45 protein-coding genes, 1 tRNA gene and 1 rRNA gene (1 of these 47 cut by a window edge) are annotated in these 47,037 nt (G+C 48.0%); 11 read left to right on the top strand and 36 right to left on the bottom strand.

Annotated features, from left to right (window positions below; all coding sequences use genetic code 11):
- From OIN60_RS06545 to rpsF, 21 genes are all read right to left on the bottom strand, one after another.
- Positions 1–551, bottom strand: the 5' end (the start) of a protein-coding gene (locus tag OIN60_RS06545; protein WP_305754039.1) for a M23 family metallopeptidase. The gene continues 991 nt to the left of window position 1, outside the view; only the first 551 of its 1,542 coding nucleotides appear in the window; it begins with the start codon at positions 549–551; its stop codon lies beyond the left edge, outside the window.
- A 351-nt stretch (positions 552–902) separates the two neighbouring features.
- The gene (locus tag OIN60_RS06550; protein ID WP_305754040.1) at positions 903–1,538 is read right to left on the bottom strand and encodes a hypothetical protein; all 636 of its coding nucleotides are present in this window, start codon (positions 1,536–1,538) and stop codon (positions 903–905) included.
- A gap of 219 nt (positions 1,539–1,757) precedes the next feature.
- Entirely contained in the window at positions 1,758–3,044 is a 1,287-nt protein-coding gene (locus OIN60_RS06555) for an adenylosuccinate synthase (protein ID WP_305754041.1), read from the bottom strand.
- A gap of 406 nt (positions 3,045–3,450) precedes the next feature.
- Positions 3,451–4,809, bottom strand: a complete 1,359-nt coding sequence (gene dnaB, locus OIN60_RS06560; RefSeq protein WP_305754042.1) for a replicative DNA helicase — start codon at positions 4,807–4,809, stop codon at positions 3,451–3,453.
- Between the two features lies 1 nt (position 4,810).
- Positions 4,811–5,254 (bottom strand): 50S ribosomal protein L9, encoded by a 444-nt coding sequence (gene rplI, locus OIN60_RS06565; RefSeq protein ID WP_305754043.1) that lies wholly within the window; start codon positions 5,252–5,254, stop codon positions 4,811–4,813.
- The gene (locus tag OIN60_RS06570) at positions 5,251–7,239 is read right to left on the bottom strand and encodes a DHH family phosphoesterase (RefSeq protein WP_305754044.1); all 1,989 of its coding nucleotides are present in this window, start codon (positions 7,237–7,239) and stop codon (positions 5,251–5,253) included. The genes rplI and OIN60_RS06570 overlap by 4 nt, the downstream gene beginning before the upstream one ends.
- An 11-nt stretch (positions 7,240–7,250) precedes the next feature.
- Complete coding sequence (locus OIN60_RS06575) at positions 7,251–8,165, bottom strand: DUF2232 domain-containing protein (protein ID WP_305754045.1); 915 nt, start codon at positions 8,163–8,165, stop codon at positions 7,251–7,253.
- 6 nt (positions 8,166–8,171) lie between these two features.
- Positions 8,172–8,474 (bottom strand): MazG-like family protein, encoded by a 303-nt coding sequence (locus tag OIN60_RS06580; RefSeq protein ID WP_305754046.1) that lies wholly within the window; start codon positions 8,472–8,474, stop codon positions 8,172–8,174.
- 150 nt (positions 8,475–8,624) lie between these two features.
- Positions 8,625–9,053 (bottom strand): CBS domain-containing protein, encoded by a 429-nt coding sequence (locus tag OIN60_RS06585; RefSeq protein WP_305754047.1) that lies wholly within the window; start codon positions 9,051–9,053, stop codon positions 8,625–8,627.
- A 119-nt stretch (positions 9,054–9,172) separates the two neighbouring features.
- Positions 9,173–10,225 (bottom strand): LCP family protein, encoded by a 1,053-nt coding sequence (locus OIN60_RS06590; protein WP_305754048.1) that lies wholly within the window; start codon positions 10,223–10,225, stop codon positions 9,173–9,175.
- 352 nt (positions 10,226–10,577) lie between these two features.
- Positions 10,578–11,525 carry a D-alanyl-D-alanine carboxypeptidase family protein gene (locus OIN60_RS06595; protein WP_305754049.1) on the bottom strand — a complete coding sequence of 316 codons (948 nt, stop codon included), beginning with the start codon at positions 11,523–11,525 and terminating at the stop codon, positions 10,578–10,580.
- 83 nt (positions 11,526–11,608) lie between these two features.
- A complete protein-coding gene (locus OIN60_RS06600) occupies positions 11,609–12,601 on the bottom strand; it encodes an ABC transporter ATP-binding protein (RefSeq protein WP_305754050.1) in 993 nt (330 codons plus the stop codon).
- Positions 12,598–13,614: an ABC transporter ATP-binding protein gene (locus tag OIN60_RS06605; RefSeq protein ID WP_305754051.1), complete on the bottom strand. Its 1,017-nt coding sequence runs from the start codon at positions 13,612–13,614 to the stop codon at positions 12,598–12,600. The genes OIN60_RS06600 and OIN60_RS06605 overlap by 4 nt, the downstream gene beginning before the upstream one ends.
- A 42-nt stretch (positions 13,615–13,656) precedes the next feature.
- Positions 13,657–14,622 carry an ABC transporter ATP-binding protein gene (locus tag OIN60_RS06610; protein ID WP_305754052.1) on the bottom strand — a complete coding sequence of 322 codons (966 nt, stop codon included), beginning with the start codon at positions 14,620–14,622 and terminating at the stop codon, positions 13,657–13,659.
- A complete protein-coding gene (locus tag OIN60_RS06615; protein ID WP_305754053.1) occupies positions 14,619–15,602 on the bottom strand; it encodes an ABC transporter ATP-binding protein in 984 nt (327 codons plus the stop codon). The genes OIN60_RS06610 and OIN60_RS06615 overlap by 4 nt, the downstream gene beginning before the upstream one ends.
- A gap of 33 nt (positions 15,603–15,635) precedes the next feature.
- Positions 15,636–16,559 carry an oligopeptide ABC transporter permease gene (opp4C, locus tag OIN60_RS06620; RefSeq protein WP_305754054.1) on the bottom strand — a complete coding sequence of 308 codons (924 nt, stop codon included), beginning with the start codon at positions 16,557–16,559 and terminating at the stop codon, positions 15,636–15,638.
- A gap of 59 nt (positions 16,560–16,618) precedes the next feature.
- The gene (locus OIN60_RS06625; protein WP_305754055.1) at positions 16,619–17,584 is read right to left on the bottom strand and encodes an ABC transporter permease; all 966 of its coding nucleotides are present in this window, start codon (positions 17,582–17,584) and stop codon (positions 16,619–16,621) included.
- Positions 17,585–17,655: 71 nt separating this feature from the next.
- Positions 17,656–19,395 carry an ABC transporter substrate-binding protein gene (locus OIN60_RS06630; protein WP_305754056.1) on the bottom strand — a complete coding sequence of 580 codons (1,740 nt, stop codon included), beginning with the start codon at positions 19,393–19,395 and terminating at the stop codon, positions 17,656–17,658.
- A 672-nt stretch (positions 19,396–20,067) separates the two neighbouring features.
- Complete coding sequence (rpsR, locus tag OIN60_RS06635) at positions 20,068–20,337, bottom strand: 30S ribosomal protein S18 (RefSeq protein WP_018883688.1); 270 nt, start codon at positions 20,335–20,337, stop codon at positions 20,068–20,070.
- 20 nt (positions 20,338–20,357) lie between these two features.
- A complete protein-coding gene (ssb, locus tag OIN60_RS06640) occupies positions 20,358–20,834 on the bottom strand; it encodes a single-stranded DNA-binding protein (protein ID WP_305754057.1) in 477 nt (158 codons plus the stop codon).
- Between the two features lie 48 nt (positions 20,835–20,882).
- On the bottom strand, positions 20,883–21,167 hold the full coding sequence (gene rpsF / locus OIN60_RS06645) for a 30S ribosomal protein S6 (RefSeq protein ID WP_305754058.1): 285 nt from the start codon (positions 21,165–21,167) through the stop codon (positions 20,883–20,885).
- 196 nt (positions 21,168–21,363) lie between these two features.
- Between rpsF and OIN60_RS06650 the strand changes: the two genes are divergently transcribed.
- Together OIN60_RS06650 and OIN60_RS06655 are read left to right on the top strand one after the other, a co-directional pair.
- Positions 21,364–21,558 carry a YjzC family protein gene (locus tag OIN60_RS06650; protein ID WP_305754059.1) on the top strand — a complete coding sequence of 65 codons (195 nt, stop codon included), beginning with the start codon at positions 21,364–21,366 and terminating at the stop codon, positions 21,556–21,558.
- A gap of 352 nt (positions 21,559–21,910) precedes the next feature.
- Positions 21,911–22,228: a hypothetical protein gene (locus OIN60_RS06655; protein ID WP_305754060.1), complete on the top strand. Its 318-nt coding sequence runs from the start codon at positions 21,911–21,913 to the stop codon at positions 22,226–22,228.
- A 146-nt stretch (positions 22,229–22,374) separates the two neighbouring features.
- Here OIN60_RS06655 and OIN60_RS06660 read toward each other — a convergent pair.
- The 3 genes from OIN60_RS06660 to OIN60_RS06670 form a co-directional block, all read right to left on the bottom strand.
- Positions 22,375–22,465 (bottom strand) — tRNA-Ser (locus tag OIN60_RS06660).
- Between the two features lie 72 nt (positions 22,466–22,537).
- Complete coding sequence (locus tag OIN60_RS06665; RefSeq protein WP_305754061.1) at positions 22,538–22,759, bottom strand: DUF951 domain-containing protein; 222 nt, start codon at positions 22,757–22,759, stop codon at positions 22,538–22,540.
- Positions 22,749–23,684, bottom strand: coding sequence for a mechanosensitive ion channel family protein (locus OIN60_RS06670; protein WP_305754062.1), 936 nt, complete (start codon positions 23,682–23,684; stop codon positions 22,749–22,751). The genes OIN60_RS06665 and OIN60_RS06670 overlap by 11 nt, the downstream gene beginning before the upstream one ends.
- A gap of 163 nt (positions 23,685–23,847) precedes the next feature.
- Here OIN60_RS06670 and yyaC point away from each other — a divergent pair, with 163 nt between their 5' ends.
- Positions 23,848–24,453, top strand: a complete 606-nt coding sequence (gene yyaC, locus OIN60_RS06675) for a spore protease YyaC (RefSeq protein ID WP_305754063.1) — start codon at positions 23,848–23,850, stop codon at positions 24,451–24,453.
- Here the strand turns inward: yyaC and OIN60_RS06680 are convergent.
- The 11 genes from OIN60_RS06680 to rpmH form a co-directional block, all read right to left on the bottom strand.
- On the bottom strand, positions 24,407–24,928 hold the full coding sequence (locus OIN60_RS06680; RefSeq protein WP_305754064.1) for a DUF4446 family protein: 522 nt from the start codon (positions 24,926–24,928) through the stop codon (positions 24,407–24,409). The genes yyaC and OIN60_RS06680 overlap by 47 nt on opposite strands.
- A 191-nt stretch (positions 24,929–25,119) precedes the next feature.
- Complete coding sequence (locus tag OIN60_RS06685; RefSeq protein WP_305754065.1) at positions 25,120–25,962, bottom strand: ParB/RepB/Spo0J family partition protein; 843 nt, start codon at positions 25,960–25,962, stop codon at positions 25,120–25,122.
- Positions 25,955–26,716, bottom strand: coding sequence for a ParA family protein (locus tag OIN60_RS06690; RefSeq protein WP_305754066.1), 762 nt, complete (start codon positions 26,714–26,716; stop codon positions 25,955–25,957). Before OIN60_RS06690 ends, OIN60_RS06685 begins: the two co-directional genes overlap by 8 nt.
- A gap of 195 nt (positions 26,717–26,911) precedes the next feature.
- Positions 26,912–27,730 carry a nucleoid occlusion protein gene (gene noc / locus OIN60_RS06695; protein ID WP_305754067.1) on the bottom strand — a complete coding sequence of 273 codons (819 nt, stop codon included), beginning with the start codon at positions 27,728–27,730 and terminating at the stop codon, positions 26,912–26,914.
- A 376-nt stretch (positions 27,731–28,106) separates the two neighbouring features.
- Positions 28,107–28,838, bottom strand: a complete 732-nt coding sequence (gene rsmG / locus OIN60_RS06700) for a 16S rRNA (guanine(527)-N(7))-methyltransferase RsmG (protein WP_305754068.1) — start codon at positions 28,836–28,838, stop codon at positions 28,107–28,109.
- Positions 28,838–30,724 carry a tRNA uridine-5-carboxymethylaminomethyl(34) synthesis enzyme MnmG gene (mnmG, locus tag OIN60_RS06705; protein WP_305754069.1) on the bottom strand — a complete coding sequence of 629 codons (1,887 nt, stop codon included), beginning with the start codon at positions 30,722–30,724 and terminating at the stop codon, positions 28,838–28,840. The genes rsmG and mnmG overlap by 1 nt, the downstream gene beginning before the upstream one ends.
- Before the next feature lie 92 nt (positions 30,725–30,816).
- Positions 30,817–32,193: a tRNA uridine-5-carboxymethylaminomethyl(34) synthesis GTPase MnmE gene (mnmE, locus tag OIN60_RS06710; protein WP_305754070.1), complete on the bottom strand. Its 1,377-nt coding sequence runs from the start codon at positions 32,191–32,193 to the stop codon at positions 30,817–30,819.
- Positions 32,194–32,297: 104 nt separating this feature from the next.
- Positions 32,298–33,047, bottom strand: a complete 750-nt coding sequence (jag, locus tag OIN60_RS06715; RefSeq protein WP_305754071.1) for an RNA-binding cell elongation regulator Jag/EloR — start codon at positions 33,045–33,047, stop codon at positions 32,298–32,300.
- Complete coding sequence (locus tag OIN60_RS06720) at positions 33,044–33,901, bottom strand: YidC/Oxa1 family membrane protein insertase (RefSeq protein ID WP_305754072.1); 858 nt, start codon at positions 33,899–33,901, stop codon at positions 33,044–33,046. Before OIN60_RS06720 ends, jag begins: the two co-directional genes overlap by 4 nt.
- A 71-nt stretch (positions 33,902–33,972) precedes the next feature.
- Positions 33,973–34,323: a ribonuclease P protein component gene (gene rnpA / locus OIN60_RS06725; RefSeq protein WP_305754073.1), complete on the bottom strand. Its 351-nt coding sequence runs from the start codon at positions 34,321–34,323 to the stop codon at positions 33,973–33,975.
- A 212-nt stretch (positions 34,324–34,535) separates the two neighbouring features.
- Complete coding sequence (gene rpmH, locus OIN60_RS06730) at positions 34,536–34,670, bottom strand: 50S ribosomal protein L34 (protein ID WP_068778604.1); 135 nt, start codon at positions 34,668–34,670, stop codon at positions 34,536–34,538.
- Between the two features lie 852 nt (positions 34,671–35,522).
- Between rpmH and dnaA the strand changes: the two genes are divergently transcribed.
- The 6 genes from dnaA to gyrB all read left to right on the top strand — a co-directional run bounded on the left by dnaA (position 35,523) and on the right by gyrB (position 41,959).
- A complete protein-coding gene (gene dnaA / locus OIN60_RS06735; RefSeq protein WP_305754074.1) occupies positions 35,523–36,869 on the top strand; it encodes a chromosomal replication initiator protein DnaA in 1,347 nt (448 codons plus the stop codon).
- A 218-nt stretch (positions 36,870–37,087) separates the two neighbouring features.
- On the top strand, positions 37,088–38,230 hold the full coding sequence (gene dnaN, locus OIN60_RS06740) for a DNA polymerase III subunit beta (RefSeq protein ID WP_305754075.1): 1,143 nt from the start codon (positions 37,088–37,090) through the stop codon (positions 38,228–38,230).
- Positions 38,231–38,319: 89 nt separating this feature from the next.
- Positions 38,320–38,538 carry a S4 domain-containing protein YaaA gene (yaaA, locus tag OIN60_RS06745; RefSeq protein WP_305754102.1) on the top strand — a complete coding sequence of 73 codons (219 nt, stop codon included), beginning with the start codon at positions 38,320–38,322 and terminating at the stop codon, positions 38,536–38,538.
- A 57-nt stretch (positions 38,539–38,595) separates the two neighbouring features.
- The gene (gene recF / locus OIN60_RS06750) at positions 38,596–39,711 is read left to right on the top strand and encodes a DNA replication/repair protein RecF (RefSeq protein ID WP_305754076.1); all 1,116 of its coding nucleotides are present in this window, start codon (positions 38,596–38,598) and stop codon (positions 39,709–39,711) included.
- Between the two features lie 16 nt (positions 39,712–39,727).
- A complete protein-coding gene (gene remB / locus OIN60_RS06755) occupies positions 39,728–39,979 on the top strand; it encodes an extracellular matrix regulator RemB (RefSeq protein ID WP_305754077.1) in 252 nt (83 codons plus the stop codon).
- A gap of 69 nt (positions 39,980–40,048) precedes the next feature.
- On the top strand, positions 40,049–41,959 hold the full coding sequence (gene gyrB, locus OIN60_RS06760) for a DNA topoisomerase (ATP-hydrolyzing) subunit B (RefSeq protein WP_305754078.1): 1,911 nt from the start codon (positions 40,049–40,051) through the stop codon (positions 41,957–41,959).
- Between the two features lie 69 nt (positions 41,960–42,028).
- Here gyrB and OIN60_RS06765 read toward each other — a convergent pair whose 3' ends face one another.
- Complete coding sequence (locus OIN60_RS06765; RefSeq protein WP_305754079.1) at positions 42,029–42,904, bottom strand: YheC/YheD family protein; 876 nt, start codon at positions 42,902–42,904, stop codon at positions 42,029–42,031.
- A gap of 460 nt (positions 42,905–43,364) precedes the next feature.
- Here OIN60_RS06765 and gyrA point away from each other — a divergent pair, with 460 nt between their 5' ends.
- Positions 43,365–45,911 carry a DNA gyrase subunit A gene (gene gyrA / locus OIN60_RS06770; RefSeq protein WP_305754080.1) on the top strand — a complete coding sequence of 849 codons (2,547 nt, stop codon included), beginning with the start codon at positions 43,365–43,367 and terminating at the stop codon, positions 45,909–45,911.
- Positions 45,912–46,447: 536 nt separating this feature from the next.
- A 16S ribosomal RNA gene (locus OIN60_RS06775) occupies positions 46,448–47,037 on the top strand; the annotation flags it as partial.

A 47,037-nucleotide genomic window follows, 5' to 3' on the forward strand; every position in this document is an offset into this window, starting at 1 on the left:
ACCTGCTTCAATACAGCCTGGGCTGTTTCCGTATCCTTAACAATACCGATGACTTCTCCGTCAACAACGACTTCCACTCCTTTGGCGTGTGCCGTCAACATGCTGTCAAGCTTGCTCAGTGTCGCATTGCTGTCAATATCGGCCTTGTAGGCTTTCTCAACCTTAGTTGATATGCCTTCCGTATTCAGCGCCATTTCTACATCCGGATATTTCTCCGCATACTCTTGTGCTTTCGTTTTATACAGCTTCTGTAATTGGTCTTCGCTCTGGAGAGCTCCTACTTCGGTGCCTTTGACGTACACCTTGTAGTAAGGGACTGTGTTGGCGGCAACGTATTGATTACCTGCAAAAATGATTCCACCCACGACAATGATGCTTCCGGCTACTGCCACGGCCCATTTGCGTGGGCTGTTTAAGCCATTCCGCCACTGCCTGACATCAAAAGTGAACCTCTTCCTGCCTTCCCTTTCTTCATGACCGATGGTTTGTTCGCCGGATGCGCCGCCTCCGGACTCCCCACCGTTCAGAGGTGTTCCCTTGAAACCCTTCATGTTACTCTCCCTTTCAGATCTTTCTCTCGCTGACAATTAAAAACTGCTGGTTCAATCAAGCTTCGGCACCTGGATTCATTCGGATACGATCTGTATAATATCTATTCCATTCATTCGTAGTTCGTAAGGTTGTTAAAATTGCATGCATACGAAAAAGGTTTCAAAATTTTAACCTTTTATTAACACCTGTTTACTTTAACATAGCTTTTACAGGGATTTCAACTGTACCAAACAACACAAAAAACCGCGCTCAGCGCGGCTTAAATGTAGTGATTTCCAAAAATATACTTTTGTTGTTTGGGTCTGCTGATTACCTATCCATGAACGGGCCTGTCTTAAGGCCTATAAGCCTTATTCCTTAAGCAATTCCATCAGCTTGGTGTATTCTTCCGTCGTCATCCGTTTGGCAATCACCTGTTCGATCTCCTGCAGTTCGGTTTCGGTCAAGCCGTCTTCCATCGCGACGGAGATCTGCTGCATATCCTCAGCCGGCAGCTTGTTCATCAGCATGTTAAAGATTTGCTGCTTCTCTTCTTCCGGCAGTTTGTCTTTCTTCTCCGTAATTTCACCGGGGGTCATGACCAACTCTTCGCCACCGGTTGCCGTAGTATCGGTACCGCCAACGCCAGCTTCTTCCTGTGATGTTGTCTCATCCTCGCCACTTCCCATGACAGGCAGGGCATCGTCCGGCACCTCTTCAGAGCTCGGTTCTGCCGGCGGCTTCTGCCCGGCCGGTTCACTTCCCGTCTCTCCTGAACCGCCGGTGACGGCAGATTCCGATGTGCTGTTATCCGGCTGCTGATTCCCGAACAAGCCTCCACCGAATACATTCAGCCCAATAGCCGGCTCATTCTCCAGTTGTATATTAAAAGAATCCAGCAGCGATTTTAGATAAGCATTCACGACCATACCCGTGGTCAGCACCGTCAGCCCGCTGATTAAAACGACCGTTAATCCTGTCTTGACCAGCCATCCGACCCATCTCATTTTGATCTCCTCCTCTTGGCACTACACAGCAGTACGAATACCTTTCCGCAATATAGAATTTATTACCAGTATGGACGAGAAAGGGTAACCTTAACCCTGGATGGGTGCCGAAGAAACGCCGGAATCGGTCTATATGCGATGATCACATAAGTAATCTAAAAAAAGCGTGCCAACCACATATTGTTGAATACGCGGTTAGCACGCTGATATTTCTCTCTATTATACGTAAATTGGAAGCACCTGGTTCGTCTGCTCGCGGTTACGGCCGACGGAGAAGATGGCAATGGGGATGCTTGTGAGCTCGGAAACACGTTTCACATAGTTACGTGTATTCTCTGGCAGCTCCTCAAGCGTCTTCACGCCGCTGATATCCTCGCTCCAGCCCGGCAGCTCTTCATACACCGCCTCACACTCCGCCAGCATTTTCAGGCTGGCAGGATAGTGTGAAATGATCTGTCCGCGATACTTGTAGCCTGTGCAGATTTTAACCGTCTCCAGGCCAGTCAACACGTCCAGCGAGTTCAGAGAAAGCCCCGTAATCCCGCTCACCCGACGGGCATGGCGGACCACTACGCTGTCGAACCAGCCGACACGGCGGGGACGCCCGGTTACGGTGCCGTACTCATGACCTTTTTCACGGATAAAATCACCGATCTCATTATTCAGCTCTGTAGGAAACGGTCCGTCGCCTACACGGGTCGTGTATGATTTCGCAACACCAATGACTTGTTTGATTTTGGACGGACCCACGCCCGAACCGATGCATACCCCGCCTGCCGACGGATTCGAGGATGTAACGAACGGATAAGTTCCCTGGTCGATATCCAGCATGACCCCTTGCGCGCCCTCGAACAGCACCTTCTGGTCCGCATCAATCGCGTCATTCAACACCACCGAGGTATCTGTAACGTAAGGACGAATGATTTCCGCATATTCTAAATATTGCTTCAGGATTTCTTCTACATCAAGAGGCTCTGAGCCGTATACCTGAGTAATGACCTGATTCTTTTCTTTCATCAGATGACGCAGCTTCTGCTCGAATTCTTCCGCATCCAGCAAATCAGAAATCCGGATGCCGTTGCGCGCTGCCTTATCCATATATGCCGGGCCAATGCCCTTGCGGGTTGTTCCGATCTTATTCGGCCCTTTACGGTCTTCTTCCAGCGCATCCAGTGTCATATGATAAGGCATGATCACATGAGCACGGTCGCTGATAACCAGATTTTTAGTGGAAAATCCATTATCGTGAATGTAGTTGATCTCTTCAATTAAAGCTGCAGGATTAATGACCATGCCGTTGCCAATAACACAAGTTTTATCTGCATAAAATACACCGGATGGGATTAGGCTGAGCTTATACTTCTTACCTTCGATCAGAATGGTATGTCCGGCATTGTTGCCCCCTTGGTACCGAGCGACTACATCAGCGCTTTCTGCCAGAAAGTCCGTGATTTTGCCCTTTCCTTCGTCTCCCCATTGTGTTCCCACAACGACTACAGTTGACATAGTTTCATTCCTCCGTGGAGTGCCCCAGACACTCTGATTTTGGACTGCTTCCCCACCCGGGCAGCACCTTGCTCCGGTGCAACGAACAGGATTTGGACAACAGGAAAAACGTCCGGCAACTGTTCCTGGATTGCGGAACATCCCGGGCGTGCATTCATCCTGCCGCTTTGAGCAGCACTATAAGTGTAACAGCCTCCATTTTCAAAGTCAAATAAAAAACGAACAATATATAACATGAAAAATATATTGTTCGTAAATCAGCCTTTTTTCACCAAAAAACCGCCCTCCGAAATGATCTTAAGCATCTTTCAAAATACAAAAAGGGCATCCTGCGGCCATGTTTCATGGCTTTAGGACGCCCTCCTGGATATATTCTGGCACATACGCATACGACTCGACAGACCACTTAGCCTGCAAACGCATCGGCATGCGCACGTTCATAGTTAGCGAATTTATTGTAATTTTTGAGAAATACAAGCTCCACCGTACCTACCGGACCATTACGCTGTTTGGCAATAATGATTTCGATAATATTCTTCTTCTCAGTCTCCTGATTGTAATAATCATCCCGGTACAGGAAAGCCACGATATCGGCATCCTGCTCGATCGAACCCGATTCCCGCAAGTCACTCATCATCGGGCGCTTGTCCTGCCGTTGCTCCACGCCCCGGCTGAGCTGGGACAGGGCGATAACCGGCACTTCCAGCTCACGCGCAATCTGCTTTAGTGTACGGGAAATTTCCGACACCTCCTGCTGGCGGTTCTCGCCGGCTTTGCCGCGCCCATGAATGAGCTGCAGGTAGTCGATCACAATCATGCCCAGACCCTTTTCCGTTTTCAAGCGACGGCATTTAGCCCGGATATCCGCCACCGTAATCCCCGGCGTATCATCAATGTAGATCTCCGCTTCTGACAAAGCTGCGATGCCCATCGTCAGCTTGGCCCAATCTTCGTCCCCTTTGAACTCCCCCGTCCGCATGACGTTCGCGTCCAAATTCGCTTCCGCACAAATCATACGCTGCACCAGTTGAGCCGCCGACATCTCCAGACTGAAGATCGCTACGGTCTCCTTGGCGCGTACAGCGACGTTCTGCGCGATATTCAAGGCGAAGGCGGTCTTGCCGACAGAAGGACGTGCGGCTACGATAATCAGATCATTGCGCTGAAACCCTGCAGTCATTTTATCAAGATCCACAAAGCCGGATGGGATGCCGGTCGTATTGCCTCTGTTCTGATGCAGCAGCTCCACACGATCGAACACTTCCATCACGACATCACGTATGGATATAAAACCGCTGCCCGAACGGCTGTTGGAGATTTCCAAAATGCGCCGCTCCGCATCACTGAGCATGCCCGGCACGTCTTCTCCGCCAGCGTAGCCTTCACTGACAATTTGCGTGGCTGCCCGAATCAGACGACGCAGCATCGCCTTCTCCTCGATGATCTGGGCGTAATAATCCACATTGGCGGCTGTCGGCACGCCGTGAGCTAGCCTGGACAGATAGCTTACGCCCCCGATATCCTCAAGCTGGCCCTTATCCTGCAGCTTAGATGTCAGCGTGACAAGGTCAATCGGTTGGCCCGCTTCACCCAGCTCAATCATCGCTTCAAAAATCAACTGATGGGATTTATCGTAAAAGTCATCGGTCTGAACCCGCTCCATCGCTGTAATCAGCGCTTCGGCCTGCAGCAGGATCGAACCGATTACCGCCTGCTCCGCTTCCAGATTCTGCGGAGGAATACGATCATAAAATTCGCCGCCCATATTACTCTTCAGTCACCTGAACCTTAAGGGTAGCCTTCACTTCAGGATGAAGCTTGACTGCCATTTGGGTCACGCCGAGCGTCCGGATTGGCTCATCCAGCTCAATTTTGCGTTTATCCAGCTTCACACCGCTGGACGCCAGAGCTTCCGCAATCTGCTTGGATGTAATGGCCCCGAACAAGCGACCGCCTTCGCCGGCTTTGGCTTTGAGCTGAACGGTCATGGCCTCCAGCTTCGTGGCCAACGCCTGAGCTTCCTCCTTCTCCTCCTGCTTGCGTCTTTCCTCTGCCGCGCTTTGGTTCTCCAGCACCTTCACATTTCCTTCGGTGGCCGGACGTACCAGATTGCGTGGCAGCAAGAAATTCGCGGCATAACCATCGGATACTTCCTTAATCTGTCCTTTTTTGCCTTGACCCTTTACATCTTTCAGAAAAATAACCTTCATTCGAACAACCCCTCTTCCCCTTCTATTTCAGCCAGAACTTCGATCAGCCTGCGTTCCGCTTCCTCCAGCGCACAATCCAACTGGACTGCCGCGTTCGTCAGGTGACCTCCGCCTCCCAGCCTTTCCATGACTACCTGTACATTCATGCGCCCGAGCGAACGGGCACTGATTCCTATCAAACCGTCAGGACGTTCACTGACGACAAAGGACGCCAGCACATCCGTCATATTCAGCAGCGTGTCCGCCACCTGGGCAATAAGCAACTGCGGGATTTTTCGGCCGGGCTCGGTGACCGCCAGCGCAATATGCCCATACAACATTTTAGCATGCTTAATGATTTCTGCCTTAGCAATATATTCATCCAGATCTTCTTTGAGCAACCGCTGGATCATCACCGTATCTGCACCGCTTCTGCGAAGAAAACCCGCCGCCTCGAAGGTACGCGATCCGGTATGCAGGGAAAAATGCTTGGTATCCACGGTAATGCCGGCCAGCAGCGCCGTTGCTTCCAGCGGTGTAAACTGCACCTTGTCGTGAATATACTGCAGCAGCTCCGTAACCAGCTCACATGCAGAAGATGCGTAAGGCTCCAGATAGATTAACACCGCGTCATTAATGAATTCTTCACCGCGACGGTGATGATCGACTACGACGACACGGCTCGCCTGCTGGACAAGCCTTGGCTCCATGGTCATCGAAGCCTTATGCGTATCCACCACGACCAGCAAACTGTGCTCGGTCATCAACTGCATCGCCTCTTCAGGCGGGATAAATGCAGCAGACAGCACCTCTTCCTTATTCACCTGCTCTATCAGGCGTGTGATCGACGGATTAGGCTTATCCAACACAATGTGAGTCTCCACATTGTAGAGCGAAGCCGCCTTCCACACTCCGATGGCCGCACCAATGGCGTCCATGTCGGGATTTTTGTGCCCCAGAATAAAGACTCGGTCGCTCTCCTGCATCAGATCGCGTAGAGCATGGGCGATTACCCGGGCTCTTACTCTCGTCCGCTTCTCAACGGCGTTGGATTTGCCTCCATAGAAGGACAGGCGTTGGCCCGCCTTCACGGCCGCCTGATCACCGCCGCGTCCCAGCGCCATATCCAGACTGGATTGAGCCAGCTCACCCAGCTCGCTGATGGTATCCGCCCCGAAGGCAAGGCCAATGCTCAGCGTCATCGGCACCTTAAGATCTGCCGTCATCTCGCGCACGGCGTCCAAAATAACGAAACGGCTCTGCTCCAGCTCGGCAAGTGATTTGTAGCTGAGCATCATGAGATAACGCTCCGAGGAGAGCCGGCGCAGATAGACACCGTACTGCTTCGCCCAAGACGTAATCTCGCTGGATACCTTCGCGATCAGCGCCGTCCGCTGCTGGTCATCCATACTTTGGGAAGCCTCATCCAGATTATCTAGGAGTACGATGCCTATAGCGAGGCGTTCGTTCTCGTATTTGTCCCTCAGCACAGCAAGCTCCGTGATTTCGTAGAGGTAGATCAGCCTTTCGTCCGGTATGATGATGATACGATAAAATCTGCTGTCATGCTGCAGTTCAACCTGATGTTCCTTCACGGCCTCCTTGCTGTCCTTCTTGGCCTGCAGGATTCCGGCAAGCTGCGGAAAAATCTCCTGCAGCGGTTCCCCGATCAGCGTCTGATCCACAAACATGTCTGCGACAAACCGATTGCTCCACTCCACGGTACGGTCCTCACTGTAGAGAATGATCCCGAATGGCAGCGTGCTGACCACTTCTCCCTCGACCCTTTTTACGCGGAAAGAAAGACCGGTAATATACTCCGACAGGTCGTTTCTGGACCGAATCTCAGCCTGCAGCAGCACGCCTCCCATGACAAAAGACAGAAGCAGACCGACCACGCCAAGCTCCCAGTTGTACCACGTCAGTGCGATAACCAACAACAGCAGCAGCAGAAACACCCAGACGGTATGATAGCCGTGCCAGCGCTTCTGAAGAAATTTAGGCATGACTCATCACCCTACCTCTTCGATCTTGTAATAGCTTCACGCAGTGGAAAGGCTAAGTCGATAATGCCGATGATGCGCAACGGATGAATAAGCAGCACGATCCCGGCGAACACGAAAGAAAGCACCGGACTCCATTTGCGGGCATGCACCAGAAAAAAGAAGAATCCGATCGTCTGAATCACGAAGCAGATATTGATCAATGGAATTAGGTTGGCGGCGATCGTGGTCGCCCAGCCTCCGCCCGAACCGTTGGCAATCCATTCTATGATGATCGCCAGCAGATAATACCATATTAGCGCGCGGGGCAATCTCCACTCGCGGGCAGGCTTCATTTTGGGCACAGCCATCCCCATGGAGCTCAGGATCGGCCTCACCAATGCATGCGTGATGACAGCCATCGTGAACGAGGTGACAATCAGAGCATACGGAATCATCAGAACTGTCACATCGGCTATATTCTGTGTCGCTGAATCATCCCACGGCACTTGGGTGAGCGGGTTGTTATTGGCCATATCCTGCAATGGCGCAACCATTTCCGTTACGATTTGCCGAATATAATGTGACAGATCGAAATGGAAGAACGTCGTTGCCAGCAGCAGCAGCAGCAAAAATTCAGCGATAATGACACCAGTGCCGATCATGAGGGTATGAAAAGCGGGTACACTTTTTTTATACGCCCTGCCCATAATCAATGCCGGTATCAAAAAGTATGCCATAGGAAGCAGAAACAGCGGGTTGACTATAGCAAGAATCAGCGCCACCGGTATAATACACATAGCGAATGTTCTGAACGGTTGGGATGCGAATAATACGGCACCGGGCACGATCAGGAAAAATGGAGTAAGGACTCTCAACGGAGTGAGTAATGATAATAGCAGCAGCAGATAGATCATGCTCCATACCACTGCAGCCACGCTTGATTTCAAATGTGTTCACCTCTTACGCATATGTTCTTCGAGTGCGGAAATATCCTGGTACCAGTCTTCAAGCTGGTGGCCTTCCTGTCTGTGCTTTCTTAATTTGTTGAGCAACTGCTGATCCAGATCTGTGTATGAAATACCCAGCCGCCTGCCCAGAATGTAACTGCTCATGATCAGACTTGCCAGACTGTCCCCAATGCGGGAGGTGCTCCCTTCCCACATCGCCTTGAACAAACGTGACACCTGATCGAGTACTTCCGTCTTCAGCCATTCTATAACCTTTGCACGTTTGGCTACATCCAGTTCTTTAGACATATAGTGAAAAGCCACATCCTTCTGAAAGAGCTTTATTCTCCATTATAGCATAACCCAAGTTCATTACGAAGGCACACCCCGCACGTAGAAGAAAAGCCCACTTTAACCACCGATCTTAGGCCCAGCAGACTTTCCTCCAACGATATTCAGTTATCCGCCCGAATTCATGGATTCCCTTGACACAAATTTTTCACAATACTCAATGATTTGGCTACGTCTTACAATGCCTATAAAACGGTCCATGTCATCCACGACGGGAACAAAGTTTTGCACCTTGGCAAGATTGATCAGATCCTCCATGTTCGCTTCAATCGAAACAGGCTTGATATTTACACGCAACGGCACGTCCTTAAGAAAAAACTTTGAAGCATTCTCAAAGGTGATCAGCCCTTTTGAATTTTTCATATGCCAGAGCAGGTCACCTTCCGTCACCGTTCCGAAGTACTTGCCGTCTTTATCCAGAATCGGGACAGCCGTAAAGCGATGATACTCCATGCGCTCCAGCGTTTGCCGCAGCGTAGAATCGGATGTAACGTATGCTACCTCCTGTTTGGGCAGCAGAAAAAATGCAATATTCATAAGTGCTCATTATCCTCCTTCGGATTCCCCAGACCCTAATCCACTGTTCCACGAGGAACAAAATCAGCAGTCGGCGAACCGGCTGCTGATGGATTGATTCCTATGACGCTTTTTCGGACTTATTCAATTTCCTGACGGTCCGGCAGCATTAACGTCGCAGACGTTGTATTAGGGTCCATCCAGTTTTCAATGAGCGATTGGGCGTATTCCAGATCTTCCTCATCTGCCTGGTCATAATAAGTGCCGTTTATCTTTAACCCTTCTCCCATAATGGTGAAACTGGAAATTTGCGGTTTAGACTGAGTCAGAACCTGCTTGCCCAAATCCACGATAAAACTTGGCTGCATGTCCGTCTGGAAATTCTGTCCCATAATGTCGAGCAGTTCCGGTATTTGGGTAATCCCATTAATGGTCAATACTTTGTCGGCCAGCGCATTCAGGAAAATTTGCTGGCGCTTCGTGCGGTTAAAATCGCTGTCTTCCCGGTAACGGACATAATACATCGCTTCTTCCCCGTTATACACCGGCTTGCCGCCTTCAATTTTAAATTTCACATGCGCCGGATTCTTGTTCTCCATATCCTCTACAATAGGGAGTGACACACCACCTACGGCATTCACGACATCCTGTATGGCTTGGAAATTGATTGTCGCATAATAATCGATATCATGGTCAAGGAAGTTTTCCACCGTATTGATGGACATCTCCTCGCCGCCATACGCGAAAGCATGAGTCAGCTTGTCGTAATCATCCGCACCGTCATGGTCTGCATCCCTGCCGATGACCTGCACATACGTGTCACGGGGGACAGAAATAAGCAGCACCCGTGATTCCTTCGGTCTGACCGCAGCAAACATAATCGTATCTGAACGCCCTCGGGTTTTCTCATACGGTCGCTTGTCAGAACCTAGCAGTAGCACGGAAAATGGCTTATCCTGATACACAACCGGTTCCGGAGCTGGCATATTCCCGCCCTCCCGCGGCTGATAAGATTGCTGAAGCTTGCTTTCCAGCGTCGGGGAAATGAACCAGTCAAAGGCAAGCGCCGTCAGCGGTTTGCGCAGTAAATAAGCGCCCCCGGCCAGCAGGATCAGAATCAGGAGACCAATCCACCAACCATTTCTCTTCTTCTTCTTCCTTTTTCTTCTCTTATCCGCAGATCTTCTCTCCATAGTATGATTCCTTCTTCACATATAAATTAGAACTGCTTGAATGATCCACCCTATTAACAGCAAGCTTAGTATCCCATACCGCTTGCTTCTCTACTTAAAGTTAAATGCAACTGATGAACAAATGAAGCTCAGAGCTCCTTTCACCAGCATAAGTTTTTATGCAGCCTGTTGTCAAAATCATAGGCCTTTTGACGGAACAAGCCCTCCCTATTGTAATCTCGTTTACGGGAAAAGGGAATGCCCTTTTCTTTGATATATTCCAAGTATATGCCCAATATCGCCAGGTTAGCGTTGCATCATACAAAAAAAGGTTTTGCCCCGAGGCAAAACCTGATTCATTTTGTCAAACTACTCACAATGCGGATAATCCGGGAGCTAAATAAGTCCAGCTTAGCAGACGGTCCTTAAGAGACGGTTCGAAGTCAAATCCGTAATCAAACAGCTTACGAGTCTCTTTAAAGCGCTCCTCCCGGCTTGACGCACCCATGACGACCGCGATCAACCGTGTTCCATTCTTCTCTGCGGTGCCGGTAAAGCAGTATCCAGCCTCCGCGGTATAACCGGTTTTTAAGCCGTCTGCTCCCGAATAGGAGTAAGGCCCGTCCAATGAAGAAAGCATCCAGTTCGTATTGCTTAGATACAGTCCCTTGCCCTTTAACTCCATCTGGGTGAGACTTGAAGTGCTCAGTATTTCAGGGTGGGTAGAGATCAGATAGGAAGCCAGCTTAGCCGTGTCTCCGGCTGTCATCCGCGTATCTCCATGAATATTCGCGGGATGATTCAAGCCCAGCTCCTGCTCCCCTGCTCCGGATGCGTTGGCGAAATGTGTAGCGCTGGAGAGCCCGATCTTCGCTGCCTTCTCATTCATCCGTTGCACAAAGACAGCTTCCGAACCCGATAAATGCTCAGCGAGCGCCACGGCCGCGTCATTAGCAGAGTAAATCACCATGCTCTGGAATAGCTCACTGACGGTCATCAATTCCCCATGACGCAGGGACAGATTCACACCGCCTACCGTGCTCGCATAACGGCTGATGGTGACCTCGTCGCTCCAATTCAACTTACCCGAGGCGACATCCTCCAGCACCAGCAGCTCTGTCATGAGCTTGGCCATACTTGCGGACGGAAGGGCTTCGTTACCGTTCACGTCCATCAGCAATTTACCGGTTCTCAGGTCCATGAGAACTGCTGCTTCTGCACGCACGTCAGGCTTACCGATCAGCGTGATCGGCTCAGCCGCCAGATATATAATTGCAATTAACGCTGGTATAAGCACCCAGCGGAGCCACCGCTTTTTCATCCTTGTCCAACCCCCATATATATATTAGACGATGGAAAAGGGTGTTTTGTCTGCAATTTCCGCAAAAAAATCCTAAATTTTTTTTATTTCGTCTCAGCGGCGATTCCTAGCGGAAAATGACAAGCGACCTGACGGCCCGGCAGCACTTCTGTCAGCTTCGGCTCCTGCTTACGGCATGTATCCTGCACCAGTGGACAGCGAGTATGAAAACGGCAGCCTGACGGAGGGTTGGCAGGAGATGGAACGTCACCCGTCAGCATGATACGGTCCCGCTTTACCTTCGGATCCGGCCGCGGGATGGACGACATCAAAGCCGCCGTATAAGGATGAAGCGGCTGTGCGAACAGCTCTTCCGTGAGAGATACCTCTACCAGCTTGCCCAGATACATCACGCCTACACGGTCTGAAATATGACGCACAACATTAAGTCCGTGGGCAATGAACAGGAAGGTCAGGCCCAGCTCCCGCTGCAGCTTCATCATCAGGTTAAGCACCTGGGATTGTACGGACACATCCAGCGCAGATACCGATTCGTCCGCAACGATAAATTTCGGGTTCAGGGCAATTGCACGGGCGATACCGACCCGCTGCCGCTGGCCGCCGGAAAATTCATGCGGGTAACGGCTGCGTCGGGAAGCGTCCAGGCCAACCAGCTCCATGAGTTCAACGACCCGTTCATCGATCTCTTTGGCCGACATGCGGCGATGAACCAGCAACGGCTCTCCGATAATCTCTCTTACAGTAAAGCGGGGGTTCAGGGATGCAAAAGGGTCCTGGAACACAATTTGCATTTCTTCCCTAAGTTCTCGGAGCTTGTTCTCCGGCAGCTTATGAATATCCGTCCCTTGGAAACGCACTTCCCCCTCCGTAGCTTCCAGCAAACGAAGGATAACACGGCCCAGGGTAGATTTGCCGCAGCCCGATTCTCCAACCAGACCAAAGGTTTCTCCCTTGCGAATCGAGAGAGATACACCATCGACCGCCTTTACATGACCAGTCACACGGTTGAATAGTCCACTTTGAATCGGGAAATATTTTTTCAAATGATCCACTTCAATTAAAAATTCGGTACTCATACACGTTCACTCCGTTTCTCCAGTTCGCTGCCCTGCTTCTGGTCGTCAAACAACCAGCATAAAGCCCTCTGATCCTTTCCAATCTGGAAGGACGGAGGCTCCTTCTCCCTGCAAATGTCCATAGCATGCGGACAACGGGGATGGAACCGGCAGCCGGAAGGAAGCTGTCCAAGCGAAGGGATGCTTCCCTGGATGGTGTACAGTTCATTTCCGCGTTCCCCTTCCAGGCCTGGAATAGACTTCAGCAGCCCAAGTGTGTACGGGTGACCGGGATTTTCAAATATTTCCTCAACCGAGCCCTCTTCCACGATTACTCCGGCATACATAACGGCAATCCGGTCGGCCATTTCCGCTGCCACACCCATGTCATGCGTAATCAGCAAAATGGACATCCCGATTTCCTTCTGCAGCTTGCGGAGCAGGTCCAAAATTTGGGCTTGTACCGTTACATCCAGCGCGGTTGTCGGCTCATCGGCAATCAGCAGCTCGGGACGGCAGGCCAGCGCGATCGCGATGACGACCCGCTGACACATACCGCCGGACATCTCATGAGGATATTGCTTAGCGCGGACTTCAGGCGCAGGAATGCCGACCATGCGCAGCAGATCAACAGCTTCCTTCCAAGCCTGCTTCTCGCTCTTCTTCTGATGCAGTCTGAGGCTTTCGGCGATTTGCTCCCCTACGGTAAATACCGGATTCAGCGAAGACATCGGATCCTGAAAAATCATCGCGATCCGGTTGCCGCGAATATGTCTCATCTCTTCCTGGCTTTTTTCAGCCAGATTTTCACCGTGAAACAGAATGCTCCCTTCCAGCAAAGTTCCGCCTGCATAATCAATCAGCCGCATAATGGAATGGGAGGTTACACTCTTCCCACTGCCGGATTCTCCGACAAGACAAACGGTCTTCCCCTTCTCCAGCGAGAGGGTGACTTTGTCCGTGGCTCTGATCCATCCTTTTTCCGCTTTAAAGCCAGTTGTTAGTTGGTTGATTTCAAGTATTTTCTCTGTCACCTTGCGATGATCCCCCTTTGATGAACTTTCCGTTAAATTGCGTTATACGAAATGACATGCTACAAAATGCTCTCCTCCCACATCTCTGTAGGCCGGCACCTCCTGTCTGCATGGATCAGCCGCGAGCGGGCAACGGGTATGAAACTTGCAGCCTGCAGGCGGATTAGCCGGGCTAGGGATGTCCCCTCGCAGCACAATCCGCTGTCTACGCACTGTAGGGTCCGGGATAGGCACTGCTGATAGCAGGGCCTTGGTGTACGGATGAAGCGGGTTGTTGAAAAGCTCTTCCTTGCCGGCCATTTCCACCATCGAACCGAGATACATGACTCCTATGCGTGTGCAAAGATGCTCCACCACACTAAGATCATGGGAAATGAACAAATACGTCAACTGCCGGTCCTGCTGCAGGTCACTAAGCAAGTTTATGATCTGCGCCTGGATGGACACATCCAGCGCCGACACCGGCTCATCCGCCACAATGAAGTCCGGATTCATGATCAGGGCGCGGGCGATACCAATCCGCTGCCGCTGGCCGCCCGAGAATTCGTGCGGAAACCGATCATAATGGTAAATTGACAGCCCACAGATCCGCAGTGTCTCATGCACCCGCTCCCGCAGCTCGCTGCGTTCGATCAGCCCGTGATCCAGCAGCGCTTCTCCAATCGCCTCGCCAACCTTGATCCGCGGATTCAGCGAGCTGAAGGGGTCCTGGAACACGATTTGCATTTTCGGACGCAGTTGGCGGATTTTCTCTTTGGACAATGCATAGATGTCTTCACCTTTATAGCGGACTTCGCCGTCAGTTTTATCCGTCAGTCTTAAGATGGTCCTCCCAATGGTGCTCTTACCGCAGCCCGATTCGCCGACCAGGCCGAAAGATTCTCCTGTATAAATACGGAAGGATACATCGTCCACCGCTTTGACATCCCCTACCTTGCGCTGCAGGATGCCCCCAGTGATCGGATAATACTTCTTGAGACGGTTTACTTCAATCAGCGCTTCGCTCATGACGGCTGTCCCCCTTCGTCCTCGTACAACCAGCAAGCCACCTTGTGGCCCTCCTCGTCAGCGCGGAGCGGTGGGACCTTCTCCCTGCATATTTGCATGCAAAATTCACAGCGTTCGTGAAAATGGCAGTTGTTCTCCAGCTCAATCGGGTTCGGCACCTGGCCCGGTATCGAATACAGCCTTTGCTGTCTTTGGTTGATGACCGGCTTGGCTTTCAGAAGTCCCTGTGTATACGGGTGCTTCGGCCGCTTGAACAGATCGAATACCGAAGCTTCCTCAATGACATTTCCTGCATACATCACCACCACGTAATCGGCCATTTCAGCTACCACACCCAGATCATGTGTGATCAGCATAATGGAGGTCTTCATTTTGGCTTTCAGATCACGCATCAAATCGAGAATCTGCGCTTGAATGGTCACATCCAACGCTGTGGTCGGTTCATCCGCGATCAGCAGCTTGGGATTGCAGCTCAGGGCAATCGCAATCATGATGCGCTGGCGCATGCCGCCACTCAATTCATGCGGATAGGATTTGAAAATAATTTCCGGGCGGGAAATCCCCACCAGCCGGATCAGCTCAATCGCATGTTCCTTCGCTTCCCTATTGCTCATCAACGTATGCATCAGCAGCGGCTCCATAATCTGTTCGCCGATCGTTAACACAGGATTCAATGAAGACATCGGCTCCTGAAAAATAATAGAGATCTCATTGCCGCGGATTCTCTGCATCTGCTTCGTGTTCAGCGACAGCAGGTTCTGGCCCTCGAACCAGATCTCTCCCTCAGAGCTATGCGGTGAATCGATCAGACGCATCATGGTCATAGCGGTGACGCTCTTACCGCAGCCCGATTCACCTACGACACACAGCGTCTCCCCTTCCCTGATTTTAAAGCTGACATTATTGACGGCTTTGACGGTTCCGTTCGAGGTATGAAAATGGGTTTTTAAATGACGAAATTCAACCAATGCATTCTCCATAAGCGTCGTCTCCTTCTTAGGAATAACCGCAGCCTACCTTTTCGTTTTGGGATCCAGCGCGTCACGCAGCCCGTCCCCGATCAAGTTGATCGCTACGACGGTCAGCAGAATACACATGCCAGGCGGAACCCAGAGCCATGGACGTTTGCGGAAATCAATCAGGTTGTTGGCTGCCGAAATCATATTGCCCCATGAAGGCGTAGGCGGAACGACACCGATCCCAAGAAAGCTCAGCGCTGATTCGGTAATAATCGCACCTGCGACGCCCAGTGTAGCCGTAACGATAATCGTCGGGATCGTATTGGGCAGAAGATGACGGAAAATTTTGCGGCGGTCACGCAGACCAAGCGCTTCCGTAGCCTGCATGAATTCCTGTTCACGAAGCGTCAAAATCTGGCCTCTGACGAGCCGTGACAGCGTGGTCCAGCTCAATCCTCCGATAATCAGCATCAAAAAATAAATCCGATGTTTCGGGTCAACCTTCAGATCGGACAATACCGCCCCCAGAATAATAAGCAGCGGCAGTTGCGGAAGGGACATGAAAATATCGGCTATACGCATGATCAATGCATCCACACTTCTCCGGTAGAAGCCAGCCAATGCCCCCAGCGTCGCCCCAATGGCCACGGAAATCGCTGTTGCCACCAACCCCACGGTCAACGAAATCTGGCCTGCCAGCATGGTTCGCAGCAGAATATCCCTGCCCAGCTTATCCGTACCAAGCCAATGCGCGGCGCTTGGCGCCTCGTTCTTGCTGTTCAGGCTGTAATCATTGACGTTGTAAGGCGACAGCCAGGGGCCGATAAAGCTGATCAGCACCATGATGACCAGGATTACTAGTCCCGAAAGAGCCAGTCGATTACGCCCAAAGCGCCGCATCGCCACTCTCCACGGAGACGATTCACGACGCGCAGGAGCCTTCTGATTCACTTCCACTGATACCGTTTCAACGGACAACCCAATCCCCTCCTATCATCAAAGATATGAGCTTGAAGCCATGTTCTCCACTCAAATCGTTACTTTAAGCGGATACGAGGATCGGCCACACCATACAGAACGTCAGACAACAGGTTGCCCAGCAGCGTCAGAATGGCCAAAAAAATGGTGAAACCCAGCATAAACGGATAATCCCGCATTGTGATCGATTCCAGGTAGACTTGACCGACGCCAGGCCAGACGAATACCTTCTCCAATATAATGGCTCCTCCGAACAGCGCCGGCAGCTCGAAGCCCAACAGCGTAATCGCCGGGATCAGCGCGTTGCGAAGCGCATGCTTGAAAATAACGGTTCGCTCCTTCAGGCCTTTGGCTCGGGCGGTGCGGATATAATCCTGACGGATCACCTCAAGCATGCTGGTGCGGAAATAACGAGTCAGACTGCCCGTGCTAAGCATCGTTAGGACGAGAACCGGCAAAAACATATGCTCAGCCACATCCAGCACATATGCCCAACTGCCTGCGTGGCTTTGCCCCGCCGTGGTCATGCCTCCAACCGGGAACCAGCCCAGATCGAGCGCAAAAATTTTGATCAGCAACAGACCTATAAAAAAGGAGGGCAAGGACATGCATAAGAAAATAAAAAGTGTCACAAGCTTATCAAACAGTGAATATTGAAACTTGGCGGAAAATACACCTGCAAACACGGCAATGATCCAACTGAATATCAGACTGAAAAAGGCAATGATCACGGAGTTCCATACATAATTGCTAATCACCTGGGTGACCGGCTGCTTATGCTGCAGCGATTCTCCCATATTGCCCTGCAGCATATTGCCCATCCATATGAAATACCGCTTATATTCCGGCTGATCCAGGCCGTAAATATGCCGGAGCTGGGCTTCCTTCTCGGCTGTCATGTTCGGGTTGCCTGTGCCTGTAATATAATCTCCCGGCACCATAGCGGAAATCGCGAACACGATAATGGATATGCCGATCAAGGTAGGGATCATCTGCAGCAGCCTCCGTACGATATACTGCTTCATGGTAAGATTCCTCCCGGCTGATAAGTGATATGCCCAGCTCAATACGAGCTGAGCATATATGGGACTTCCGGCTATTGGGCAATTTCCACATTGTACAAGCTATATTCAAATTCTTTAAAAGGAGAAATATCAAACCCGCTCAGCCTACCGTTGATTGGCCACATATCCCGTCGCTGGTACAGGAAAATAACTGGCAAATCTTTGTTCAGCTCCTGATATAGCTGTTTATATAGATCTTTTCGCTTTTCCTGATCCAGCTCTTTCTTGGCTGCCAAGGTCAGCTCATCCACCTTAGGATTGGAATATCCGAGATCATTCTGCGCTCCGTCCGTAATATACGTCGTTGTATCTGGATCGGGTTCCAGACTCCATGCCGCAAAGAACATATCGAAGTTGCCTGTATCCTTTTTATCCATGATGGCGTTAAAGTCCAGCGTTTCGGAAGTCAGGTCGATTCCCAGCTCCTTGTAATTGTTCGTCATGATGGGCAGCAGTGCATCGATTACAGGATTGTCAGCGGTAGCGGAGAAGTTAATCGTAAATTTCTCACCGTCTTTTTCCCGTATTCCATCGGCTCCAGCCTTCCATCCGGCCTCATCCAGCATCTGCTTCGCTTTCTCCATTTCAAAGGAGTAGGACTCGATGCCCTCGTCCGTGTATGCCCAAGACTCCGTAGACTGCGGAATGTTCAGCACGTTGGCGTATGGACCATAGACACCCTGCACTATTTCCTCCCGGTTAAGCCCAATCGTCAGCGCCTGACGGACCAGCGGATCCTGAAATTTCTTTTCATTATGGTTAAAAGCAATATATCCATAGCCGTTTGTCGGCATAATATGCACGTTCAAAAATCCAAGAGAAGTCAGCTCTTCAACATTGTCTTCGGTAACGGTAATGTTATCCATATCCGTTTCACCCGTTTGCAGCATGGAGAGGCTGGTGCCTTCCGTAGTGGTCTTGAAGATGACCGTCTTCACTTTTGGAGCACCTTTAAAGTAGTTTGGATTTGCCTCCAGCACAACTTCCTGGCCGGGTGAAAAACTTTTCAGCACATATTGCCCGGAACCGATAGGTTTGTCATGCAAAGCCTTGATTCCGTCCATATTCCCCTTCGTATAATTCGCTCCGTAATAGCTTTCTGGCATGAACGGCAGGTCCCCGAGGAAATCCTTCGTATATGCCGTTGCTTCAGTGACTGTAATCTCTATGGTGTTGTCATCAATGACTTTAACACCCGATATATCCTTGGCATCTCCTTCAAAATAGTCCCGACCGCCTGCGATGTTAAAGGACAGCGCATCAATCTCTCCATCGTACGCCGGATCATGCAGCACCTTCAGCATAAAAGCGTAGTCTTTAACTGTCACAGGTGTACCGTCACTGTAGGTTATCCCCGGCTTGAGATGGAATGTATATTTAAGTCCGTCATCAGAAACATCTATGCTGTCCGCTAGACTCTCTGTATATGTACCGTCTTTCTCGACCTGCACGAATGAATCAAATATAGATCTTGCAACATAATCGTCATAGACCGTCTGGCGGAATAAACGGTTAAATACTCCTTTAGGAGCGGACATGCCTACAACCACTGTATCCGTACGCTGCTTCGCCAAATCCGGATTCAGCGACATATCAGATGCTTCAAATAATCCTTCACTTGCAGGCTCTGCCGTTTCTGTTGTTTCTGTTGCTGCGGCTGGCGGTTCAGCAGTCTGAGCCTCACCTCCGCCTCCCAATGCGCAGGCTGTCAGCATCGAACCAATCACAGCAATCATCAAGACCATATAAAACCATTTTCTCATATTTAGCATGCGGTAATTTTCCCCCTCCAGTAAGCATGGACAACTTACATTATAATTTGGGCCTGTAATTCACAGGCAAAGAAGGCAAAGCACTAGCTTTGAACTTGACCACAAAAGATGAAAAAAAATCGCTAATCTCATATGAATTCTTGGTGATCGTTGCAGGAGAAACCTGGAATCTGTGGCAGTGCACCCCCTCTACATTTCTTATAGGAAAAATGCTGACCTATAAACCGTTGGTCAATTACAACGAGCAGTTAACTTTCCCCATTAATTATGATTCATCTTACAGTGTCAATTTACTTTACGTCAATATATTTTTCGCAAGATAAAGTTATCTTTTATTGAAGAAAAAATGGAATGTTCAGGTTCAATGTAGTTAAATAGAAGTATTAAATTAACATACATATTACATTAAAGGTCAAAAAAACAGAGGATCAACAATCATGCTGAGGTTGAAATCATTCCGAACTGTTGGAGTATATTAAGTTGGAAATAACTAGAGGAGAATCTATTGTGGAGCCACTTTTGGGGTTTGGATAAGAATGGATTAGTAATAACTTACAATGTCATGTTACTTCTGTCAAGCATAGGAGTGGAGTCCCTTGGGAAATTCTTGCACTTCTGTACAACAAAAAAGCGCCCTCTGGAGAGGACGCCTTCATGCTTGTCAAAATGCTATTACTCCGTAGTGTACGGAAGCAGAGCGATTTGACGGGAACGTTTGACAGCGATTGTCAACATACGTTGGTATTTCGCGCTTGTTCCAGTCACACGGCGAGGCAAAATTTTACCACGCTCGCTGATGAATTTTTTCAGCAAATCTGTATCTTTATAGTCAATGTGAGTAATTTTGTTCACAGTGAAGAAGCATACTTTACGACGCTTGTTGCGACCGCGACGAGCCGGTCTTTTGTTGTCGTCTCCGCCTTCTCTTTGTCTGAAGCCCATTCTGTGTCAGTCCTTTCGTTTTAAAATGGCAAATCATCGTCCGAAATATCAATCGGCTTACCGTCATCGGAAAAAGGATCCTGATTGTTACGCGTGGAATTCCCACGCCCGCTGCCGCCTCCGTAAGAAGGCTCCTCACGCATACTTCCGCCGCCGCCGTTGCTATTACCGCCTTCACGGTTCGATTCAAGGAATCGGACATTATCAGCGACCACTTCGGTAACGTATACCCGTTTACCTTCGTTGTTCTCATAATTCCTTACCTGAATGCGTCCCTCAACAGCCGTCAAACGGCCTTTACGAAGATAGTTGGCGCAGGTTTCCGCAAGCTGCCGCCAGGTAACCACAGGAATAAAATCCGCTTCCCGCTCCCCGCCTTGGCTTGAAAACGGACGATCCACAGCCAGAGTAAACTGGGTTACTGCCACACCAGACGGTGTATAGCGAAGTTCCGGATCTCTGGTTAACCGACCGATCAGAATGACACGGTTTAACAATCTAATCCCCTCCTTTGAGCGTTGTGCAACTACATCACCAAACGTTTATTAAGCAACGTCGTTCGTAATGAGATAACGAATGACTTCGTCAGAAATTTTCATTTGACGCTCAAGCTCGGTAACTACAGCAGGCTCTGCTGTAAAGTTAACCAGAACGAAAGAACCGTCACGAAACTTCTGGATCTCATACGCAAGACGGCGTTTAGTTACGTCGTGTTTAGTAATTTCACCACCGCCGTTGGAGATGATGCCTTGGAACTTTTCGACTGCAGCCTGAACGGCTTCCTGATCAATGTCAGGGCGAATAATGTACATCACTTCGTATTTGCGCATTTCATACACCTCCTCGTGGACATAAGGCCCTCAATCTCGGTTGAGAGCAAGGAACGAGCCTAAACTCGCACCAAAAAAGTATACCAGATGGACAGCCTCATTGCAACATCAAAACACATGTTATCATCCGGTACGGGCACAATACATGTGGAGCTATCTGCATCCAAATTTGATAAGACTAAAGGAGGACTGTCACATGGGTGAAAAAACCGAGTTTGAGCCGGGCGATAAAGCTCCAAACAATGGAGTGTATATGGAGGTCGGGGAAGCCAGCTTTCATACAGAAATCACAGATCCGCAGCAGGTAAAGCTCCATAAAGGAGAATCATTTCCGGAAACAACAAATAAGGACCGAAAATGGAAAAAGAAAACGAAAGCGCGCGTGCACTAATTCATGATGTATAACGAGCCGCCCTTCTGCTCATAATATCTTCAGGCGGTGCAGCAGAGAGGTGTGGTTCCGTTGGATGACGTAGCCGGACATGAGACTGTTGGAAGATCGACTCCAGGCATTAGAAGCAGCAGAAAGTGCTTTTAAGCACCAGTATTGCCAGGCAATACACTGAGTTTCAGGATGTTGAGGAAAGATCATAATCCATTATGCACCGCCGGACAGAAGGAGGGCCCTCAAAGGTCCTCCTTCTTGATGTCCATAGTCTTATATGGTAGAATTTAGGGTGACTTCACATGGTTCGGATAGACTAAATCCAATGAACTATACTTCTTGACACGGGGGTTTTTAGATGAGTATTTCCCGTATTCTGAAATGGATTTCCGGCATTTTGGAGCTTGGTTTGGCCATACCGATCATCGGTGGCTCCATCATTATTTTCTCAGGCTACAGCGCACTTGGCTTTATGTTTGTGCTCCATGCCATTACCGTTATTTTATCCGTCCGCAACCAGGAGCCTGCTTACGGATCGTTATTCGGCATTCTTACTTCCCTTCTCGCCTGGATCCCAGTCGTTGGTTGGCTGATGCATCTCATTGCAGGTATTCTATGTATCATGACAGGAATCAAGAATTCTCCCCGGTACAATTATCCGCCTAATCCGTTCTGAGAACGAAAATTTTATACCACTTATTCCTGCTAAGCTCTGAACCCTCTCGGTTTCGGGGCTTTTATATATCCTTCCTTATCATTTGCTGAAGATACAAAAAAACCTCCCGTACCTGAACGGAAGGTTTATGATTCATATTGTAGTTATGGCGGAAAGAGTGGGATTCGAACCCACGCACGCCTTGCGACGCCTAGCTGATTTCGAGTCAGCCCCCTTGGGCCTCTTGGGTACCTTTCCGCAGCAATATAAATTTTACCACAATATAAGCAGCATTGCAACTCAAAGACCAAATTACAGGGCTGACAAACTTCACATAGATTCGGAGGATTCGGATTCTTCCATTGTAGAGCGCAACACTTTTTTCATATTTTTTTCGAACTTGGCCCGCGGGATTAACACACTATGCTTACATCCCACACACTTGATACGAATGTCCATGCCCATCCGTATAATCTCCATCTCATTGCTGCCGCAAGGATGCGGCTTCTTCATCTGGACAATATCCCCTAGCTGGAATACTTTACGCTCCATCCTTCCGCTCCTCCTCTGCCTCTACCGTGGCAGCCATTTCCTGAATGGCCAGATACACTCCATCTTCCTCTTCGAAAGCTTTTCTGACCTCTGTCTGAATTTCTCTTTGCACAATGGCATTTGTATTCGGACGGCATTCCGCAACCACCCTAATGACATATTCAGAAATTGTCATGGATTGAACACCCAGCACGTCGGGCGGAGCTGTCACTTTATAATTCCGCTCTTGGATGCCCTCCACAGCTTTTTTCACTAATTGTATTGCCTCTTTAAGACTTTTTTCGGTCTTAATTGGAATATCCACCACAGCCAATGCATTTGTCATGGAGAAGTTGGTTACGGTAGTGATCAACCCATTAGGGATAATATACACCTCTCCCTGCCAGCTTACCAGCCTTGTAGTCCTCAGGCCGATGACCTCCACCGTTCCTTTAAAAGTACCCGTTTGAATCACATCGCCTACTCCAAACTGATCCTCAAATATAATGAAGAAACCCGTTATCACGTCTTTGACCAAGCTTTGGGCGCCAAAACCAACAGCCAGCCCAATGACACCGGCACCCGCAATTAAAGGAGCCAGCTCAATGCCCATTTGTGATAAAACGAGCAAAATAAAAATAAAGTTGAATGTAACAGATATTACATTTTTTAATAATTCTCCGATCGTGGTCATTCGCCGGGTATTCAAACGGATTCTCGTCCCCTCACGCCGTTCCATCATCTTATCGATTAATTTATAGATAATGCGAATTCCAATCCGTGCAACGAGAAAAATGATGGCTATTTTCAAACAAACATACAACAGGTTCGTCCACATACCGACATCTGTCAACCATGCCCACATTTCATCTCTCCATTGAACAGCCTGCTCTACTGCTTCATCTGCTGTATTTATGCCATTGTTGTTAAGTACTTGCTGCAGCATACTGTTCTTCATCCTTCCTTATTAGTTTAGTGTTATTTAATTATCCAGACCTGCATGCTTTATATTTTCTCACAGCCTAACTCTCTCACCGTGCCAAGTATAAAAACATAAAGCATTCCATATACTAGTTACTACTATAATCGATGCAGGAAAGGAAGATATCATGAATCCTTCGTCCAGTTCTGTTTCCAAACCGGAGCCGTCCAGTCTTAAAATACCATACACCGATTCCGGAATCCAATCTGCCATTATCCACCGTCTGTTATTTTATCTTCATCAGGCTCACAGTTTGCAGAACCTGGTTATTGTATGTGTCGGGACAGATCGTTCTACCGGAGACGCCTTGGGACCGCTTGTCGGGACAAGTCTTGCCAAATGGAAAAGTCCGCTCTTTCATTTGTATGGTACACTGGACGAACCGGTGCATGCCGTGAACTTGCAGGATACCTTAGATCGAATTCATCGTCTTCATAAAAATCCGTTTATCATTGGCATTGATGCCTGCTTGGGTCAAAGCTCCAGCGTCGGCTGTATTCAGGTAGCCGAAGGACCTCTCCGTCCCGGTGCCGGCGTAAACAAAGAATTGCCGCCTGTCGGAAATATCCATTTGACTGGTATTGTAAACGTAGGCGGCTTTATGGAGTATTTTGTTCTTCAAAACACCAGACTTAGCTTAGTAATGAAACTTTCGGATATTATTTCCAAAAGCTTGTATTTAGCCATTAAAGAGTGGAACTACCATTCTGTGCCTCTTGCTGCGCAAGAGTAATGGCTTCCTTCTCTTCATCAGATAGCATATAGGAGGATGTCCCCTTTGCCACTGGCTTAGCATACACATAAGAACCGTCCCTGTTGTAGATGCCTGTCAGCACCATTCCGTTGCTCTCTTGATCCAGTAATGCCAGTGAGAAACTCAGCTCTCCTCCCCGTTCACCGAAAGCGTTGTAGCGGCTCATCCCGATATTCGCTTTCATTCCGTTCATTCTGTTTCGTATGGCATCCATCATAGACCGGTTTTTCTGTTGTTCGTCCTCGATGGAATCCATTTGCACCTTCAAATCAATCAACAAGGTCTCCAAATCATCTACACCGCTGCCAGACATCATAACTTCATATTTACGGTGTATTTTTCTCAGCTTTGCCCCTTGCACCATAACTATTATCAGCAGCATTAATATAATGAATGTGATACCCGCGATGAACAAAGATATTTGTTCCATAATTAGACCGTTCAATTCAGCCATTGACTTGCTTCTACTCCTCTGCCTTGTATAATTGTCGTGCTTGCGCATGTGGCTTTTTCATATGTCTCATTGAAAATTCTGGATGCATCTTATTCAGACATAAGAATGACATATCCCTCCCCTGCTTACAATGGAGGTTGATATGTCATTTTTGCTTCATTTTGCAGCCTGTAATTTACTTACCGCAAAAATCACTGTAGAAGCTCCAGCAATCGCTCAAGGTCCTGTTGACTGTAATAATTTAGTTCAATTTTCCCTTTATCTTTATTGTGCTTAATCCTTACGGTCGTTTTGAATCGTTCACGCAAGCTCTCTTCCACATTTTCAATATACGGATCTTTCTTTTTCTTCTTGAGCTTGCTTTGATCGTCTTCCTTCTGGCGATCCAGGTTTTGGACAGCCTCCTCCAGCTCACGAACACTCCAATGTTGTTCGATGCACTGATTGGCTAACTGTTTGAGAACCTGTTCATCCTTCACTCCTACAATAGCCCTGGCATGTCCCATTGATAATGTTCCACGTGAAACATAGTCCTTAACCTCATCCGGTAAGGAAAGCAATCTGAGGAAATTAGCAATATGAGAGCGTGATTTTCCGACCTTCATGGATAATTCTTCCTGAGTGAGCGAAAACTGCTCCATCAACCCTTGGTAAGCAACCGCCACTTCCATGGCATTCAGGTTTTCCCTCTGAAGGTTTTCTATAAGCGCAATTTCCATAACCTGCTGGTCAGTAAAATTACGGACTACTGCCGGGACGGTTGTATTGCCGCAATATTGTGAAGCCCTGAACCGGCGTTCGCCTGCAATGATTTCGTATCCTTTCAAGACGCTTCTCACTATAATCGGCTGAATTACTCCATGCTGGCGAATCGACTCAGCCAGTTCCTTAATCGCTTCCTCTTCAAACACTTTTCGTGGCTGATAAGGGTTAGCGCGCAACTGACCCAGTGGGATATCCACTACTTTATCGTCATCATTGACGGAAAGGGATGGAATCAGTGCATCGAGACCTTTTCCAAGTCTTTTACTCATAAGAAACCACTTCCTTTGCCAATTCAATATATACTTCCGCTCCACGTGAACGGGGATCATAAGTGATGATGGATTGGCCGTGTGATGGCGCCTCACTTAAACGGACATTACGGGGAATAATCGTTTGGTAGACCTTATTTTGAAAGTACTTTTTGACTTCTTCAATGACTTGGATGCCAAGATTCGTACGTGCGTCGAACATGGTCAGAAGCACACCCTCGATCTGCAGCGAAGTATTCAAGTGCTTCTGTACCAGTCTTACCGTATTCAAAAGTTGACTCAAACCTTCCAAAGCATAATATTCACACTGGATTGGAATGATTACCGAGTCAGACGCCGTCAGCGAATTAAGCGTCAGGATGCCCAGGGATGGCGGGCAATCGATCAAGATATAATCGTATCTATCCTTAACGAGTTGAAGCGACTTTTTCAGTCGAAGCTCCCGGGAAATCGTAGGCACCAGTTCAATCTCTGCACCAGCCAATTGAATAGTGGCCGGGATGATATGCAGGCCTTCCACTTGAGTAGGCATTATTGCTTCGTTGGGATCAACCTCATTAATAAGCACATCATAAATGCAGTTAGGCACATCTGCTTTGTTGATGCCTACACCGCTTGTTGTATTACCCTGAGGGTCAATATCCACGAGCAATACCCGTTTGCCGAGGGAAGCAAGACCGGCGCCCAAATTAACGGAAGTGGTCGTCTTTCCTACTCCGCCCTTTTGATTCGCTACGGCTATAATTTTGGACAATTCGTTCACCTCATAATTTATTAGGGGGTCTCTTGTAGTAGTAAGAAAAACGTCTATCGACGTACTTTCTAAGAAGCCAGGCCGCTTTAGCGGAGGCTTTTCTTGCGACTATAGAATTGTCCAGCTTCGCTGAAAATTTATAATTCTATAATCTTAAAAAGCGGCAATCGCTGCCGCTTTTTACGGTTCAATTACTCACTTGCGTTTTGGTATATGGATAACGATTTCATAATGGTCTTCATTATCGGTTTCTTTTGTTTTAATGTCTAAGCCTGAACCGGATACCATATCAATAGACTGCCTAATCGTATTTAATGCCAGACGGACATCCTTTGTAAACGAGATACGTTTGGATTTTTTGATTTTGGACGATTCCTTATAAAAAGCAACCCTCGCCTCCGTCTGTTTCACGTTCAGTTCTTTAGCTATGATTTCGGAGAGTACCTTCTGCTGCAATTCCTCACTATCTAATGAAAGCAAGGCGCGGGCATGTCTTTCGGAAATGCTGCGCTCCATGAGCGCTGTCTTGGCGACTTCCGGCAGGTTCAACAAACGAATTTTGTTAGCAATGGTGGATTGGCTTTTACCAAGGCGCTGTGCAAGACTCTCTTGAGTCAACTGATGCAGATCAATCAATTTCTGATACGCTACAGCTTCTTCAATTGCAGTCAGCCCTTCACGCTGCAAATTTTCAATTAACGCAATGGAAGCAGCTTGCGAATCATTAAATTCCCGGACGATTGCCGGAATGCTATCCATGCCAAGCTTGGTTACCGCACGCCAGCGCCGCTCACCCGCAATAATCTCATAGCGGCCGTCACGGACTCGGACTACAATCGGCTGAATTACGCCATGTGTTTTGATCGTCTGGCACAACTCATCGATTTTGTCGTCATCAAAGATCGTCCTGGGCTGGTATGGGCTGCTTACAATCTCATGGATCGGGATATGTTTGACCTCGTCCCCACTTGTGCGCTCAGTAAAACCAAACAGCCTTGAAAATTGTTCTTTCATTCCGTATAATACCACCTAATTTCAAAATGGACATATCTGTGCCAGCCGATTTGTTGGCTAGTGAATGCAAAAACGGTCACTTCTATTCTATCACTTTTTCATCTATAATCCTATCTGTTCCAGCCCGTGCTTTCTCTTTTGAAACTATTATCCTATATGGAAGATAAGTGTCCCGAAAAAATTGAACTATAACAAACTTTTTGCATGTTGTGAGGCGCTCCAAGAACGAAGTATTCCTCCAATCGCTGTCGTGTGCATCCCTATCTAAAAAAACAAGCAAGACGGCTTTTCCCTAATTTTAATCTTTTGTATGGTCTAGACAACCAGTAGAAACCAAAAAGAGGGAATGTTTCACGTGAAACACTCCCTCTTGGTTCTAATTTTTAATTAACGGCATTTTCAAAGGTGTCCCCGGTTTTCTTGGGTATTTACGAGGAGTATCACCTGTTTTATTAATCAGAATCATATGTCTGGCTGATTCCTCTACTGGAAGCTGAAAAGCCTGAACCTCCCTAACCTTACCACTAAGCTCCTTCAGACTGAAAGCCGCCTCTTGCAGCTCCTCCGCCGGATCGCTTCCTTTCATGGCTGCAAACACCCCACCTTTACGTACAAAAGGAAGGCAAAACTCATTCAAAACAGCAAGCTTGGCTACAGCTCTGGCGGTAACCAAATCATAGCTGTCCCGATAACCCAGCTTACGTCCCAGCTCCTCCGCCCTTCCATGAATCAGCTCAACTCCACTAAGTCCTGCCAATTCACAAATATGGTTCAAAAACGAAATTCGCTTTTGCAGAGAATCAATAATGGTTAATTGAAGATGCGGAAAACAAATTTTGAGCGGGATTCCCGGAAAACCAGCCCCTGATCCGATATCAGCCAGTCTGGACACTTGCTTCATATCCGTATAGAAAGCCAGCGAGATCGAGTCATAAAAATGCTTGGTATATACGGCTTCCCGTTCCGTAATTCCGGTCAAATTCATCTTCTCGTTCCAATCCACCAGTTCACGAAAGTATATCTCAAACTGTTCGAGCTGCCGGTCATTAAGCAGAATACCGTGATCCGCCAGTCTATCCTTGAATTGCTGTTGAATTACATCCGTCATTATGCTCTTGCCGCCTTCACCCGATTATAATGCTCCAAATATACAAGCAGAATAGAAATATCCGCAGGCGTTACTCCCGAAATTCGAGAAGCTTGCCCTATCGAAACCGGCCGAATAGTATTCAATTTCTGTTTGGCTTCCATAGCAAGACCTTGGACTTCATTGTAGTCAATATCCTCAGGCAGCTTCTTCTTCTCCATCTTTTGCAGACGTTCTACATGCTGAAGCTGTTTTTCGATATAACCGGCATACTTGATTTGGATTTCTACCTGTTCTTTCATTTCGTCATCCAGCTCTACTGGTGAAGGAGAAACTTGCTCAATTTGGGTGTAGCTGATTTCCGGACGGCGCAGCATGTTCAGCAAATTGCTTCCATCCTGAATCGGTGCCGATCCGGCTGCTTCCAGCATCGCATTAACTTCCACCGGACGGACTTTTACAGCAGCGAGACGTTCAATCTCCTGCTCGACTTTGCTTTTTTTACCCAGAAAACGTTGATAACGCTCCTCGGTAATCAATCCAATTTCGTAGCCAATTGTTGTTAAGCGCAAATCCGCATTGTCATGACGAAGCAGCAAGCGGTACTCTGCACGGGAGGTCAACAAGCGATAAGGCTCATTGGTGCCTTTGGTTACCAAATCGTCAATCAATACGCCAATGTAGCCTTGGGAACGATCCAGAATAACCGGTTCTTCCCCTTGAACTTTACGAGCTGCATTAATGCCGGCCATAATCCCCTGCCCTGCCGCTTCTTCATAGCCGGAAGTGCCGTTAATTTGGCCGGCTGTAAATAGCCCCGGAAGACGCTTGGTTTCAAGCGAAGGATACAGTTGTGTAGGCACCATAGCATCATACTCAATAGCATAACCATTACGCATCATTTCCACCTTTTCCATCCCTGGAATGGAACGAAGTACAGCCAATTGCACATCCTCCGGCAAACTCGTCGAAAGTCCTTGTACATAATACTCCGAAGTGTTCTTACCTTCAGGCTCAAGGAAAATTTGATGCTTCGACTTATCCGCGAAACGAACAACTTTATCCTCAATAGAAGGACAATAACGCGGACCTGTGCCTTCAATAACCCCAGAGAACATCGGCGCACGATGCAGGTTGTCATTGATGATTTGATGTGTTACCTCCGACGTATAAGTGAGCCAACAAGGGAGCTGCTCATTGTCGGAAGATTTTGTTTCATAGGAGAAAAACTTAGGTTGATCATCCCCGGGCTGGATCTCTGTTTTGCTAAAATCAATGCTGTCTTTATGCACACGTGGCGGTGTGCCTGTTTTAAAACGAACCAATTCAAAGCCGAGCTCACGCAGATTCTCCGCCAGACGGACGGACGGCTGCTGATTGTTTGGGCCGCTTTCATACATCAACTCACCCATAATAATTTTACCGCGCAGGTAGGTACCCGTTGTCAATACTACCGCTTTAGCCCGGTATTCCGTACCTGTTTTGGTGATAATACCGACGCACTGCCCTTCTTCAACGATCAGCTCTTCTACCATGCCTTGACGCATCGTCAGATTGGGCTCCAGCTCCATCGTTTCCTTCATCGTATGCTGATAAGAAAACTTATCGGCTTGCGCACGTAGCGCGTGTACCGCCGGGCCTTTACCTGTATTAAGCATCCTCATTTGAATAAAGGTTTTATCGATATTACGTCCCATTTCTCCACCAAGCGCATCGATTTCACGTACGACATGGCCTTTGGCCGGTCCCCCGATCGACGGGTTGCATGGCATGAACGCCACCATGTCCAGGTTAATTGTAATCATAAGTGTCTTCACGCCCATTCGGGCCGCCGCAAGTGCCGCTTCTACTCCAGCGTGACCGGCACCTACGACAATCACATCATAGCTGCCGCCATGGTATCCCATTTCTCTCTTCCTCCTTTGATGCCGGAAATATCCGGTACGTATATTATTAAAATATATTAACAGGCCGACAGGCCTTTTCGTTCCAATGATCCTTACTTGCCCAAGCAGAACTGGGAGAAAATTTGATCAATGAGCGCATCATGAGCTGTATCACCCACGATTTCACCTAATTGTTCCCAGGCTAAACGCACGTCAATCTGAATCATGTCAATCGGCACAAATTGATCCGCCGCCTCATAGGCATCCTTCAGCGACTGCTTCGCTTTTTTGAGCAAAGCAATGTGCCTAACATTGCTTACATAAGTCATATCGGCAGCTTCCAGCTTGCCGCTGAAGAACAGCTTGGATATACCTTCCTCCAGTAGCTCCAGCCCCCGTTCCTCTTTCACCGACATTGGGATGATAAGCTCCGCCGGGAAATAACGAAGCAAAATATCACGGTCCACCTGAGAAGGTAAGTCCATTTTATTCATAATGACAATCGCTTGTCTACCGCGGATTTGTTCCATTAATTCCAGCTCATCCTGATGAAGCGGCTCACTGGCATTGATCACCATCAAAATCAGATCTGCCTCGCTTACCGCGTTCTTGGAACGCTCCACTCCGATCTGTTCGACCACATCCATCGTTTCCCGGATTCCGGCAGTATCCAGCAACCTCAGCGGTATATTGCGGATCGTTATATACTCCTCAATCACATCACGCGTTGTCCCCGGGATATCTGTTACGATTGCTTTCTCTCCCTGTGCCAACGTATTCAGCAGCGAAGACTTGCCTACATTTGGCCGTCCGATAATAGCTGTCGTAATGCCTTCGCGCAAGATTTTCCCCTGCTCCGCCGTCTGCAGAAGCCGATCGATTTCAGCCATCACCTCACTGCTTTTATCCTTGATGAACTGGGAGGTTAACGATTCCACATCATGCTCCGGGTAATCAATATTTACCTCAATATGCGCCAGCGTCTCTACCAACGTATGACGGAGCCTGCGAATTTTAGAAGACAGCATGCCATCCACCTGCTTCAACGCAATCGAGAAAGCCTTGTCGGATTTGGAGCGAATCAGATCAATAACCCCCTCAGCCTGACTGAGGTCAATCCGTCCGTTCAGGAAAGCACGCTTAGTGAATTCACCGGGCTCGGCAAGCCGGATGTTCTGCTGCAGCAGTAGATCCATCACCCTTTTGACCGCCACAATTCCACCGTGGGAGCTGATCTCCACCACATTCTCCATCGTAAAGGAGCGTGGCGCAAGCATGACCGTCACCAGAACCTCTTCTATTTTATCTCCGTTATCCGGATTTAGGATATGGCCATAATGCACAGTGTGCGACGAAGCTTGCGTCAACGGAATTTTGCTTTTGAAAATACGTTCCACTTCCCCTACCGCGTCCGGACCGCTTACACGAATAACGGCAATACCGCTTTCTCCTACCGCAGTCGAAATGGCCGCAATTGTATCACTAAGCATATTGCTTCACCTCTTTCTTTGAAAACATATATGAACATCACAAGAACGTGTATCTCGAAAAAAAGCAATGGCCTCTGCGTGCTGCAGAAAGCCATTGCATTCCTTTACTTCTTAGTAATAATGACGCGCCGATTGGGCTCGTCTCCCTTACTGAAGGTTCTAATTTCGGGGTGACGCTGCAGTGCCGCATGAATGATCTTGCGTTCATTGGGAGGCATGGGCTCAAGCATGACTTCTTTACCACTCCTAGCCACCTGAGCAGCCAGCCGTTCCGCCAAATTCTCCAGCGTCTTCTGACGACGCAGCCTGAAATTTTCCGCATCCAGAACGATTTTAACGAACCCGTCTGCATGACGGTTCGCTACAATATTCGTTAAATACTGAAGTGCATCCAGCGTTTGTCCACGTCGTCCAATGAGCACACCGAGATCAGATCCCGAAATATCCATCACACTCTCATCCTTGCCGTGGCGCAGCTCTACCTCTACATCAAGCCCCATTCCCGCAGCCGTCTCACTCACAAACCGCACTGCTTCTTCATAAGGGTCTATTTTGTCTACAGCTTCGGCTACCGGCAGAGCGGAGGGCTTTTCCATAGGGAAATCTTCCGGTGTGAGTTGTACTGGGGAAGCCTGCAAACGTGATGACTCTGCCGCTTTAGCCTCATCTACAGCCGGTTCGGGAAGAATCGTCAATTCAACCTTCGCTTTCCTGGCCCCAATGAAGCCCAGGAATCCTTTTGACGGCTGTTCCAACACGGTAACGTTAACGCGTTCCCGGCTTGTCCCCAACTGGGACAGCCCTTGTTCTACAGCATCTTCAATGGTTTTTCCTGTTGCTACGACCTTCGTCATCTCGATTTTCTGGCTCCCTTCTTCCCGCTTTTTTTATTGCCCTTGGCGCTTGGTTTCGCAGCTTCGACAGCCTTCACATTAGCCACCGCCGCTGTCTTGCCACTGTTGCGGTACAAGAAGTAGTTCTGAACAATCGTATAAATATTACTATAAAACCAGTACAGCGGCAGAGCCGATGGGAACTGGTAGGACATGATAAAGATCAGAACCGGATAGACCCACATGAGGAACTGCATCGGCCCCTGCTGTGGCGTCGGATTCATTTTCATCATCATCCATGTCTGAACAAACGTCGTAATCGCCGCTAGTATCGGAAGGATCCAGAAACGGTCGGGTTCACCCAACTGCAGCCACAGGAATGTGTGGTCACGCAGCTCAGAGTTATAATAAATAGCATTATAAAGCGCGATAAAGATAGGCATCTGTACCAGCAGTGGAAGACATCCGGCCATCGGATTGACCCTGTTCTCCTGGAACAGCTTCATAGTCTCCTGCTGAACCTTTTCTGGCGTATCTTTGTACTTCTTCTGTATTTCCTGAATTTGAGGCTGTATGGCCTGCATCGCCTTCGAGCTCTTCACCTGCTTGAGGGTCAAAGGCAAAATGATTGTACGAACGATAATCACGAGTACGAGAACAGCCAGTCCGTATTCACCATTGAACCATTGGGCGAACGTGTCCAGCGCATAGGAAAACCAATAAACCACATTCCGCTGCCAGAATGAGTTACTGTTGGCCAAATCGGCCGTGGTGTACGAATTATTAGCCGCACCACATCCGGCTAGCACAGATACTAGTCCGATTACTGCAATCAGGAGAAACCATCTTCCCTGCTTTGTCTTCAATCGCGACACTTCATAACCCCTCTCTTAACCATTACATTCCAACGTAAATGATATCATATCCGCCCATACAAAGAAACTTATTATCTGCGTCCAGGCTTTAACAGCGAAGCTTTGCGCATCACATGCAGGACGCTTTTCTCTAAATCCTTGTAAGACATGGTTACTGCGCCTTTACGAACAATAAATATAAGGTCAACGTGCTCCATAATTTCATGTTCATGATGCCTGATGATTTCCTTGAGCAATCTGCGCATTCGGTTGCGCACAACAGCGTTGCCGATCTTCTTGCTTACAGATATACCTACGCGGAACTGATTCACTTCTTTTCTTCGGGACCAATACACCACAAGCTGATGATTGGCGAAAGACTTCCCGTGGCGGTATACGCGCGAAAAGTCAGCCCGGTTTCGAAGACGCAATTTTCTCTGCACAGTGCTTCTCCTTGCTCCTCACTTTTTCGGCCTTTTCGGCCGCCAAACCTCTACTTTTCAGTATATCCCTGAATGCAGGAAATAACCTTTTGAAAAAAAGCTTCATATATATAGTAATTTTTTCGCACACCTGCAAACTTCTCAATTTAAATAGAAAGCAACGAGCACATGTATGAAAAAAAGACCACCGCAGTGGTCTCCATGCACCGATATTATGCACTCAATACTTTTCTGCCTTTTTGACGGCGGGCTGCCAGCACTTTACGTCCGTTCTTCGTGCTCATTCTTTTACGGAATCCGTGGACTTTTTTACGTTTGCTGACGTTCGGTTTGAAAGTCGGTCTCAATGTATTGCACCTCCTTACAAAGAATACGTTTTATATGGAATTACACCATAGCGATCTCCACAAAAAACACCTTTGTACATTTAACCACGTACAGTATGGAATGTCAACCTTCTTTCTAGCTGCCCTTTCTCCTCTTTCAATTACCGATTTAAATTTTTATTAATTATCGACCTTATTTGATATTTTTTCGACGAATGAATTTGATCCAGTCGCAAAAAAGTTTTCCACAGCTCCAACAGACATCCACAGTTATACACAGATGTTTATAAACAATTTAAATGTGATTTACTTCGTCATAACCTGTGTATAAACATTTAATCGAAAACGGAGTAAATGTCGAAAACTAAACAAATTATAAACAATATCTTGTGTTGTGAATAAAAATTATACACAACAGCTTGAATTTGTGGATAAAATCGACGGATACATTGAAATAGCGGGTTTCTTTTGCTATGATTATATTACTTTTGATTGTGAATATGTGTTTTACCCCTCTATATTATCAACAGCCTGTGGATAAAGTTGTGAACAATTCAGAACTATCCATAATTTTTGATTGTGTGAATTTTGGATTATGGGGATATATTCTACAAATTTCATTTCATTTCGACATCTATAAATTTCCTTCTCCGGTCTACAAGGTGAAGAGAAACGGAACGGACCGCTCAATGACCTCCCGAACACAAAGCTCGACAAGCCTGAATAGGCAATACTTCCGACTTGTGCTTTATTCGGGATGATTTGTGCTGCGTTTCCCCTCATTTTGTGCCGTTATCGTCAGCGGAGCGGATGGGCTTTTTTTATGATTATGGCTTAAGCCACATTTGGAGGATTTAAAAGGAGTGACAGTCTGTGGAGAGCCATACTTCTGAATTATGGCAGGAAATTTTATCAATAATACAAACCAAGCTGAGCAAACCAAGCTTTGATACCTGGTTTAAGGCAACCAAGGCAACCAAGCTGAATGATCACTCCATTGTGATTTCCGCCCCGACAACTTTTGCTGTTGAATGGCTAGAGAGCCGTTATACAAAGCTGGTTGCCTCTACCGTGTACGAGCTACTCGGGCAGCAGGTTGAAGTAAAGTTTGTTATTGAAGAAAGCAAACCCGCCGATCCCGATCCGCAGCATCTTCCGCAACAGCAGCCTGTGGTAAAGGAGGAAGCTGTGTCTCATATGCTGAATCCGAAATATACGTTCGATACATTCGTCATCGGGTCCGGCAACCGTTTCGCCCATGCGGCCTCCCTGGCCGTCGCTGAAGCGCCGGCCAAAGCATATAATCCGCTTTTTCTGTACGGCGGTGTTGGTTTGGGCAAAACGCATCTGATGCATGCGATCGGCCATTATATTCTGGAGCACAATCCGAGCAGTAAGGTCGTGTATTTGTCCTCCGAGAAATTTACAAATGAATTCATCAATGCCATCCGGGACAACCGCGGCGAGAGCTTCCGCAACAAATACCGCAATATTGATATTTTGCTCATTGACGATATTCAGTTCCTGGCAGGCAAGGAATCGACGCAGGAAGAATTTTTCCATACTTTCAATGCGCTGCATGAAGAACGCAAACAAATCATCATCTCAAGCGACCGACCGCCCAAGGAAATCCCTACACTGGAGGAGCGCCTGCGTTCCCGCTTTGAGTGGGGATTGATCACAGACATTCAGCCGCCGGATCTGGAGACACGTATTGCTATTTTGCGCAAAAAGGCAAAAGCAGAGAATCTGGACATCCCGAATGAAGCGATGATGTACATTGCGAACCAGATTGACACGAATATCCGCGAGCTGGAAGGGGCGCTTATTCGTGTTGTAGCCTACTCTTCCCTTACGAATCAGGATGTTACGACTCATCTGGCGGCAGAAGCGCTCAAGGACATTATTCCTTCAAGCCGTCCGAAAATGATCACGATCCAGGATATTCAGCAGCATGTTGGAGAGTACTATAATTTGCGGCTTGAAGATTTCAAGGCGCGCAAGCGTACGAAAGCGGTGGCTTTCCCGAGGCAAATCGCCATGTACCTATCTCGTGAGCTGACGGACTACTCCCTGCCCAAAATCGGAGAGGCGTTCGGCGGACGTGACCATACGACCGTGATCCATGCGCATGAGAAAATCTCCAAGTCGATTCAGATGGATCAGGATCTGTTCAAAGTTATCAACAATATTACAGAGAAAATCAAAAATCCATCGTGAACAAGTTCAAAGCCTATGCACAATCTATACACATGTGGATAGGCTTGATTTATTAGCATTTGACTCACTTATCCACATATTCAGGCCGCCTATTACTATTACTACTATTTTTTATATAAATAAATACATCATACAGAAGCGGCTTCGCCGAGAAAGAGAACAACTATAGAAACGCTGCAGGCAGCCTTTTTTTCTCAATTCCCTAGTAGGAGGAACTTATGAAAATCAGCATTTTGAAGCAATTTTTGAACGAAGCCATCCAACACGTATCCAAAGCAATCTCCAGCCGGACAACAATTCCGATCCTGAGCGGCATCAAACTTGATGTAAACTACCAGGGGCTGACACTGACCGCCAGCGATACCGACATATCGATTCAATCCTTTATCCCGATCGAAGATGGGGAGCGAACAATTGTTCAAGTGGATCAACCGGGGAGTGTTGTGCTTCCTGCTAAGTTTTTTGTGGAAATTATCAAAAAGCTCCCTTCACAAGAAGTACAGATGGAGGTCCGAGACCAATTCCAGACGTTCATTTCCTCCGGAGCTACTGAAATTCAGATGGTTGGGCTTGATCCGGAAGAATTCCCGGTCCTGCCGAGCATTGAAGAGAACCAGGTACTGTCTATCCCGGGCGATCTGCTCAAAAATATGATCAAGCAGACGGTATTCTCAATTTCCACCCATGAGACGACTCCGATTCTTACAGGTGTGCTATGGAATCTCGCTGATAATGAACTAAAGTTTGTTGCTACTGACCGCCACCGGCTGGCTACACGCAGCGCCAATCTGGATACGGCCCAAGGGCTCCGCTTCAGCAACGTCGTTATTGCAGGCAAAACGCTGAATGAATTAAGCAAAATCATACCGGACCAGAATACGCTGGTAGATATCGTGGTTGCCGATAACCAGGTATTGTTCAAAATCGACCGCGTCCTGTTCTACTCTCGCATTTTGGACGGGACTTATCCTGATACTTCTAGAATTATTCCGACTACCTACAAAACAGAACTGATCGTGGACACAAAAAGTTTGAGCGAATCCATTGACCGGGCCTATTTGCTCTCCCGTGAGGAGAAAACAAATATCGTCAAAATGCAATCCATGGAAAACGGAGGGCTCGAAATTTCATCCAGCTCATCAGAGCTTGGTAAGGTGCGTGAGGAACTGAATGTATCGAAATTTGAAGGTGAACCGCTCAAAATCTCCTTCAACTCCAAATATATGCTGGATGTGCTCAAAGTCGTAGACAGCGAGCAGCTTATGATCGCTTTTACCGGCATTATGAGTCCGATTATTTTGAAGCCCCTGGACGACAGCAAGGCGTTGTATGTTATCCTGCCTTACCGTACCACCAACTAAAATGATCAACAGAGCAGCATAAGCTGACTTCGCGGGAGATTATTCACATGTGGATAACCTCCCCGCCAAGAAGAAAGGAACGATACGCCGTGAAACGGATATCCATCCAAAGTGAATTTATTAAACTTGATCAATTTCTCAAATTGGCCGATTGTGTACCGACAGGCGGCATGGCCAAAGCCCTGCTGCAGGAAGGGGCCGTCCGCGTCAACGGTGAACAGGAAGAACGCCGCGGTCGCAAGTTGTATCCGGGAGATACCGTCGAGGTGGCCGGGGAAGGCAGTTTTGAAGTGACCGCCCGCTCCTGATGGCCTACAGAGGCTGTAAAATCCTCCACCAGGTCATAGTAACGAGGGGGACCAAGCGTGTTTGTTAACAACATCCACTTGCAGCATTACCGTAATTACTCACAGCTTGAACTGAATTCTTTCGGACCGGTGAATCTGCTGATTGGACAGAACGCGCAGGGCAAGACCAATCTGGTCGAAGCGATCTACGTACTGGCGCTCACCAAAAGTCATCGTACGGCCAAGGACAAGGAGCTGATCTCTTTTGACGGCTCCTCTACCTATTTGTCGTCGTCTGTCAGCAAGAAATACGGGGATGTCAGGCTTGAACTGGCCATCTCGCCACAAGGCAAAAAAGCAAAAATAAACGGTCTGGAGCAGCGGAAGCTCAGTAATTTCATAGGTTCGCTGAATGTCGTTATGTTTGCACCGGAGGATCTCGAAATCGTAAAAGGAACACCGGGGGTCCGCCGCCGGTTTCTTGACATGGAAATCGGTCAGGTGGCGCCAGGTTATCTATACCACCTACAGCAGTATCAAAAGGTGCTGATTCAGCGCAACAACCTGCTTAAGCAGGCTTGGGGCAAAGACCTGGCCTCCATTCAGATCATGCTGGAGATCTGGAATGAGCAGCTCGTTGAGCACGGTGTTAAAATTGTGAGAAAAAGGAAACAATTTATAAAGAAATTACAAAGATGGGCTGAAGAGATTCATCATGGCATTACCGGGGGCGGTGAAGAGCTCAAATTAAGCTATGTTCCTTCGTTCGGGGAACCGGGTGAGGAAGATGAAGCTGTCCTATTAGAACGATTTATGTTAAAGTTATCACAAATGAGAGATCAGGAAATTAGGCGCGGCATGACGCTTGCTGGGCCTCACCGTGATGATTTGGCATTTGCTATTAACGGTAAAGAAGTTCATACTTACGGTTCACAGGGTCAGCAGCGAACGACAGCTCTGTCTCTGAAGCTGGCCGAAATCGAATTGATTCACGAGGAAATTGGCGAATATCCTGTTTTACTGTTGGATGACGTCCTTTCCGAGCTGGACCCGTACCGTCAAACTCAGCTCATTGAGACCTTCCAGAGCAAGGTCCAGACTTTTATAACCGCAACCGGTATCGAAAGCTTGAATGCCGGACGGCTGAAAGAAGCCAGCATCTATCATGTTCGTGCCGGACATGTGGAATTTTAAGGAGTGAACAACGGTTATGTATATTCATCTTGGCGGAGATAAAATCATAAGATCCTCTGAGCTTGTAGCCATTTTTGACATTTCCATTGAGAAATCCTCCAAAATCTCCAAACAATACGTTAATCATGCCCAGAAGCAGAAGCATATTGAAATGATCGGCGAAGAAGAAGCCAAGTCCATTGTCGTTACCAAGAGTACGGTCTATTATTCCCCTATTTCATCCAACACGCTGAAAAAAAGGGCTAATGTGTTTATTGATCTTGCTTGAGCATATATATACGTAACATGCATTTAACGCAATTGATGACTATTGAATCTATAGAAGTAGGTGAAAGGCATGTCTATGAATCAACCAACTTATGATGCGGGCGAGATTCAGGTCCTTGAAGGTCTGGAAGCTGTTCGCAAACGGCCTGGCATGTATATCGGCTCAACCAGCGTTAAAGGGCTCCATCATCTAGTATGGGAAGTAGTGGACAACAGTATCGATGAAGCTTTGGCCGGATATTGCGATACCATTCAGGTTATCGTTCATGAGGATAATAGCATCACCGTCATCGATAACGGGCGTGGGATCCCAGTTAGCGAACATGCCAAAATGAAAAAATCCGCCCTTGAGGTCGTTATGACTGTCCTGCATGCTGGAGGTAAATTTGGAGGCGGGGGATATAAAGTATCCGGCGGTCTGCACGGGGTGGGCGTATCTGTCGTGAATGCCCTTTCCAGCAAAGTGCTTGTTACGGTTAAACGGGACGGACATGTGTATCAGCAGGAATACCACCGGGGCGTGCCTCAGTATGATGTGAAAGTGATCGGCGACACGGAGGAAACTGGAACCCAAACTCGTTTTTTCCCAGACCATGAAATTTTCACAGAGACCACCGTGTATGATTACGATACGCTGCTTACCCGGATTCGTGAGCTGGCTTTTCTGAATAAGGGGATTTCCATCAGCCTGAAGGATGAGCGAAGCGGAGACAGCGCTTCGTTCCATTACGAGGGCGGAATCGGCGAGTACGTACAGTTCCTTAACCAGAAGAGAGAAGTACTGCACGAGAATCCGATCTATGTAGAAGGTTCAAGGGATACCATTCATGTGGAAGTAGCGCTGCAGTACAATGACAGCTACACAGAAAATATTTACTCATTCGCCAACAACATCAATACACATGAGGGCGGAACCCATGAGTCGGGTTTCAAGAGCGCTTTGACCCGAATTATTAACGACTATGCGCGCAAGACGGGCATGATTAAAGACAATAATGCGAATTTGACCGGTGATGATGTACGTGAAGGCCTGACGGCTATCATTTCTGTCAAAATTCCCGAGCCGCAATTCGAAGGGCAGACGAAAACCAAGCTCGGTAACAGCGAGGTACGCGGGATTGTGGAATCCCTGTTCGCAGAGAAGCTGCAGGAGTTCCTGGATGAAAATCCTTCCGTTTCCCGCCGTGTTGTGGAGAAAGCGCTGCAAGCCGCGCGTGCACGGGAGGCAGCACGTAAGGCCCGAGAATTGACCCGCCGTAAGAGCGCACTGGAGATCAGCTCCCTGCCCGGTAAATTGGCAGATTGCTCCTCCAAGGATGCTTCCATCAGCGAATTGTATATCGTTGAAGGCGATTCTGCCGGCGGATCGGCCAAACAGGGGCGTGACCGGCATTTCCAGGCCATTTTGCCGATTCGTGGTAAAATCCTGAACGTGGAGAAGGCGCGCCTTGATCGGATTTTGTCCAGTGAAGAAATTCGTGCCATGGTAACTGCCATGGGAACGGGAATCGGAGAAGACTTCGATATTTCCAAAGCACGTTATCACAAGGTCATTATTATGACGGATGCAGATGTCGACGGAGCCCATATTCGTACGCTGCTGCTGACATTCTTTTACCGGTATATGCGTCAGATTATCGACGCAGGTTATGTGTATATCGCTCAGCCACCGCTGTTTAAGATTGAACGGAATAAAGTGGTGCGTTACGCTAATTCCGAGGCTGAACGTGATGAAATTATTCGTGAATTCGGCGAGAATGCTAAGATTAGCTTGCAGCGGTATAAAGGTCTCGGTGAGATGAACGCGACTCAGCTTTGGGAGACCACGATGGATCCAGAGAGCCGGACGATGCTTCAGGTGACCATTGGGGATGCCATGCTGGCCGATTCGCTGTTCGATACACTGATGGGCGACAATGTCGAACCTCGCCGAAACTTTATTCAAGAGCATGCCAGATACGTTAAAAATTTGGATATTTAATTTAAAAGGCGCCCGCGGGCGCCTTTTTTTTAAAGTACATTAGCTTCCTGATACCGCAGAAAAATGAGCTTAGGAGGAGGCTTTCTTCTTCCATACTGTTGAAGGCCTGCTCTTGGTGCGGGGGGCCGATTTTTTAACCGGGGCAGAGGTGCTTTTGGCAGGGATACGGCCATAGGCAACGGCATATTTCCGGATCCGCTTATAAATGTTTTTGTCGGAAAGCTTGCCAAAAACGTAAAGGGAAGGAAGCGTATTTACTTCAAGGATCCAGGGATGCAGCCGTTCGTCCACAGCAATATCAAGGCCGATTTCTTTTAAGCGCGGGTAGTTTTTTTCAAGCTGTCGCCCTGTCCTTTCTCCCAGAAGTGCAAGTCTTCGTTCCAATTGAGCAGCTTCTTGACGGCCAGAGTGGCCAGAGAGCAGCGCTTGAAACTCGGCTATTGTTCCGCCGCTGTGATAGTTTGTAATGACTTTTCCTGCGGCCGCTACACGCCCTATGAAACCGGTAGTTTCCCATTGACCCTGCAGATTTTTCTGGGTTAGGACGCGAAGATCAAACGGTCTGCCTTGATAATTTAGCAATTGGATTCCACGCTGGACGATAAACGTGCGGCGAGCAATATGTGACATGATGGCTTCATGGAGCTCATCCAGCGATTCGTAAATGCTGCGGCTTGTGCCAAAGCGAAGGCAGTAAGGGCTATCAGGAATGGAAGCGTTATTTCCCAGAGTTAGGGGGGATTCGTAGGGAGTTTCCGCCCTCATGACACCCCGTCCGTAGGTACCCGAGTCAGGTTTTACATAAACAATCTTGTAAGCTTCCAGCATTTCCTTCAGATTCTCACGACTGTATAATCTGGTGTCCGGAATATAAGGGATCAGTTTGGGATTAGGCACCATGGCTATTGTTTTTGCCCATTTACTGGAGACCCGTTGGATGGACAAGAATCATCATCCTTTCATGAAAATTACAGAAAAACAGAGACAAACACCAAAGATCTATTTTCCAAAAACAGGTAAACAATAGGACAAGCGCGTAAAACAGTGGTATAATAAAGAAATACGGCGTTTTTTTGCATTTACTGCCGGATAAAAACGACTTCTGCCCTTTTTCGTGGATTATACCGGCCATTATTATTGATATCGCCGTGACTACTGCAGAGATTGGCGGGCGAAAGAGCCGTATACGTTAATTGTATGTCGAGAAGGGTGAAAAGGCAGGGCTAATCCCTAGCCGCTTCTTATTTCCTTTTAAGGTCGCATTTTAACGTACGTTTAATTGTGATCTGATTGTGAAAATATTATAATTATAAGGATGTAGTATAGCGTGTGGGACGGCGTTCTAAGCCTTGTCGGCTTATCACAATAGAGTAGTGCAGAGTGGTTAAGAAAGAGGAGGTCCAGCATGGCGGAAAAAAATAACCCGCAGATCGTGAATCGGGACATCGGCATTGAAATGCGTGAATCGTTTATGGACTACGCGATGAGTATTATTGTCAGCCGTGCCTTGCCGGATGTGCGGGATGGATTAAAGCCGGTTCATCGTCGTATTTTGTTTGCGATGTCCGAACTAGGTATGGCTCCGGATAAACCTTATAAAAAGTCGGCGAGAATTGTAGGGGAAGTTATCGGTAAGTATCACCCCCATGGTGATTCGGCTGTTTATGAGACCATGGTACGTATGGCGCAGGACTTCTCCCTTCGTTATATGCTGGTTGACGGACATGGCAATTTTGGTTCCATTGACGGCGATATGGCGGCAGCGATGCGTTATACAGAAGCCCGGCTATCCAAAATCGCTATGGAGATGCTGCGGGATCTGAATAAGGAAACGATCGATTTCATGCCGAATTATGACGGCGAGGAGAAGGAGCCGGTCGTACTGCCTGCAAGATATCCAAACTTGCTTGTGAACGGAGTCGGCGGAATTGCGGTCGGTATGGCAACAAACATCCCTCCGCATAATTTAGGGGAAGTCATTGAAGGTGTTCAGGCTATGATTAAGAACCCTGATATTACTTCCATGGAATTGATGGATTATATACAAGGACCGGATTTCCCGACGGCAGGCTACATCTTGGGCCGTTCGGGGATACGTCAAGCTTATCAAACAGGCAGAGGCTCTGTTACCATGCGTGCAAAGACTACCATTGAGGAAATCGGTAACAAGGCGCGAATTATTGTGAACGAACTGCCTTACCAGGTGAACAAGGCACGTCTGGTAGAGAAGATTGCCGAGCTTGTCCGTGATAAACGGATTGAAGGAATTACAGATCTTCGTGACGAATCCGACCGTAACGGTATGCGAATCGTCATTGAGTTGCGCCGGGATGTCAATCCTAATGTGGTGTTAAATAACCTGTTCAAGCATACCGCAATGCAGTCGACGTTCGGAATCAATATGTTGGCCATTGTCAACAATGAGCCGAAGATTCTGACCCTGCGGGATGTCCTTTATCATTATTTGCAGCATCAGATCGAAGTTATTCGTCGACGGACGGAATTTGATCTGAAAAAAGCCGAAGCCAGAGCTCATATCCTGGAGGGCTTGCGTATTGCCCTCGATAATCTGGATGAAGTTATTGCCCTGATTCGTTCTTCAGCGACAACTGAAGCGGCGCGTGATGGCCTGATTGAGCGGTTTTCGTTCAGCTACGAGCAAGCGCAGGCGATTCTGGATATGCGTTTGCAACGTCTTACAGGCTTGGAACGCGAGAAGATCGAGAATGAGTATAACGAGCTCCAACAAAAAATCCTGGAATACCGCGAGATTCTGGCTAATGAGCACCTGATCCTGAACATTATCAGTGAAGAGCTGAATGAGCTGAGAGGGCGCTTCGCGGATGAACGCCGCACCGAGATTACGATCGGAGAAGAGAGCATTCTCGATGAAGATCTGATTCCGCGTGAAGATGTGATCATCACGATTACTCACACTGGTTATATTAAGCGTTTGCCAGTTACAACCTATCGGAATCAGAAACGGGGCGGACGGGGCGTCGTCGGGATGGATACCAAAACTGAGGATTTCGTAGAGCATTTGTTTGTAACGAACTCCCACCATCATTTGCTGTTCTTTACCGACAAAGGGAAGGTCTATCGAATTAAGGCTTACGAGATCCCTGATCTGAGCCGGACGGCACGAGGGACTCCGGTTATCAATCTGATTCAGATTGAACAGGGAGAGTCCGTCAATGCCGTCATTCCGGTAGAGGAGTTTGAGGATGGCAAATATCTCTTCTTCGCAACACGCCAGGGGATCGTAAAGAAGACGCCGCTTGATGATTATGTTAATATTCGCAAAGGCGGGCTTATTGCGATTAACCTTCGTGAAGATGATTCGCTGATTGAAGTCAAATTGACCGATGGAGAGCAGGAAATGATCATCGGTACTGCTAACGGCATGTCCATCCGTTTCCCGGAAAGCGATGTTCGTTCCATGGGACGAAGTGCAACCGGCGTCAAAGGTATCACTTTGGATGAAGATGATGATGTGATCGGTATGGATATCGTGGATCAGGAGCTGGATATTCTGATTGTAACGACGAAGGGTTACGGTAAGCGGACACCTGTTTCGGAATATCGTGTCCAGAGCCGTGGCGGTAAAGGGATAAAAACCATTAACATCACAGATAAGAATGGCCCGGTTGTAGGTCTCAAAGTTGTTAAAACTGAAGAGGATCTTATGATCATAACGGCCAGCGGTACACTGATCCGTACCAGCATGGAGGGAATCTCCACCATGGGACGGAATACACAGGGTGTTAGGCTCATCAATATCCGTGAAGAAGATGCCGTTGCAACGGTATGTCGCGCTAACAAGAACGAAGAATCGGAAGAGCTTATGGATAAACTATTGGAGAATGACGCAGATGCGCCAAGCGATGAGACGTTTGGGGACGAGCAGGAGAATCCAGCGGGAGACCAAGGTGGAGATTCTTCAGTCGAGTAGCATCAGTACTGAATGGAGAAGGGATTCTGAACGGGAATCCCTTCTTTTTTTGCATATATAGATTGAAATTGCTAAAAAAATGCTGCTCTTCAGCATCATGAAAAAGTAGATGGACACGGATGTCCGATGAAAATCAACAATATAGGGATCGGAACAAAACCTGGTTTGAAAAATTATTATTTAAATGTTGCATTCATTTCATAAAGTGTGGTATATTATTTCTTGTCGCTAAAAGCACTAGCAGCTTGATATACACAGATGACTCAGTAGAGTCGAAAAAAAGTGTTGCAATCGGCATTTGAATGTGATATATTATAAGAGTTGCTGGAGAACAAAAGGCAGCGATGAAATAAGAAGTTTGATCTTTGAAAACTGAACAACGAGTGAGTAGATTTCACGAAGTGAAATCGCCCCGTGAAGGTTTTTGGTACATGTCTATGACAGTATAAAAACCGGAACGGATCATTGAGATATTTTATCTCGTCAGATTCAAAATGAGCTTATCGCTCTTACAATCGATCATCTTCGGATGATCTTTCATGGAGAGTTTGATCCTGGCTCAGGACGAACGCTGGCGGCGTGCCTAATACATGCAAGTCGAGCGGACGGATGAAGAAGCTTGCTTCTTCAGAAGTTAGCGGCGGACGGGTGAGTAACACGTAGGCAACCTGCCCTCAAGACTGGGATAACTACCGGAAACGGTAGCTAATACCGGATCATTCGTTTTCCCGCATGGGAGAGCGATCAAAGATGGAGCAATCTGTTGCTTGAGGATGGGCCTGCGGCGCATTAGCTGGTTGGTGGGGTAATGGCCTACCAAGGCGACGATGCGTAGCCGACCTGAGAGGGTGATCGGCCACACTGGGACTGAGACACGGCCCAGACTCCTACGGGAGGCAGCAGTAGGGAATCTTCCGCAATGGGCGAAAGCCTGACGGAGCAACGCCGCGTGAGTGATGAAGGTTTTCGGATCGTAAAGCTCTGTTGCCAGGGAAGAACGTCCTTAAGAGTAACTGCTTAAGGAGTGACGGTACCTGAGAAGAAAGCCCCGGCTAACTACGTGCCAGCAGCCGCGGTAATACGTAGGGGGCAAGCGTTGTCCGGAATTATTGGGCGTAAAGCGCGC

It is taken from the genome of Paenibacillus zeirhizosphaerae, from assembly GCF_030705605.1.
Classification (GTDB): domain Bacteria; phylum Bacillota; class Bacilli; order Paenibacillales; family Paenibacillaceae; genus Paenibacillus; species Paenibacillus zeirhizosphaerae.

Excerpts from the sequence above, each read along its gene's own strand:
- OIN60_RS06550 (WP_305754040.1), bottom strand. The coding sequence starts at position 1,538 with ATGAGATGGGTCGGATGGCTGGTCAAGACAGGATTAACGGTCGTTTTA.
- OIN60_RS06555 (WP_305754041.1), bottom strand. The coding sequence starts at position 3,044 with ATGTCAACTGTAGTCGTTGTGGGAACACAATGGGGAGACGAAGGAAAG.
- dnaB (WP_305754042.1), bottom strand. The coding sequence starts at position 4,809 with ATGGGCGGCGAATTTTATGATCGTATTCCTCCGCAGAATCTGGAAGCG.
- rplI (WP_305754043.1), bottom strand. The coding sequence starts at position 5,254 with ATGAAGGTTATTTTTCTGAAAGATGTAAAGGGTCAAGGCAAAAAAGGA.
- OIN60_RS06570 (WP_305754044.1), bottom strand. The coding sequence starts at position 7,239 with ATGCCTAAATTTCTTCAGAAGCGCTGGCACGGCTATCATACCGTCTGG.
- OIN60_RS06580 (WP_305754046.1), bottom strand. The coding sequence starts at position 8,474 with ATGTCTAAAGAACTGGATGTAGCCAAACGTGCAAAGGTTATAGAATGG.
- OIN60_RS06585 (WP_305754047.1), bottom strand. The coding sequence starts at position 9,053 with ATGAATATTGCATTTTTTCTGCTGCCCAAACAGGAGGTAGCATACGTT.
- OIN60_RS06590 (WP_305754048.1), bottom strand. The coding sequence starts at position 10,225 with ATGGAGAGAAGATCTGCGGATAAGAGAAGAAAAAGGAAGAAGAAGAAG.
- OIN60_RS06595 (WP_305754049.1), bottom strand. The coding sequence starts at position 11,525 with ATGAAAAAGCGGTGGCTCCGCTGGGTGCTTATACCAGCGTTAATTGCA.
- OIN60_RS06600 (WP_305754050.1), bottom strand. The coding sequence starts at position 12,601 with ATGAGTACCGAATTTTTAATTGAAGTGGATCATTTGAAAAAATATTTC.
- OIN60_RS06610 (WP_305754052.1), bottom strand. The coding sequence starts at position 14,622 with ATGAGCGAAGCGCTGATTGAAGTAAACCGTCTCAAGAAGTATTATCCG.
- OIN60_RS06615 (WP_305754053.1), bottom strand. The coding sequence starts at position 15,602 with ATGGAGAATGCATTGGTTGAATTTCGTCATTTAAAAACCCATTTTCAT.
- OIN60_RS06625 (WP_305754055.1), bottom strand. The coding sequence starts at position 17,584 with ATGAAGCAGTATATCGTACGGAGGCTGCTGCAGATGATCCCTACCTTG.
- OIN60_RS06630 (WP_305754056.1), bottom strand. The coding sequence starts at position 19,395 with ATGCTAAATATGAGAAAATGGTTTTATATGGTCTTGATGATTGCTGTG.
- rpsR (WP_018883688.1), bottom strand. The coding sequence starts at position 20,337 with ATGGGCTTCAGACAAAGAGAAGGCGGAGACGACAACAAAAGACCGGCT.
- rpsF (WP_305754058.1), bottom strand. The coding sequence starts at position 21,167 with ATGCGCAAATACGAAGTGATGTACATTATTCGCCCTGACATTGATCAG.
- OIN60_RS06650 (WP_305754059.1), top strand. The coding sequence starts at position 21,364 with ATGGGTGAAAAAACCGAGTTTGAGCCGGGCGATAAAGCTCCAAACAAT.
- OIN60_RS06655 (WP_305754060.1), top strand. The coding sequence starts at position 21,911 with ATGAGTATTTCCCGTATTCTGAAATGGATTTCCGGCATTTTGGAGCTT.
- OIN60_RS06665 (WP_305754061.1), bottom strand. The coding sequence starts at position 22,759 with ATGGAGCGTAAAGTATTCCAGCTAGGGGATATTGTCCAGATGAAGAAG.
- OIN60_RS06670 (WP_305754062.1), bottom strand. The coding sequence starts at position 23,684 with ATGCTGCAGCAAGTACTTAACAACAATGGCATAAATACAGCAGATGAA.
- yyaC (WP_305754063.1), top strand. The coding sequence starts at position 23,848 with ATGAATCCTTCGTCCAGTTCTGTTTCCAAACCGGAGCCGTCCAGTCTT.
- OIN60_RS06680 (WP_305754064.1), bottom strand. The coding sequence starts at position 24,928 with ATGGCTGAATTGAACGGTCTAATTATGGAACAAATATCTTTGTTCATC.
- OIN60_RS06685 (WP_305754065.1), bottom strand. The coding sequence starts at position 25,962 with ATGAGTAAAAGACTTGGAAAAGGTCTCGATGCACTGATTCCATCCCTT.
- noc (WP_305754067.1), bottom strand. The coding sequence starts at position 27,730 with ATGAAAGAACAATTTTCAAGGCTGTTTGGTTTTACTGAGCGCACAAGT.
- rsmG (WP_305754068.1), bottom strand. The coding sequence starts at position 28,838 with ATGACGGATGTAATTCAACAGCAATTCAAGGATAGACTGGCGGATCAC.
- mnmG (WP_305754069.1), bottom strand. The coding sequence starts at position 30,724 with ATGGGATACCATGGCGGCAGCTATGATGTGATTGTCGTAGGTGCCGGT.
- mnmE (WP_305754070.1), bottom strand. The coding sequence starts at position 32,193 with ATGCTTAGTGATACAATTGCGGCCATTTCGACTGCGGTAGGAGAAAGC.
- jag (WP_305754071.1), bottom strand. The coding sequence starts at position 33,047 with ATGACGAAGGTCGTAGCAACAGGAAAAACCATTGAAGATGCTGTAGAA.
- dnaN (WP_305754075.1), top strand. The coding sequence starts at position 37,088 with ATGAAAATCAGCATTTTGAAGCAATTTTTGAACGAAGCCATCCAACAC.
- remB (WP_305754077.1), top strand. The coding sequence starts at position 39,728 with ATGTATATTCATCTTGGCGGAGATAAAATCATAAGATCCTCTGAGCTT.
- gyrB (WP_305754078.1), top strand. The coding sequence starts at position 40,049 with ATGTCTATGAATCAACCAACTTATGATGCGGGCGAGATTCAGGTCCTT.
- gyrA (WP_305754080.1), top strand. The coding sequence starts at position 43,365 with ATGGCGGAAAAAAATAACCCGCAGATCGTGAATCGGGACATCGGCATT.